This window comes from Haloferula luteola, assembly GCF_014201715.1.
GTDB lineage: Bacteria > Verrucomicrobiota > Verrucomicrobiia > Verrucomicrobiales > Akkermansiaceae > Haloferula > Haloferula luteola.
The window spans coordinates 173,014-230,043 of record NZ_JACHFD010000004.1 but is presented as its reverse complement, the minus strand read 5'-3'; the positions used below and the strand labels follow the sequence as shown (position 1 = coordinate 230,043).

Below are 57,030 nucleotides of genomic sequence, written 5' to 3'. Positions count from 1 at the left end.
GACCTTCGCCAATTCCCCTGATAAGGCCGACTTAAAAAACCAACTCCGTGACTTCCTTATAGAAAATCATCCCGAGATCCCCGCTTTCAAAGAGGAGCAAATCAAGACAACGCCCTATCACTACTCCAACTCTCTATTTCGCCACAACTCCATCGTCCGTTTGGCCGATTTCCGAGAGGAGTGGTCGGTGCGACTTCTGGGCTGGTGCCTCATGGATGACCGCGAACTTGAAGAGCCCGGATGGACCGAAGAGCAACTCAATATTTGGTTAGAAGAAGGAGGAGGCCGCACCACGAATCCAAAAGCTGCAGCCTTTACCCTTAGCCAAATGCAACTTCCTGATGCACCGACAGAAAACCTATTCTTCAATTCGAATCCCAACTCTGTCGATCTCTGGAGAAACTGGTGGAAAAAGCACGAGCATGAAATCGACGCCCTCCTCGCTCAAAACGTCACGGAGATCCGCAACCTCAGCGACATCAGAAAGACGGAACACGCTTGGCGACTGAAAGAACTCGAAACTACCAACGACACCTTTCAGGCCATCGTTCAATACAGCGAACTTACCCGGACCTTCGCTCATTCCCCCGATAAGGCCGACTTAAAAAACCAACTTCGTGATTTCCTTGTAGAAACCCATCCCGAACTCCCCGCCTTCAAAGAGAAGCAAATCAAGACAACGCCCTATCACTACTCCAACTCTCTATTTCGCCACAACTCCATCGTCCGTTTGGCCGATTTCCGAGAGGAGTGGTCGGTGCGACTTCTGGGCTGGTGCCTCATGGATGACCGTAAACTCGAAGCGCCCGAATGGACCGAAGAGCAACTCGACATCTGGCTGGAGGAAGGTGGAGGCCGGATGAAGAACCCAACATCGGCTACCCTTGCCCTCAGCAAAATGCGGCTTCCCGATGCTCCGACAGATGATCTCTTCCTATCCGTTTCGCCGAAATCAATCGAGCTCTGGACAGCCTGGTGGAAAAAGCACGAGCATGAAATCGGCACCCTCCTCGCTCAAAACGTCACGGACATCCGCAACCTGAATGACATTCGATCAACACGCCACGGATGGATGCTCGACATCATCGAAACAACTGAGGACACACAACAAACCATCGCATACTTTTCCTATCTCATCTGGGAGATCGGAAGCTCTCCCGACAAAATCGACTTAAGGAAACAACTTTATGAAATACTTCTTAAAAGACACCCAAGAATACCCGCCTTCAAAGAAGATCAGATCAAGACGGTGCCATATCGCTATACAAACTCAATCTCTCGAAGTAGTTCCATCAAAGTATTGCGCTACTTTCGAGAAGAATGGTCCATTCGTCTTCTAGGCTGGTGCCTCATGGATGACCGTGAACTCGAAGAGCCCGAGTGGACGAAAGAGCAACTCAATCTTTGGTTAGAAGAAGGTGGAGGCAGCATGACGAATCCGGATACTGCTGCATTTACCCTTAGTAAAATGCAGCTTCCCGATGCTCCGACAGGTGATCTCTTCCCAAGATCCCCCCCTAACTCAACAGAACTCTGGAAAGGCTGGTGGAAAAAGCACGAGCATGAAATCGGCGTACTCCTCGCTCAAAACGTCACGGACATCCGCAACCTCAGCGATATCAGAAAAACGGAACACGCTTGGCGACTGAAAGAACTCGATACTACCAACGACACCTTTCAGGCCATCGTGCAATACAGCGAACTTACCCAGACCTTCGCCCATTCCCCTGATAAGGCCGACTTAAAAAACCAACTTCGTGATTTCCTTGTAGAAACTCATCCCGAGCTCCCCGCCTTCAAAGAAAAGCAAATCAAGACAACGCCCTATCACTACTCCAACTCTCTATTTCGCCACAACTCCATCCTCCGTTTGGCAGATTTCCGTGAAGAGTGGTCGGTGCGACTTCTGGGCTGGTGCCTCATGGATGACCACGAACTCGAAGAGCCCGAATGGACGAAAGAGCAGCTAAGCATTTGGTTAGGAGAAGGTGGAGGAAGCATGACAAATCCGGATTCCGCTGCATTTACCCTCAGTAAAATGCACCTTCCTGATGCACCGACAGAATATCTCTTCCCAAGATCCCCCCCTAACTCAACAGATCTCTGGAGAAACTGGTGGAAAAAGCACGAACATGAAATCGGCGCCCTCCTGGCTCAGCCCATTCCAGAACCCTCACAAGGTTCACTCGACGCAGCCCCAGAGACCGATCCCATCGGCCCTCAACTTCAAGATCCGTGAGCCGCGCTCCCATCCCAAAGTTCTTCACCGCCACCACTCCCCCCGCAGCACCCAAGTCTGCGGTCCCGCGACCACGAAAGCTCATCCCATTCAGGCACAAGCTTGGTACATTGATCGGTTCGGGATCTCAAATTTCTGGATCCAGCCGAGCCCAGTTCTCACGCAGATCCCTCGCAAACTTCGGTAGGAGTCCGTCATAGGATGCATCTTCTGTCGGTTCGGAGATCCGCTGGAATTCACTCGTCTGCTTTCCATTGGGATCGCTCTACACCGTCAATTCGAGATCCATCGCTGAATCCGGCCGATGATCTCCGTCGAAGTAGAACTTTCGCGCGCTTCGAAAATGCAGTGACGGCTCAATCACTCCCATGGCCCCCATAAGCTTCTCCATCGTCGGGCACTCCGAACTTCCCTTCTCGATCCGCTCCGAAACCCGGATTCACCGCGCCCCCCGCTGGTCCCATTCTCTACCAACGCGGGGGAACCATGGAATGGGAATGAGTTTCGGCATCCTTTGTGATCCAGTTTGAGAAATCTCCCAACCTACCCCTACGCTTGTCCTACCCCCCGTGATTTGGTCGCCTGCAAACCGTGGAAGCTTCTCCTACCCTCCGCCTCCAAGATTGCTGGGCCAAATCCGATCCCGTCACGGGCCTCCCCGGGCTCTCCGTGCGCGACCATTGTCTAATCGTTGGACATATCGCTAACGCCCTCGCTTCGGAGATTCCCAAGCCGGTTCGCCATCTCCTCCCACACGGCTTCGCCTCCCTTATCGCTGCCCATGACTTGGGCAAAATCACCCCTGGCTTCCAACTCAAGTGCCCTCTTTGGGAATTCCATGAATCCTGCCGCCGGCTCACTCATTTGAACGGCCTCATCACCCTCCATGCCGCGGTCAGCCAATCCCACCTTCAGTTCTCGCCTATCCATTCCCTTCATCCTCTCGCTAGGCTATGGCTCATTTCGACAGCCGGGCATCATGGTGGCTATCCCGACGGTCTGAAACGTGCGACAGCGCCCGCCTTCGAAGGAGGAAATCCCGACTTCATTCCCCTACGCGAGGAACTTGTTCAAATCCTTATCGAAACCTTTGGCCCCTTCCCGACCGAATCAGCGAAGAACCAACCTGAGCGCATCCATCTGCTTACAGGTTTCACGATCTTCTCCGACTGGCTGGGATCCAATACGGACTGGTTCCCGTTCGATTTCCCAGTGGAGGAGGGAGCCATCGCCTCGCGAATTCGTGAGCTTACCAAAGCACTGGGGCTTCACTCCAGTCCCCGCCCTGGGATCACCTTTGAGTCCCAATTTCACACTGATGGCCTCCCCCCATTGGCACCGCGCCCCCTCCAATCCACCCTCGTCGATGCCGCCGATCAGGCCGGTCTCTACATCGTCGAAGCACCCATGGGAATGGGCAAAACCGAAGCCGCGCTCGCTGCTGCCTATCGCCGTTGGACCGAAGGAACGGAGCGAGGACTCTACTTCGCTCTCCCCACCCAACTTTCCTCCGAACGCATCCACGATAGAATCACTTCATTCCTGAAGAACGTCCTTGGAGAGGAAGCCACTCACTCCCTCGTCCATGGCCATGCCTGGCTCCATGGAGCTCGCAATCGCCGACTTTCCGCCCGGGTCGACGAGTTCGATCACAATGACACCGACGAAGCGCTACGCTGGTTCAACTCCACACGTCGCCAACTCCTTGCCCCTTTCGGCACAGGAACCATCGACCAAGCACTCCTCGCCATCCTCCCTGCCCGCTTCGCAGCCCTCCGATACTTCGCGCTCGCGGGAAAAGTTGTCGTTGTCGATGAAGTCCATTCCTATGACCCCTATATTTCGGCCCTAATCGATCGACTCATTCGCTATCTTTTGAAGGCTGGATCCACGATCATCATCCTCTCCGCCACTCTGACCTCAGAGCGCCGTTTCCAGCTCATCGCCGCAGCGAGGAAAGCTCTGGATCAGGAGCCCCGGTATGAGGGCATTTCTCAATCGGCGCTTTTGCAGGCCCCAGACGAAGTCCCTTACCCCCTGATTACCAAAATCACGGCCGATGCCACCCAAGCCATCCCTATCATTTTTCCCGAATCCAGCGAGCCTCATTCAAACCGTGTTCATCTCGTTCATCAGTCACTCACTCAAGAGAATGAAAGCGCATATTGGAAGAAAATCGCAAGTTGGGTGGAACTGGGTGCCAACGTTGTTGTGATCCGCAACACTGTCGCTCTCGCTCAAGAAACCTACCGGCATCTCAAATCCCTGTTGAGCGATCGCATTCCAGAAGCTCACTGCGGCCTCCTTCACTCACGATTTCCCATCTGGCAGCGCTCAAGAAATGAAAGCCGTTGGGTTTCGCTGCTCGGCAAAGATTCATCCCTTCGACCTCCTGGTTCCCTGCTCGTCTCCACTCAGATTGTCGAGCAATCTGTGGATATCGATGCCGATCTCCTAATCACCGATCTTGCCCCTACAGAACTCATTCTTCAGCGAATCGGCCGTCTCCATCGGCACCCACATCCCCGCCCACCGGGAATGGACAAAACAACCTGTCACATCCTCTATCCGCCGGTCGATTGGGAAAATGGAAAGGAAGCTCTCACCAAAAGCCTCGCCCCCCACCACTATATCTATCCGGCGTTCCGACTATGGCAGGCTTCTACCACCCTGCATCCCATGGATTCCATCTCTCTCCCTTCCCAGGTCCGCACCACCCTTGAAAGAAGTGCCGCTCAGCTGCCCGAGGTCGGAGCCTCAGACACCCTCCACACATTCCACCACGAGCTCCAAACGGCTTCTGACCTACAGAATGGCACTGCGGCGACCCGTGATGTCTTCTCAGCATCCGCACTGAAAGACCAGGAAGGCCATGAAACTCGCTTCAACATTCAACCGTCTGCCCAGCTTGTGCTCCTCAAAAGGCCTCCCATGGAGTCCTCCACCGTCATCACGGTTCATCCTCTCCACGGCAGCTCGATCACCTTTCCCAAGGGTTTCTTTTCTTACGACCTAGCAACCGCCATCCATCTCAATGCCATCCGGATTCCGGCACATTGGGTCCACGCATCCTTGCGAGCAGCTCCCGAATGGCTGCAACAACACATGGATGACGGAGTCATAGCGGTTTTGCACGATTCTTCGATTGAGGTCCTTCCCGTTTCCCCTTCCAATCGATCTCTTCGATATACGTCCTTCCTTGGTCTGACCCAGCAGCAAATCGAATCGTCACCCTTCACTACTGATCTCGAAGATTATTGGTTCTAAATTCTGCCCCACGTTTGTGGGGAAGTCACCCGAGCAACTCTGCGCGACGGGCCATCCCCCCAAAATAGAGGGAGGACGGATCGTGTAGAACTCATTCAGTTTTGCAATATTCTCTTTCTCGCTGAGCAACTCTTCGCGACTTAGTTTTTTGTCGACAATCCGCCGTAACGATGAAAAAAGGGGTTGTGACTGGTAGCACAGTCACAACCCCAAGGGCAGAGCGATCCGGTGATCACTCACGCTTCCTATCGTCGAGAATAGGGTTCAACTCCCTCTCTGTCCACTTTCTGCACGATAATTATGACTCCTTTCAACCTCATCGACCAACCGTGGATCCCGGTTCGTTGGCTTCCATCTTCTGAAACGAGGCGGCCGCCCCAAATCTCTCTCTGCGAGGCCTTTGCGCTTTCGGAAAAAATCGCGGACATCGATGGGGCGCCTCACGAACGCATCGCATTGATGCGACTCTTGGTCTGCATCACTCATGCCGCCCTCGGCGCTCCTTTGGATGCGGATGAATGGGGAGACTTCGGATCCGACCTGGAGATCGCCGTGCCGGCCTATCTGCACCACCCCACCATTCATCCTCGATTTCACCTCCTCGGTCCTGATCCACGGTTTCTTCAAAAGAAACCGAAGTCGCTTGACCCCAAAGATGGCTATCCACTTAGCAAATCTGCCTTCCATCTCTCGTCGGGCAATAACTCCAAACTTCTCGATCACTGGGGAGAAGCACCCCGGCCTTGGACTCCATCCGCCGCTGCTTTGCTCGTCCTCTGCCTTCAAAACTTTTTTGTCGGTGGGAGCATGGCCTCCAAGGTCAAGGGTAACGGGCCTGCCCTTAAAAGCCTCCAAATGCTGCTGAAAGGAGACTCACTTCGCGACAGCATCCTCCGCAATGCGCTCGATCTTGAAACGATCGAGCGCACCGGAGGTCACCTCGGCAAGCCCGTTTGGGAGGGCCCTCCCGATCACAACCTCCTCGCACGCTTGGCGCCAATTTCTTGTGCACTCTGGCTCAGTGATGACCTTCAAACCCTCTTTATCGATCAAGGTCACTCCTACCTCGAATTCGAAGCCTACCGCGACCCGTTTGCTTCCATCGAGATCATCAAAGACGGGAAGAATGAAAAACGTCGCCTCCTCCGCGCAAAACCCGATCAGGGCATCTGGCGCGATCTCCACCTGCTCACCAACCTCACTCACTCTGTCGGTTCCGATGCGGCGCTCAATCTTCAGTGTTTCAATGCCCGTAAGAATCTTGGAGAAACGACGGATCTGTGGGTTGGAGAATTGATCAAGGCGAAGGATGCTAAAATTGAAGACGCCACGGAATCGACTTTCACCATTCCTCAAGCACTTTTCGGCGAGGCTGGACAGCACCTCTACGCAGCGGGAATCGACCATGCCGAGGCCGTCTCCAAATTCCTGTATGGTGCGATCAAAACCTACGGGAAATCCTTGAGCCACGAAAATCCCCCCATCCTCGAGGGAAAGAAACAATTCTGGCACCAGCTCGATCAGAACCATCGGACTCTCATTGAAATGGCGGGCAAGCCGCAGCCAGGACAAGCCGAGATTGGCAGTCACGATGCCAAAGACCCGTGGACCCTTCTCGTGCGCGCAGCGGCCATTCGCGCCTTCAAGTCCGTGTGCCCTCACACCACTCCGCGCCAGATCCAAGCGCATTCCGCAGGTGCCCGTGTCCTGCGGAAAGCTCTCTACCCGAAGCCTCCCGGTGCGACAAAGAATGCCACCCCATCCCAAACCTGACCCTCCATCTGATCTCCCTAACATGAGCCCACCTCCAAACCACGATTCTTTCCTCCAGCGTCTGCAAAGATGCGTGGATGACGACCGCGGCATGCGTGCTTCCTTGCGAAAATACTGGAGCCCCGCCACTCGACACCAAGCCTATCCAATCCTGGGAATCCTCGGTGCTTTGGACGATTCCCGGAAATGTCTTCTCGCCGCCCTCTACGCCGAGCACCCCCTACACAAGGACGGTTTCACCGTAGGCAAAGCCGCGCTACGCCTCGGTGATCGCTCCGACGGAGAGCACCCGTTTGACCGCCATTTCCGGCGGCTTCTAGCTGCCGAGAAACTCGGCAGCGTCGCTGCGCCAGGAGACCTCGCCCACCGGCTTCACCGTCTTGCGATGCGTCTCTCCCGCGAAGCCGTCCCACTCGATTACCACGCAGTGCATCAAAACCTCAACCATTGGAGCTCATGGGCGGACCGTGTCAAACTCGGCTGGGCCTCCGATTTTTGGCAATCGCCTCCCCTTGCTGAAACCTCTCCCGAGCCATGATTCTCACCCAAGCTCGCATTCCATACGACATCGTCGCTCGGCCTTGGAAGGACGGCGGTTTCCGCGACAGCTACGCTTGGCACAAGCGGGTGTGGGAAGCCTTCCCAGGAAGCCCCGAAGCCTCGCGAGACTTCCTCACCCGCCTGGATGATACCGGTCACGATTTCCGGCTGCTCATCCTTTCTCAAGAACCGCCCAGCCGGCCAGATTGGTGCCCCAGTGATCAATGGCAGTCCAAAACCATCGCCGACACCTTCTTCCAGCATCGTCACTATCAGTTTTCGCTGCTCGCCAATCCGACTCGCAAGCGAGTGGTCCGCGACCCCGACGGTCATCGCAAAAAAAACGGTCGGCGCGAAGCTCTCGTCAGCCGCCAGGACCTTATCGATTGGATGTCTCGCAAGGGAGAACAGAACGGATTCGCCCCAGATCTTGTGACTCTCAAAACCCTTCCACGGCCACGCCAAGCCTTTCTCAAAAAAGGGTCCGCAGGACTCCACTGTGCGACTGAGTTCACCGGCACTCTCGAAGTCACTGATCCCGAGCTTTTTCTCCACGCAGCGCACTCCGGCATCGGATCAGCCAAAGCATTCGGCTTCGGCATGCTCTGTCTTTCTCCCCTCTAATATTTTCCCTGAATCCCTTTCCTATTTCCACCATGAATCTCATCGAACTTCACATCCTTCAGTCCTTCCCCGTCTCTTGCCTCAATCGCGATGATGTCGGCTCTCCAAAATCCGCTCTCTTTGGCGGTACCAGACGTGCTCGCATCTCTAGCCAATGTCTCAAGCGCGCCAGCCGACTTCTCGCCCATGATCTGCACCGGGGTTTCGACGGCATCCGCTCACGCTACCTCCTCGCCCCATTCACCGACGCACTGCTTCAGGCCGGTCTGGAAGAGGAGCTTGCAAAGGCCAAAGCCGACGAACTCTGCAAACTCTTCAGCAAGCCCGATAGCAAGAACCCTGATCAAGTCACCACGGCCGTCTACCTCTCGCCCTCCGAAATCGCCAACATCTCCACGGCCATTGCCGCGGGAGAGGAAACCAAGAAAGCGATCAAGAACGCCACTCGCAACGATGCCGCAGACATCGCCCTCTTCGGGCGCATGGTCGCCAACGACGCAAGTCTGAACGTCGAAGGTGCCGCCATGTTCTCCCACGCCCTGTCCACTCACCGCACCGACAACGAAGTCGATTTCTTCTCCGCAGTGGATGACCGCAAAGTGGACTCAGAGGACGCCGGTGCGAGCATGATCGGTACCCTAGAGTTTAATTCCGCCACCTACTACCGCTACCTCGCGATCAATCTCGATCTCCTCGCCAGCCCCCAACACCTCGCCGGGCTCAGTGACGACGAGAGAAAAGATATTCTCAGGACCTTCATTCGCTCCGCCCTCGTCGCGGTCCCCGGCGCTCGCAAGAATTCAATGAACGCCGGCACCCTGCCCCACGAAGTGCTCGGCATCCGCAAACCCACCGGTCAGCCCCTCCAACTCATCAACGCCTTCGAGAATCCCGTAAAAGCCCATGACAACGGCTTTGCCGAAGCATCGCTGGTGGCCATGAACCAACATCTCGCCGACATCGAACGAATTTGGGGAGACCAAGGCGAAAAACTCTATCTCACTCAGACCCCCGGCGGCATCGATGCCTTCATTCACCAACTCCTCGGCTGATCCCATGTCCTCCCTCGCCTTCTACATCGACGCTCCCCTCCAATCCTGGGGTGCGTCCTCCAAATTCCAGCTCCGGGAAACCCAAAACTTTCCCACCAAATCCGCCATCGTCGGCCTGCTCGCCGCCGCCATGGGCATCGACAAATACTCTCCGCAAGAACCCGCCCAGCTCGCTCCCATCGCCTCCCTCCACCTCACTGTGGTCAAACTCCCCAAGCCAGTCGCAACCACCCGGCTCACCGACTTTCACACCATTGGCGGTGGCTACGATAGGAAGGCCTCCACACGTGAGAAAATGAGCATCCCTCAAAAAGCATCAGGCGCCCCTTTTGGCACCGTCATCACCCGCCGCAGCTATCTCACAGACGCCGCCTTTGCCGCGATTCTTAGCGGCGACTCTGAGGTCCTCGTCGAACTCCATCAAGCTCTCCTCGACCCAATTTGGGGCGTCTGGTTTGGGCGCAAGTCTTGCATCCCCGCCACTCCCCTCACTCCCACCTTGGGAGACGATGAAGCTCAGGCCTTCAACGCCCTCCTTAATACGATTCCCGGCATTTCCCCAGGTCCACTCGATCACTTCGAATTCCAGCAAGAAGTCGAAACCTCCCAGCCTGGAGATGGCACCTTTTATCCCAATGACCAACCCATCGCCTTCGGCGCCCATCATGGCCCAGTGCCCACCGCCTACCCCGCGCGACCCGTCCGCCATCACCGCCCCACCCCTTAACTCCCGTGCCCATCTTCGAACGTCCCCCGCTCGACAGCCTCACGCCCGCACGGGACCGCTGGACGCCCATCTACCTTGAGAAAGGCCGCCTCGAAGTGGATGATGCTTCGGTCAAATGGATTGGAGCCGACGGTTTCATCACTCGCCTCCCCGTCGCCACCCTTTCCGCCCTCATTCTCGGTCCCGGCACCACCCTCACCCACGCGGCCATCAAAACCTGTGCCCAGTCGAATTGTCCCGTCTTCTGGATGGGCGAAGACGGCATGCGCTTTTACGCCTTCGGCATCACGCCCAATCACGACAACTCAATGGCCCGCCTCCATGCCGATGCCTGGGCCCACAGGCGAAAACGAGCCGAAGTCGCCCGGCGCATGTTTCTCAATCGCTTTCCTGAAGCGCGTGTCCAAGGACTTTCCATCCAGCAACTACGGGGGATGGAAGGGAGACGAGTCAAGGCTACCTACGCAGAACTCGGCAGCCAATTCGGCGTCATTTGGAAAGGCCGCGACTACAAAACTTCTAACTGGAGCCTCGCCGATGGCATCAACCGTGCCCTTTCCGCCTCCAATGCCTCACTTTACGCCCTCACCGCGGCTGTTTGCTGTTCCATGGGCTTTCTTCCCCAACTGGGATTTGTCCACCAAGCCGGCACCCTGCCCTTCATCTATGACGCAGCGGATCTCTACAAACACCAAACCTCCTGGCCTGCCGCCTTCGAAGCCCTGTCCATCGACCCAAAGGATGACGGCTCCCTCGTGCGCAAGATTCTCAAACGCCGTATCGAGGAAACCCGCATGCTCCGCCGAATGCCGGATGAATTGAAGAAACTCTTCGACAATCTACCGGGCCAAGCTCCGGACGAGTGCGAATTGAATCCTCTGCAACCTCGATCCGACGCATGAGCAACCTCGCTAGTCTGACCCTGTTGTCGCACCAGCTTTGCTCGCCACCGCCATGACGGTCCTCGTCGCCCACAACACCCCACCTGCCATCCGGGGGCACTTAAAACGCTGGTTCATCGAGCCCAGACCCAACGTTTTCATCGGCACCCTCAATGTCCGCACCATCCGTAAGGTGCTGGATTTCGTCTTGCGAAATTCACCTCCTGACTTTGGCCTTCTTGTCATCTCCTCTGCCCCCAATTGCCAAGGCTACGTCATCGAACACATCGGCCCAGAGGGACAAAGCGGACGCCGAGAAGTAGATTTCTCAGGCATTCCCTTGATTGCGGAACAATGGATCGAGCCAGAGAATTGTCCTTTTTGAGACAATCTGTCACACCTTTCTTCGTCAAAATGCCTTCCCATAAATCTTCATAAGTCACTCATAGGTGAAGAGCTCTCCCCACACCCGTGGGGATGACCCGAATGCGTCAGAATCGAATGCGAAACCTACCCGGCTCTCCCCACACCCGTGGGGATGACCCGTCACCTTCGACGGATGATGCCCAAGCCCAACCGCTCTCCCCACACCCGTGGGGATGACCCGCACCCGCCAGAGCGATTTCGCGGATCGTGGAGGCTCTCCCCACACCCGTGGGGATGACCCGGTGGGAGAGTTGGAGGATTACAAACCGGAGCTGCTCTCCCCACACCCGTGGGGATGACCCGTTCCGATACTCGATTGATGGAGGGATTTCTTGGCTCTCCCCACACCCGTGGGGATGACCCGATGAGGATCCGCAGATCCACCCCACGGACTACGCTCTCCCCACACCCGTGGGGATGACCCACACCCACCACACCCACAACACACACAACACCAGCTCTCCCCACACCCGTGGGGATGACCCGTGGTGAGACTCTGCACCGATGGCACCCGTAACGCTCTCCCCACACCCGTGGGGATGACCCGCGACCGGCGATCTGGGCATGGAGAATGCGGCGGCTCTCCCCACACCCGTGGGGATGACCCGCCGCCAAAGATGCTCCGAAACGCCCACAGAGCGCTCTCCCCACACCCGTGGGGATGACCCAGAGCTGCGCGAGGAAGAAATCAGCTTCCGGGTGCTCTCCCCACACCCGTGGGGATGACCCGTGGCAGAGGTGACGGACCGCATCGTCAGGGAGGCTCTCCCCACACCCGTGGGGATGACCCGAGGGGTCAATCATCTGGAGAGGAAACACCATGGCTCTCCCCACACCCGTGGGGATGACCCGCCGCCAGACCGATTCCCCCAACCCTCCCGGGGGCTCTCCCCACACCCGTGGGGATGACCCGCACCACCAACCACCATGAAACGCACCCTCGCAGCTCTCCCCACACCCGTGGGGATGACCCGATTGGTCAACGTGCCCGAGGGAGCACCGTCGGGCTCTCCTCACTCCCCTTTTCCGAACACCTCGCCGAGTCGGGAGCGTCGCGGAGATGGGGCCTGTTCCTGGGGGACCCGGCTGTCCGCTTCGCACCTTCCAGCTGCCTTCGGTGCCGCGGTAACTGGTGACTCCTTACCCCCCTCGATAAGCGATCCTCGAGGGATTCACACATCGCGTGATTGGCGGCAGCCGCGGCTTAAGAAGCAGCTCAAAGGAGGTATTCCATCTCCGTAAAGGTCTCATCATCAATCTCAAACCTTTCTCCCAAAGGCTGAAGATTTCGCTTCCCTAGAACTACGTAGTTCTGCTCAATTTGCAGCCGAGCTTGCAAATCCGGGCTCTCCTCCCTGATGCCCCTTCGTCGTTCCCATCCCAGCAAATTGGCGGTCTCTCGTCGACTCATGGGTGAACACGAAATAGGGAAAGCTTTACTGAACCCTCTCGGCATGTCGGCCGACCCCTGGACTCATCCCAACGAGGTCCAACCTCTCGCCCGAAGCCTCCCTGAGCCCCCTCTTTTCCGATCGGTTGGAACGCATCGAGTTCGACACCCCGGGCCGCGGCATCGTGCGTGCCTGGGGTGTCGTCTCCTCCAGGAACGCCAACTCCCTGCCCACGACCCCGAAATGCCCGGAAGGCTTTCGCCCGCGGTGGGTGGGCCCAGCCCGCACCCATCGACTCCGCCACAGGGATGGGAACCGCCATCGCCGTCACGCCAGGATCCCCGTTTCTGAGCTGCTCCGACCTTCTTTGCTCCTGAAGGCGTCCTCCCTTTTTTGCCCTTCCTCTCCCCATGATCCCCGCTGTTTTCCACCCTTCCGCGCGAAGGGCCTCGCTCGCGCTGTTCGGAGCCTTGGCTCTCCACCTCCACGGCGCGATTTCGATCGGCCAAGTGATTCTCCCCTCCAGCACCATCCCGGTGAAGTTTACGGAAAGCTTGTCAGGGCCGCTTTTGGAAAGCGACGCGAGCCCATGGTCCCTCACCTTCGCCACGTACCGATTCCCGATCCGCCTGTCTTCCCAAATCGCCGACGCACCCACGATTGCCACCGCCGAGGACGGGCAATCGAAGAACTTTCACGGATGGAATCTCTCCTCCCTCCCTTCATCCCCATTTCTTACCATGGCGATGAATGCCCAGCCCCTCTCTCTGCCAAAGGACGAAATCGATTCCATTTTCCCAGACGATGGGGCGAATCCTTTGCCGGAACCCTCCGAAACTCTCCCCCCACCCCTTCCACCGGGGCTCCCTGACATGGAGGATCGACCGATGTCTCCATGGGTGCCCTGACAGGTCCAGAAAACGCGGTCTCCCACCGAAAACTCCCTCTCGGCACTTTCGACCTGGCGCGAGCGAACTCCGAGGCGAGGGAGGCCATCCCGTGGGCCCAAGGCGGGAAGCCGGGAGGACTTAGCCTGTAGCCAGCCAGGCCCGCCAGCCTCCGAAAGCCGTGATCTCCTCCGCGCCGAGGATCGCTCTCGATTCCGCAATGAATCCGGGGAGTTCCTGGCCATCGGCGAGCTTCACTTTTCCTATGCCCAAAGGCCCAGGAATCCCCGCCACGAATTCCCCAAATGAGTGGGCATCCAGCGACCACACTTCGACGGCAATCTCCGCACCCTGAAACTCGTCCCGAACCAAGGCAGGCCGCACCGGCACATCGCCGCTCGCCGGCATCGCATAAAGGCGATAGCAGGCGGCCGTGGTCGTGCGCGCGACGAATCGGGCTCCCCGATCCACGAGCTGATGATGAAGAGCCAAGCCTTCGAGGTGAGCACCGCACACGACGACGGGGATCCCCAGCGGCAGCGGGCGGGCCTCTTTCTCCCCGGTGAAAGTAGCAGCGGCCGCCAGCAACGAGGCATCCGCTCCCGCCGGTGCCGCCAGAGTGACGCCCCATGGCACCTGCCCGTCCCGCGCCCGCCCAGCTGGAATCGCCACGGCGCACAGATCGAGGAGGTTCATGAAATTCGTGTAGCGCCCGAGCGTAGCATTGGTCCGGTAAGGCTCCTCGATCACGGCTTCCACCCGGTAGAGGCAAGGGGTGGTTGGCAAGAGCAGCAGGTCGATCTGCCGCCAAACTTTCTCAGCCTGGCGAGCCCAGGCGCGCAGTTGATCCTGGGCTTTGAAGGTTTGGGCAGCATCCCAGCCACGCGATCCCTCAAGGATCTTCCGAGTGACCGGGAAAATTTCATCGGGATGAGCTTCCACGAAGTCCCCGACGGCAGCCCAACGTTCGGCGACCCACGGTCCTTCATAGAGCAACTTGGCCGCTTCCACAAACGGCGTGAGGTCGATCTCGACGACTTCAAAGCCCAAGGCAGCGGCCCGCTCGACCGCCGCAGCAAACAAGCCGGGCGTGTCAGGATCTCCCGCAAAATCGAGCTCCCGCGGCACGCCGATGCGCCTACCTAGGGGACGATGGACGCCGATGGTCCGCGCGTAAGGATCCGTTTCATCAAATACCGCAGCGACGTTCATGATCTCGGCGGCATCCGCGACGGAATGCGCAAAGACGGAAACGCAATCCAGCGAGCGACAGGCGGGTACGACTCCCGTGGTACTAAGCAGTCCCTTGGAGGGTTTCCAGCCAATCAATTCCTGAAAGGCCGCGGGAACCCGCCCGGAGCCCGCCGTATCGGTGCCGAGGGAGAACACACAAATCCCGGCAGCCACCGCTGATGCACTGCCCGAACTGGAACCTCCCGGCAACCATTCAGGGGCCACCGCATTGCGCGCCGTCCCATGCGGTGAGCGAGTGCCGACCAGGCCCGTGGCAAACTGGTCCAGGTTCCCCTTCCCCACGGGAATCGCCCCGGCTGCCCGCAGGCTGCTCACGACTCCGGCATCCGCCGTAGGAACGTAGCCAAATGACGGGCAGGCTGCGGTCGTCGGCCACCCGGCAACGTCGATGTTGTCCTTGGCAACGAAGGGCACCCCCCACAAGGGAAGGGAACGATCCATGGCCTCCACTTCGGCCGCCAGCGCCTCCAGTTGCTCTTCCGAGGGCAGATAAAGAAAGGTTGCAGGATCCTCCCACTCGACGATGCGGGCGCGAACTTCATTCAGCACTTCCCGCACGGTCGCGCCTGCCGCGTATTGTTCGCGCACCCAGTTCAAGGTCATCTTTTCCATGGCTTTGATGGTTTGGTTCACCGCTCCCTAACGATCGCCAGTCGCTGCCCGGCGCGGACGCTCCCGCCCTCCGCCACCAGCACTTCAACGATTTCGATTTCCGCCTCCGCTTCGACGGGCATCTCCATTTTCATGGCTTCCAAAATCATCACTCCTCCGCCGGCGGCAATCGATTCCCCCACCCCGGCCAGCACTTTCCAGACACTCCCGGTGACCGGGCTCTCGATCGCCAGGCAGCCCTCGGGAATCGTCAACTCCTCCTCGTCCTCGATTTCACTCTCCACCGGTGCGTCCATGTTCAACCCAGCCGCTTCCCAGCGCTCGCGCTCGTCCTGGAAGGCGCCCCGCTGATGGAGACGGAAGGCTTCGATTTCCTCTGCGTGCTCATCGAGAAACTTCTCGTAGTCCGCAAAGCGGAACACCTCTTCTTCGATTTTGAGCTGATGCCTGCCGAGGGGGACCTCTTCGCGGAGTTTCATCAACTCCTCCGCACTCACGGGATAGAAGCGAAGTTGGTCGAAGAAACGCAGCAGCCAGGGCTCCGAGAAATCCGGAGTCTTTCGCCAGCGGTTCCAAACCGGGATCGTCCTCCCGGTGAATTGATAGCCCCCTGGTCCTTCCATCCCATAGATGCAGAGGTAGGCACCGCCGATGCCCACGGCGTTCTCCGGCGTCCAGGTCCGAGCCGGGTTGTATTTCGTCGTCACCATGCGATGCCGGGGATCCAGCGGCGTGGCCACGGGCGCCCCAAGGTAGACGTCTCCCAGACCCATCACCAGATACGACGCATCGAAGAAAATACGATACACCTCGTCGATCGATTCCAGACCATTGATTCGGCGAATGAACTCAAGATTGCTCGGACACCAGGGCGCATCCGGCCGCACACTCTGCATGTACTTTTGAATGGCTTCCCGGGTGCTCGGGTCATCCCAGCTCAGAGGGAGGTGAACGATCCGCGTGGGAACCTCAATCTCCTCAAGGGGCGGCAACGCGAGGATGCCCTCCCGGAGCAGGCTTCCCAAGGTCTCCCGACCGATCGTCTGAGGATCATAGTGCACCTGCAACGAGCGGATGCCCGGCGTAAGGTCAACGACCCCCGCTAGGTTCTTTTCCTTCAGCCATTCATAGACCACGTGCACTTTGAAGCGCAGCTTGAGATCGAGGTGATGGGGACCGAACTCGATCAGCAAATAGCGGTCGCCGGCACGGCGCATCACCACGGCCTCGTCCCCCTCCCCCCATTCGGCGAGGATCGGCGAACCCAGGCTCCCGGATCGGGCATCTTCTCCCGTGCCCGCCTGGATCGGGGAAACCAAAGCGTCGGCTCCGACCGCTCCCTGGAGGAACGCGTCGACCACCTCAGATTGTCGCGAAGCCCAAGCTTCATCGACAGGAACGAAGGTGATCCGGTCGCCGGGTCGCAGCTGTCCGAGCTTCCACAATTCGGCATCGACCACCACGCAGGGACAGACAAATCCGCCGAGACTGGGCCCATCAGGTCCGAGAATCACCGGCATATCTCCCGTGAAATCGACAGCGCCGATGGCGTAGGCATTGTCATGGAGATTGGAGGGATGAAGGCCTGCCTCACCGCCATCCTTGCGCGCCCACTTCGGCTTCGGACCGATCAATCGCACTCCCGTGCGGGCGGAATTGTAGTGCACCTCCCAGCGGGTGCTGAAAAAGGTCTCGATGTCATCCGGCGTGAAAAAATCGGGGGCACCATGAGGGCCATACAGAACGCCAATCTGCCATTCGTGAGGGATCGGCACCCCACCCCCGGCGCCACGTTCGGCATCCGGCCAAGGCGTGGAGTGGCCTCCATCACCGCCGATTCCGAGCACATCGCCCGGAAGAAGCGCACGGCCAAAGGGCCCACCAAAGCGCCCTAGGGTGAAAGTGGAAGCGCTTCCAAGATAGCTCGGAGACTCCAATCCCCCGGCCACCGCCAAATACGCACGCATGCCGGCGCCCTCAATACGCCCGACCCGTACCACATCTCCGGCCACGACTTCGAACACCTCTTCGACCCGATCACCATTGCGGGTGACCTTCGCCTCGGCACCGCTCACCGCCACCCGACAGGGAGCATTGAATCGAAGCGTGGGCCCGGTCATCGTGATCTCCAAGCCCGGGGTGCCATCGGGGTTGCCGACCAGGCGATTCGCGCGGCGGAACGACAGCGAATCAAAGGGCCCACAGGGGGGAACCCCTACCTCCCAGTAGCCCACCCTCCCGGGGAAATCCTGAACGGTGGTCATCGTACCTGGCGATTGCACATCCATGGTTCGGGGCTGGTAAACGAACGAAGCCATGTCGCGCATGGCAACACCGCCCTGCACAAAGGCCTCCCACCGGACCACCCCACGCAAATAGCGGAGGTTGGTCTCGATCCCTGAAATACGGGTGGCATCAAGGGCATCCGCGAGTTTCTGGACTGCCCTCTGACGATCCTCGGCGTGGACCATCACCTTGCTCAGCAGCGGATCATAAAAGGGGCTGATTTCGGTTCCCGGACTTACCCATCCATCGCAACGTGCATCGCTCGGAAACGTCGCTTCAGTGAGCAACCCCGCACTTGGCAGGAAATCCTTGTGAGGGTCTTCGGCATAGAGTCGGGCCTGGATCGCATTTCCCGAGGCGGGCGGCACCTCCTCGGGCATGGTCCAATCCGGATCGAGGGCCAGTCGCAGCATCCATTCGACCAGATCCAGTCCATGCACCAACTCAGTGATGCCATGCTCCACCTGCAAGCGGGTGTTGACCTCAAGAAAGAAGAAGTCACCCCGGTCGGCATCGTAAATGAATTCGACGGTCCCGGCAGATCGATAGTGAACACTCTCCCCGAGCTGGATGGCCGCCGTGCGCAAGGCCACACGAGTGGCCTCGCTCAACCCCGGCGCCGGGGTTTCCTCGAAGACTTTCTGATTGCGCCGCTGCACCGAACAATCCCGCTCGCAGAAGCCCAGCACCCGGCCTTTGCCATCGCCGAAGATCTGCACTTCGATGTGCCGTCCCCGTTCGATGAACCGCTCGAGAAACACCCCACCCGAGCCGAAGCTCCGCTCACTCAGCCGCACCACGCTTTCAAACTCACGGCGCAATTCGGCGGCATCTCGGCAAACTTTCATCCCAATACCCCCGCCACCCGCCGTGCTCTTGAGCATCACCGGATAACCGATTTCCTCCGCGGCGGCGAGCGCAGCAGCGGCATCGGCAAGGAGGTCGGTTCCCGGGACCAAGGGCACGCCCGCCTCCCCCGCAAGCCTCCGTGCTTCGTGCTTCAACCCAAAGGCAATGATCTGCTCCGGCGTCGGGCCCAACCATTTCACCCCGGCGTCCTCACACATCCGGGCAAATTCGGTGTTCTCACTGAGCAATCCGTACCCGGGAAAAACCGCCGCCGCTCCCGTCTCGCCCGCGATTTCGATCAGGCGCTCTTTGCGCAAATAGCTCTCAGATACCGGACCCGGGCCCAGGCGATGGGATTCGTCCGCAAGATCCACATGCGGTGAAGCCATGTCCGGATCCGAATACACGGCGATGGCTTTCATCCCCAACGCATGGATCGTGCGGATCGCCCTCGCGGCAATCTCCCCGCGATTGGCGATGAGGATCTTCGAGGGTCGGGAAGCTGGAAACAATGGTGATGACATGGCGCTGCGCGCGGGAAGCGGGTGATTTCAGGAAGCGGATTCGGATATCAGGAGGCCGATTCCGATGGGGTCGGACGGCAGGAAGAAGCTCTCAATCGAAAATGAGAACTTCCACCGGTGTCGGATTCCAACCGTTGCAAGGATTGTTCAACTGCGGGCAGTTTGAAAGGAGGCACACGACATCCATAGCGGCATTCATTTCGACGTACCGTCCGGGAGCGGAAATGCCGTCCGCAAAGCTCAACTGACCGTCCGGGGTGACCGGCACGTTCATGAAAAAGTTGATGTTGCAGGTGATGTCGCGCTGAGTCAGCCCATCCCGCCATTCCTGGGCCCCACGGATGAAGCTATCCCGACAGGCGTGCATGCACTCCTTGTCGTGAGCATAGCGCATGGTATTTGACTCCCGCGAACAAGCCCCTCCGAGAGTGTCGTGACGCCCGCAGGTGTCGGCGGTGATCTCCAACAGGACCCTGCCCTCGGTGCTCATCAACTGCGTTCCGGTCGTAAGGTAAAGGGCCTGCTGGGCCTGGATGGTCCGGTCGGCGCTGTAGCGATCCGTCGGATCAGCCGCATTGTAAAAGAGCGTATCCGCTGCCTGATTCCCTTCGAGATCAAGGATGCGCAACGTTTGGCCTGCTTTGATTTCATGCGTCCACCAATCTCCAGCAGGAATGACTTTTCGATAAACCGCCGTGGCAGGATCAAGAGGGCTCGTCTTCATCAGAAACGGAGAGTGTGATAGGTTTCATTGTTCTCCCAGGCCCGCAGGTTCTCCGGCCGGATCTGCAAACTGGCGTCATCGAGAGCCGGGGTCTCCCCTTCCAGCACCTCCAACTTCACCTTGCGGGGATGATACTCGGGATCCGGATCCAGCGGATGCTGGCAGGTATTCAACACGACCAACGTATCCAGTTCGAATCGCAGCTCCACCGAGTCTCCGGCCTGAGTGTGACCGGGAACAAAAGTGAGGCGGCCGGCATCATCACTGACCACCTTACTGAACCAATTGAGATTCGGCACCAGGTCCTTTTTCCCGAGACCCCATTTCGACAATTCGATGAGAAAAGCTTCCCGCGCATTGCGGTACCAATCATTTCTCGCCTCCTGATAACGACATTCGCCGTACTTCGATTCGACGAGGGCCGCATCCGAATGGCCGCACACCGTATCATGCCAACCCACGCGGTCGTCGACGATCGATGCGATCAAACGTCCCATGTCCGAGTGCAGACAGTAGGGAGCGCGCAGGTAGAAGATGTGCTGCCCCTTCAAGGTATCAGGCATGTTGTAGCGCTCCTGGCGCTCAAGGGCATTGTAGAGAAGCATCCCGACATTGGCCCCGCCTTCCAAATCGGTGAGGCGAAGCCGTTTTCCACGGGACAGGACGGCCGACCACATTCCGGCGCCTTCGAGCGTTCGTTCGAGAAGTGTTTTCATGGGCTCCAATCATCCTTCCGCCATGCGCTTCGCGTGAAGCGGCGGAATCAAGTGCGGGGTGAGAGTGAGTTGGGCGGTCTTGACGCCTTTGCAGGTGACCAGCTTGTTGGCGATATCGCGCAAGGTTTTCGCAGGCCCCTGCATCAGGATCACCTCAAGCACGTGGTCGTCCTCCAACAGGACATGTTGTGAGGAAATGACTTCTGCGATGTGTTCGCGGAAAATGCGGGATAGATCGCGCAGCAAGGTGCTTTTCGATTCGTCGTAAACCAGAGTCAACGTCCCAGCCATCACCTCCGTTCCAATGCGACTGAGGTGTTGGGCGGCATGTTGGTGGATCATTTCCGCCACTGCCTGAGAACGGCTGTCGAATCCACGGGCCGCCACCAAGCGGTCGAGAAACTGGTAAGTTTCCTCCGGCATCGAAACCGTCACCCGCTTCACTCCTTCATTGGAATCGTCGTTCGCCATCGCCGCCGATCCATAAGCAGGGCCAGGGCCAGTATGAAGAACTTTTTTTTTCTTCACACTTTTGCACCCATCCGAAACAGGGTCGCCGGGGATTTGGGACTTGATCGCCGGACCTCGCTTTCCCTAGCGGCCCACCCATCCTGCCATGGTTCGAGTCATCGCCCAGCGGGCGGGGGGCAGGTGCTGGAGGGTGCGAAAAACCCATCGCCGCGGGAGGGCCAATCCATCGAAATCCGATTGGAAAAGCGGCGTCAGCCCCCGCGTTGCCCACGAATAGTAGGTGAGCTGGAGGCGTCGAGCGGCCGAGTAACGAGCCAGTGCCTCGGACATTGGATAGCGTTCCAGACACTGGGCGAGGGTCGATGCGTCGCGCAGCGCAAGGTTCACACCTTGCCCGAGCTGCGGGCTCATGGCATGGGCGGCATCCCCCAGCAAGACCAGTCCTTCCTTGTGCCAGGACCACTGCCGGACATCGCCGTAGCGCGCGGTGAGGATCTGATCGCCCGTCTCGATCTGCTGCAGCCATCCCTCAGCTTGGGGAACCAACGATACGATGCGGGCTTTCCAGACATCCAGAGGCTCGGCACGCCATCGCGCGTCCTGATCCAGCCGGATGCTCCAGAACAAACTGGTCAGGGCCTCGGTCTGGTCCAGACCCCGGCTTTCCATCATCCTTTTGTGCTGTCATGGGCATCTTTGCGTGGGTGTCTTCCATCCAGTCCCGCAAAGTCTTGCAGATTACGCAGTCCATTCGTGTGAATTTCGTGTGGAATCTTCCAAGGTCTGTCGCAGCGGCACCACCTATCAAGATCAGATTGCCCATGCAGTTCGAGCTCACCATCCTCCCGCATCGCATGGTCCGGGTCGCACTCTCACGGAGTTCTTGCCGGAATCCCGCTTGATTGCCGCTCACCTTCTCGCCTTTGAGGAGCCTTGCCGAGACAAACAAATTCGCTACCGTAATCGTGATGGAAATCCCATTGCGCACCTCCGCCAAGAAGCAACGCAAGTTCCTCCCTGGGAGGCTGCTCTATTTGGGCGAAGGAGCGGCATGGAAGGATATTCTCGTGGAAATTCATGATAGGAATCTGGATGAAAGACCGACTCTCATTCCAGCAGTGGCCGAGCCGCAACTGATCTGGCAAATGTCCGGTCACGTTCTGTGCTCGGACAGGGATTTGGACGGAAACTGGAACACGCATGAGTCCGAGCCAGGGGTATTATTTCTGTCCACCTCTCCTGAGCCCTATGAACTGAAATGGAAAGCCCTCGGCAAAGACCCGCTGGTGGTGATGCACGTGACCCTTGGCTTGCCATTCTTCGCCCGCGCGGCACAGGAGCTTGATGGACCCTCTGCAAAAATTCCCCGACTCAAGGAAATCAATGCCTTCCGCGATCCCACCATCATTTCATTTCTGGAGATGCTGCGTCGGGAGGTTTCCGAACAAAAGACCGCAAGCATCTCCTTCGTCCAAGGGATCGCCCAAAGCCTGGCAACCTACCTTGTCAGGACCTATCGCGATGATGAAACCCGGACTCCTCATCGTTCCCCGGCTCTTCCCGCCTTTCATCTTCTCCGGGTGTTGAAATTGATGGACGCATCGATTGAAGAAGGTATTCACGTTGGCAAACTGGCCGAGGCGGTCCAAATGAGCGAAGCACACTTCTCCCGCTTGTTCAAAAGGAACACTGGGTTCTCTCCTTCACATTACTTCATTCGCCAGCGGGTGGCGAAGGCGCAGGAATTATTGCGCGAGACCCATAAACCGATCATCGAGATCGGATCGGATGTCGGATACGGTAACCCGAGCCACTTCGCTCATGTGTTCCGGAAGGAAACAGGGATTACTCCAAGCGAATACCGGGAAAGGACCATTGAAGACCTGCCCACGGAAGATTTCAGCAGAATTTCGATAGCCTGAGCAGATTCACGGGAGAAAGCCGATCTCGACGGGTCTATGGATGGCGCGTGGTGAAAATCATACTGCTGCTTCGAAGCCCAAATCCGATCCCGCTGACTCCTTGCTCAGCACGTCAACTCCTCATCGTCGAATCATGATGGAGCCCGCCAGCGCATCGATCGCCGGAGGTGACTCGCCTTTCGGTGCGGCATCTGTTCAAGCGGCTCAAGCCACGAGCACTCAAACGATGAAGAGAATATTCATCACCGGATCCTCCGACGGTCTAGGCCTCGCCGCGGCTAAAACGCTGGTCGCTGGCGGGCACAAGGTGGTGATGCATGTCCGCTCGAAGGCCCGACTCGAAACCTTGAACGACCTGATGGACAAAGGCGCCGTTGCAACCATTGGAGACCTTTCGAATCTGGATCAAACGAAGGACCTCGCAAGACAAGTGAATGAGATCGGTCGCATGGACGTGGTGATCCACAATGCGGGCGTTTCCTCAGGCCCTCCTGTCCTGCCGATCAACAGTGTCGCTCCCTACGTGCTCACAGCACTGATCGAGCGCCCCAAACGACTCATCTATCTAAGCAGCAGCATGCATGCTGGCGGGACTCCGAAGCTTGATGGGATCGACTGGAGCGGATGCATCACCTCAGGCTCATACTCGGACAGCAAGCTTTTCGTTACCACCCTTGCGATGACCGCTGCCCGGCTCTGGCCGGACTTGCTCAGCAACTCCGTCGATCCCGGATGGGTTCCCACCAAGATGGGAGGCGCGGAAGCTCCGGATGATCTCCGGCTGGGCCACCTGACCCAGGAATGGCTGGCCATCAGCAACGACCCGGAGGCACTCACCAGCGGCGGGTATTGGCATCACCAAAGGCGCTCCGAACCCAGCGCCCACGTCTACGACGAGGATTTCCAGGAACGGCTGCTCGATGCGCTGGCCACGGTAACGGGCGTGAAATGGACCTGACGCTGCCGCCCGCGATCACTCTCTTCAGAATCCACAACATCGAATCGAACTACCATGAGCACCTCCAATCAATCATTCGACAGACGCCGATTCCTGCAATTCACCTCACTTGCCGGAGCAGGGCTGGCGGCGTCGGCCCCTGCAAGCCGGCTCTTTGGCCAGGAAGTGGATTCAGGCAAACTCAACACAGGCACCATCAAATGCCGGGGCTACGCAGCCACCGACACCTCCGGCAAGCTCAGTCCATGGGAGTTCGAGCGCAGACCTGTCGGCGAGCAGGACATTCTCATCGAGATCAAATACGCCAGCATCTGCCACTCCGACATTCACACGATGAAGGGAGACTGGGGCCCACAGATCTATCCTCAGGTGCCCGGGCACGAGATCGTCGGCATCGTGACGGCCGTTGGAAAGAATGTCACTAAGTTCAAGGTGGGGGATCGCGCGGGAGTAGGCTGCATGGTGGATAGCTGCATGGAATGTGGAAGCTGCATGCACGGGGAAGAGCACCTCTGTGACAAGGGAGCTACGGTCTTTACCTATGGCACGCCGGACAAGAGCTCCCCGACCGGAATCACACAGGGAGGTTACTCCAACCACATCGTGGTTAGGGACCATTTTGCCGTTCACATTCCGGACCACATCTCTCTGGAGGAAGCCGCTCCCTTGCTTTGTGCGGGGATCACCACGTATTCCCCGCTGGTGAACGCCAATTTCAAGATCGGCGACAAGATTGGCGTGGCCGGCATCGGCGGCCTGGGCCATATGGCCATCAAACTGGCCGTTTCCAAGGGGGCCGAGGTCTATGCCTTTACGACGTCCCCAGACAAAAAGGACGACATCTTATCCTTCGGAGCCAAGGAGGTGGTCGTGGTCGATGACGTGGCCAAACTGAAGCCTTACAAAGGCCGCCTCGACTACATGATCTCCACCATTCCCGCGCAGTACGATGTCGCCGCCTATGCATCGGTGGTAAAGCCTTTCGGCTTCTACACCCAGGTCGGAATGCCGGTTGGCTTTGAACTGACCTTGAGCAACCTGGCCTTGTCCACAACACGCGTGAACTTCAATGCATCGCTCATCGGAGGCATGCCTGAGACCCAGGAAGTGGTGCACTACTGCGCTGACAACCGAGTGCTGCCGAAGATCGAAATCATCAAGGCGGATCAGATCAATGACGCCTGGACCAAAGTGCTCAACAAGCAAGCCCGCTACCGCTACGTGATCGATGCGAAGACCTTTTGACCACGAGCCATCCTGCCATTCAGGAGTCGCTTGATGGTGATTCAGTCGTATGGACGGACCAGATTGGCGATGAATAATATCGAGAATAGGTCAATCCAAGGGCTTCTCAGATTTCCATCATCTTGAAACAAGAAGACGATATTTTCAGTCGGCTTCGGAACGGTGAGACCATTCGTTTCGATGATCCCGAATACCCAAGCCTCCGTGAGGCCTCATTCGCTACGAGGGCCTTGCTCCTGCAATTGAATCGTTCCGCCGATCCGGATGAGATCCGCGAACTGTTGAGTCGGATCACCGGCAAAGAGTTCGACAGATGCAGCGCCATCTTCCCCCCATTCCACATCAACTTCGGGAAGCATACGACAATTGGAAAGAACGTCTTCATCAATTTCGACTGCGTGTTTCTGGATTTTGGGGGCATCACCCTCGACGACGGGGTCTTCATCGCACCGAAAGTCAGCCTGCTTACCGAAGGTCACCCGGTTTCTTCTTGCGACAGGCACTCGCTGACCGTGGCTCCCATTCACATCAAGAGAAACGCATGGATTGGCGCCAACGCCACGATCCTCCAGGGCGTGACCATTGGCGAGAACGCCATTGTGGCGGCTGGCGCAGTTGTCACCAAAGACGTTCTCGACAACACCATCGTGGGCGGAATCCCCGCAAAGACCATCAGAACCCTGTCATGAGACGATCATGTTCTTCGCGGGAGTATTCTCAGCCTTCCTCCAGCGACCCGGCGTGGACGGGCGAAGCACCATGGCAGTCCCTATTCCAGCGAGATGATCGCTGCCCCCGCCCGTTCCGCAACCGTCAAGATCGAGCCGGGCGAGCAACACGAAGGACTAGTGAAACTAGAAAGGAAACCTTATGAATACCAATATTGAAGGAAAAGTAGTGGTCATCACCGGCGCGAGCAGCGGATTGGGCGAAGCGACCGCGCGGCATTTGTCCGCGGGAGGTGCCACCGTCGTGCTGGGCGCGCGGCGCGTGGACCGGCTCAAAGGATTGGCAGATGAATTGACAGCCAAGGGTGGCAAGGCGATGCCCGTCGCCTGCGATGTCAGCGATCGCGAGCAGGTGAAAGCTCTGGTGGATGCCGCCGTGCAGAAGTTCGGGCGCGTTGACGTGATCCTCAACAATGCCGGAGTGATGCCGCTCGCGCCACTCGAGCGCCTCAAGGTCGACGAGTGGGATCAAATGATCGACGTGAACTTCAAGGGTGTGCTTTACGGCATCGCCGCAGCGTTGCCGCACATGAGGGAACAGAAAGGCGGGCACATCATCAACGTTTCATCGGTTTACGGACACACGGTAGGCCCGGCGGCCGCTGTTTACTGTGCGACGAAGTTTGCCGTGCGCGCGCTCTCCGAAGGATTGCGACAGGAAGTGAAGCCCTACAACATCCGCACGACGGTCATTTCACCCGGTGCTGTCGCCACGGAACTGCTGGAACACATCAGCGAGAAGGACATTGCGCAGGGCACGCAGGAAATCGTCGATGAGATCGCCATCCCGGCGGACTCATTTGCCCGAATGGTCGCTTTCGCCATCAGTCAGCCGGAGGATGTGGACGTGAATGAAATCCTGTTCCGGCCAACGCGACAACCCTTGTAAGCCGCCATCAGCAAATCACACATGAACATCTCACACCGCATATTCCTCAAAGCCGCAGGGGTGGCGACCTGGCAGCCCACGAGCGCATGCTCAAGAGCTACGTAAAGGATCGTTTCGTGATCGATATGGGGACGCTGACGGAGAACGAGAATCACTTTCGAATCATGCACTGGATAAGGGTTGGAACACGCGAAGATTTGAGGCAACGGAACGTCGTGACCGTGCAGGGGCGGGATCGCAGGATCGCCGTCTTCTGGAATCACGGAGATCCGCAGGCGGTCGACAACCGTTGTCCCCACATGGGCTTTCCGCTGGACCAGGGCAGCGTCCACGAAGGTATCCTGACCTGCCACTGGCATCATGCGCGCTTTGCGCTGAAGGGTGGCTGCGCGTTCGACCTCTACGCGGACGACATTCCCACCTTTGCCGTCCGGGAGGAAAACGGCGTGATCGAGGTGAGCGACGAGCCCGATGCCATGCCGACGGAAGCCTACTACCGGGCGCGGCTCCGCCGGGGCCTGGAGCAGAACCTCAGTCTTCTCCAGGCCAAGGGCATTGTCGGCCTACTCAAGTTGGGCGTGCCCGTCGTGGAGATTCTCCGTGAGCTGGTGAACTTCGGATGCGAAAACCATGAGGCGTGGGCCGATGGGATGACACTGATTGCCCTAATGGGACGACTCGACCCGATTCTCTCCGAGAGAACACGGATCTACGGACTGTGCTGGGCATCGCGGCAGCTCGCGGCCAATTGTGCCGGCCGTCCCCACCGTCGTGAACGCGGGGCATTGACCGGCGCGGACGAATCGCTCGGGCGACTGCAGGATTGGTTTCGTGAGTTCGTCCTCATGCGTCATCTCGACGGCGCGGAGCGGGCCTTGTTGACCGCCAACCGGCTTTGTCGCGACCAGTCCGATCGCCAGAGGACACTTTCAAGCGCGATCCTGCAGCGCGTCTACCTCGACACGGGGCATCTGTATGACTTTGCAAACAAAGCGCTCGAACTCGGCGAGATTCTCACGACGGAGGGAGCGCCGGACGTCTGGCCACAGCTACTTCCGTTGCTGGTGCCAGAAGCCGTCGCGGGTCGGGGGGAGGAGGACAGCGGTTCGTGGCGAAATCCGTTTGACCTGATCAGCGCCATCCGCGCCGCGGAATCCTCCGTGAAAAAGGTGGAGCCCGGTCGCGGTGCCGTCCCGGACGGATTGCGGGACGTTCTGCTCGGTGGCGACTATCAGGCGATTCTCGACGCAATCGTTTCGGCGCTCCAGGCGCAGGCCGACCCCGAGTCACTCGCCCGCGAGGTCGCGCTCGCAGCCGCCTGGCGGCTTGCCCATTTTTCCCCGTCGAACGAGTTGGGCGACTGGTTCGGTCCCGTGCACACGTTCACCTATGCCAACGCTGTCGTGCAGTCGCTCAAGCGGGCACCCACAGCGGAGTTGCTGCCGGCGATCCTGCACGGAGCGATGGCCGTCTTTCAGGACCGCTTCCTCAACGTACCGCCGGGGGTTTATCCCAAGACGGATGCCGACCCGCACGCGGCGGCCCCTGATATTCTCGATCACATCCTCGAAATGATGGACCGGGCTCCCCACCCGCGCAAGGTGGTTGCGTCGGTGGTTGCCTGGGTGAGAGGAGGCGGCTCGATCGAAAAGCTGACCGACTGTCTCGCGTGGGCGACGATTCGGGAGGATCTGGATTTTCACAAGCTTCAGGCGATCGAGGCCGCGTATCAGCTTTCACGCGACGTTGCCGATGTCAAAGACAGGGCACTGCTTCTCGCTGGAGCAGCTCGCCACCTCGCGGCACACTGCCCGACAGCCCGCACGCGGCAGCAGTCCCCACGAAGCGCGCTCGCACTTCATCGGGGAGAAATGGCTCGAGACGAGGAGTGATTCCCATGCATCAGCATCGAATGGATTGCCGATTGATGATCCAAGGCAGGAACCTCGCCGGTCGCCAGTACCCTCACGGCGAGATCCTGGTCGCCGAGGCGCACCTCCGCGGCTACGATGACTCCCGTATCCGGATCGATGACGTGCTCGGGCGTGTAGATCATTTCACAGGCCCCGTGTTTGGTCATGCCCACCTTGGCATCCGGATCACGCGGGTTGACTCACTCCGCGATGTTCGTCCTGCGACTCTTGCGCATCTTGTCGAAACGGCGCACAGCCTTCGTGTCGCCGGGGTCGATGCCCTCCTCGGCGGCGAGCCGTTTCATATACTCCCAATACTGCTCCTCGGTGTTGCGGTGGACCAGATCGCGCAACGACGCGTTGGCCTCGATCACGCTCAAGTCGATGCCGAGGTTGCGGTAGAAGGTGCTGGCGATAGCCGTAGGCAGGCGGCGGATCTCGATCCAGAACTCCAGCTGGCCCTCGGCGGGGGTGTCGCGGGATTCAAACATGCTCGGAATGAAGACTGCCCAATGGCTCGACGTTTTCCAACAGGATGTTAGGGTGCCTGTTGCGGAAGGAGCGAGGGTAACGGCCCTCTCACTAACCTCGTCCATTGTCGACGCGGTTGGCATCCGACAGTATCCGCGCAGTTTCTCGCAGGGTCTCGACAATCGGCTCGGCGTGCATGCCGATGGCTGCTGTTGCCTTGCTGGAGTCCATCAGAAACGGCCGGTCGAACTGATAGTGTGTTGATCGTAGCTCGCGCAGCATCGGGACGAATATGCCTGCTGTCCGCAGCACCGGATACGGAATTACGGTCACCCTCGGAGCCTCTAGTCCATTTGCGTTCACGAATTGGTTGAGCAATTCGCGCGCCGTCATGGGTTCTTGTGTCGGGGTATGCCATGCCTGGCCCCACGTCTCCGGTTTGCTTGCGACGGCCACCAGCAATTTGGCAGCGTCGTTAACCGAGGTCCAACTGCGCGGAACGTCGAGCGGTACGGGCGACACGGCTCGCTTTCCTGCGAGCAGCGGTTTGCACAGAGCCAATGCGAACATGGAATTCGGCTGGATATGATCCGTTGAACGAACTTCGACCGTGCGCAGGCGACCGGAGCTGTGACGCTCAAGCGCTTCCCTCCACATGTCGGCTCGAACGCGGAGCTTCGGATGGGTGGCGGCAAGCGGTGTTTCCTCGGTCATCAACCCGCTAACCGGGCCATAACCATAAACATTGCTGTAACTGGCGAGCACCGCGCCAGTGCGCTCCGCCGCGATCAAAAACGCGGAAGCCAACGGCGGCCAGTCCGTCGGCCAGCGATCGTAGGCCGGGCTTGCGCAATTATAGAGCGCCGTAGCGCCCGTCGAAATGTCACACAGTCGTTCGCTGTCGGTAACGTCGGCGGGGATTCGTCGAACCTGGGGAATCTCAGGCCCCTTGCCGCTGCGGGTCACCAGACGAACTTCCTCGCCTCGATGCGCCAGTTGCTTGGCCACGGCGACGCCTACAGAACTCGCTCCCACGATGACATGAAGTGCCATAAATAGAGAATCGTTTGGCTGAACTCTCGTGCGATCGTTTTTTAGCGGCCGGAAATAGGGACCTTTTTCGAGCGCCCCCACGCGACGAACGCTGCCATGGTCCCAAGGATGAGATTCAGCGGAAGCGCCTTCATTTCCCCTCGCACGCTGTGGAAGAGGAACGCGGAAATCATGACGAGAACGAGTCCCACAGCCGCCAACGGCGTAAGTGACGGACGAATGCGAGTGGCCGCGGCCGCCACCAGGCCGATGGCCGCCGCGAACTCGGCCGCTCCTATGAATCGCACGAGTGCGAGCGGAACAACTCCCGGCCACCCCAGATTTCTGGCAAGTTCGGCGATCGGCTGAGTCAGCTTCATTACGCCCGCAAGGCCAAATGCGAGTGCCAATAGGATCTGGATGATCCAAAGGCCAACGTTGAACCTGTTGGTGGAAGCGGCGCCCACGCGAGGCGAAGTGATGTTCATGGTGAGTTCTTTCGTTTTAGACATGTTCTTACCTCGCCCGGCTCAGCGCGCGCTATCGATGATCGCGCCACCGTCCGGGGTGAGTGTGTATCCCGTAAGGAATTGAGCATCCTTGGAGGCCAAGAACAGGACGACCGGAGCAATATCCTCCTCCGGTGATCCATAACGGGCGAGCGCGTTGGACGGCGGAGGCACCTTGACATCTTTGCCCCACGTTTCCGCCACCGGCAGCAGATTGTTCACCGTGATGTTGTCGGCAGCCCATTCCCGTGCGGCCGTCCGTGTCAGTGCGCGCACGGCTTCTTTTGCCATGCTGTAGGGGCCATAACCGGCAAGACCGATGACCCCCGCCATCGAGCCGAAGTTGATGATGCGTCCCGCACCGCTCGACTTCAGATGGGGATGGCAAGCTTGCATCATTCGGAGGTAGGCGATCGGTCCCATCTCGAAATTGCGCTGCAGTTGTTCGACCGAGAGATCGATAATTGAGGAAAACGGAGCGCTTGGATCGAAGGCATTGTTTACGAGGATATCGATTCCCCCGAACGCCGAGATCACATTTTCCACCGACGCCTTGAGCTGATCGGGCTGGCTGATGTCGCAAACGACACCAACAGCCGTACCGCCCGCCGCTCGAATATCCGCGACAACTTGGTCCACATTCCCGGGCGTCCGGGAAACGACCGCGACCTTCGCGCCTTCCGCGGCGAACAATTTGGCAGTCGCGCGACCGATGCCGCGCCCTGCTCCTGTGACAATGGCAACTTTTCCTTCGAGTCTGTTCATGGTATTTCTTTGGTTGAGGTTCAAAATCATGTTGTTTGATTCATTTCATCCGCGGCTCTACTTCGCACTGATACCCGGGGTTTTTCGGATGAATTCGCGGCTGGAAATCTGATCCAACATGAACTGTGCGACATCTTCCCGGGAAATCGCGATGGTATGGCGCGTCCTGCCATAGACGCCAACGTTCAGCGCCGTGGTTGCTGGCCGGTCGTTTAAAAAGGCTACCCGCACCATGGTCCACTCCAACTGGGAGGCTCGGACCGCGGCTGCCAGCCCAACAATGTCGCGATAAACCGCCGGCATCATGACCTTGATGAGCCGTGCCGGCAGGTGGATTTTCCAGTCAAAGCCATCGTGGGGATCACGCGCCGTGCCGGTCGAAATACAGATGAATCGGCGTATGCCTTCTTGTTTCATGACAGAGATCATCGCATCGGTGGCCCGAGTAATCGGCTGATCCTTCGGATGTCTGAACTTCGTCGGTCCGAGCGCCGATAGCACCGCGTCGGCCCCGCGGATCGCTTCCGTCAAACTGTCGCGATCAAGCAGATCTCCCCGAACGACCCGAACGCGTGGATTGGCGAACGGAGTGCTCGGGCGCGCGAACACGGTAACATCCATTCCTTGCTGGAGCGCGCGCTCAATCAATGGTTTGCCTGTCCGTCCTGTTCCGCCAAAGATGGTCACCTTCATGTTTTTCGCCTTTATTTGTCCTAATGTCGTAGTTGTGATTGCGGCCCTCGTTGATCGCCGAACAACCGGAGGCTCCTCCGCTTAGGAAACGGAGGAACCTCCGTTTTGCAAGAAGAATTTTATGCCAGAAAACAAACACTCTCGTAAACCAAGGGCCGACGCCGAGCGCAACCGGCTGCACCTGCTGAAGATTGCGCGGAAGGTCTTCGACAAGAAAGGCACGGCGGCGAGCCTCGAAGAAATCGCCCGTGCGGCGGGAGTCGGCATTGGAACCCTTTATCGGCATTTCCCGACACGAGGTGTGCTCATCGACGCCTTATTCAGCCGAGAGCGTGACCAGTTGGTTGAAGCCGCAGCCAAGCTGTCCCGCGAGCGAACCCCTCTCGATGCCATCCATCAATGGCTGCTGCTGTTCGTCAACTACCTCGCGAACAAGCAGATCATGGCGGAGATTCTGAGCAATCTCGCTGGACGAACAGAGCGTGACACCAGCCATTCAGAGATTCTCGTCGAGACCTTGGCCGACCTACTTGCCTGCGCCAAGAAAAGTGGAGATCTCGCGGCAAATGTCGAAGCCATGGACCTCCTGTGCGCCGTTGCCGGAGTAGCGACTTTTGGAACGCCTGAAGGTTGGGAGCCGAGCGCCAAACGACTCGTTGATTTGATTGGCATCGGCCTCCAGTCTGGCCGCCAACTCTGACGAGTCCGATCTCTTTGGAGCAAGGAAGCTCCAGTCGGAGCAACGGTCTGGGCGACGAGCCCAAGGCGATGATGTATCGCCTTGCCCAAAAAGCTACTACCGGAAGCGCCACCACGTGGTAAACTTCATCCAACGCATCAAGCGCCTGCGTCGGATCTCGACCCGCTACGACAAGCTTGCAACGGTTTGCTTCAATTCCATCTTCCTGGCGCCAGTGCTCGATTGGATTCGCTCATTGTGAGGTTTTCAAACACCGCCTAACTAAGCTTCGATGGCATTCTTCAAGATGGGCCGTGTTAGCTCACGGAGGGAAAGAACCTGCCTTCCTTCCCGATCAAAATTGTCAGGATGAAGCCATCTTGAGAATGCGGCATCGAGGCTTGGCCATTCGGAATCAATGGCAGCAAACCAAGCAGTGTCACGATTTCGCCCCTTGTAGACCGTTGCATTTCGGAAGATTCCTTCAAAGGAAAGTCCGAGTCGTTGCGCTGCAGAACGAGATGGAGCATTCAGTGCATCACATCGCCACTGATATCGTCGATACCCAAGGGAAAAGGCCGATTTCATCATCAGATACATGGCCTCGGTGGCTGCGATGCTCTGCTTCAAGGATTCGGAAAAGTGGATGTGCCCAACCTCAATGGATCCGTTGTCGGGATCAATACTCAAATAGCTGGCCAGCCCCACCGGATTCCCGGTGCTCCTCGATCGAATCGCGTAGAACTGGGGGTCGTCGAGGGAACTCATTGAGGTCAGCCAAGCACGATAATCTTCGAAAGAATCGAAAGGGCCGTAGGGAAGATACGTCCAGTTGCTTCCACGCTGGTCTTTGCTGCAAGCTGCATACAAACCCTCCGCATGTGCATCAGGGTCCAATGGTTCCAACCAACACGTTCGGCCTTCGAATGAAGTGTTTTGAGGAAACATCGGCGAAGCCCAATTCAGCAATGGATCGCCGATCGGCTGACCGAACTTGTTTGTCTGAGTCTTCATTTGCTTCATCGATTGAGGTAGGAGCGCCGGTCGGTAGTGTCCAGAATCTTTCCCGCTTTGGCTCGGTCTGGATCACCCGCAATTGATGTAAGTCAGGCTGCTTCACGATATTTAGTGCGTATGAACGTTCGACTCAATGACCCTTCGTCTCCTCGCGTCCAAGCGATGCGGCCACCTTTCGTTGCGACGCCGTGAGTGCCGGCCACAAGTAGGCGAGCATTCGCGGTTTCATCGTGCGCAGCGCCTCCTTGTCGTCGCGCCGAAGAGACACTTTGAAAAACGAAGGAGAGAGGTCGATTGCTCGCTCCTTCAATCGCCCAAGGAACATCGCGGCATACTTCGGCGTGAGCTTCTTGTTCGTTCGGAGGTGGGATAGCGCACCGGCAAGGCGCGCATCGTCCTCCTTGGCGGCGAGCCTTTCGAGTGAGCGGATCGTCGATTCCAAGTGCATTTTGGACGTCAGCCGATCGAGCTTCTTCTTTGGGGGCTTCATACGCCTCCGTCTCCGTGTCAACATGTGTGAGGATTCGTGTGAAAACCTGTCGCGGCTGTTCCGCAGTTTCTCACAACTCACCGACTACAAATCACATTCAGTTTGAATCTGAATGGATGGTCGGTCTTCCCGAGTTCGAAGCCCGTCGGCAAAAAGCCCGCCAGCTGGCGAGTTCCCCGCACAATCTGATGCAATTCGTGGGCCGGGAAGCTCCCATCGCTGCGTCCAATGAACCAGTGCGCACCCCATGGATATCCCCGATTGACGGCTGCCGGTTTGAGCTGATCCCGCAAGGTCGAGCGGGCACCATCACCGATCAGCAGCAGATCAAACCGACAGGCGTCCTCCTGCTCGACAAACCGTAACCGCCACCCCTCGGTCTCTCGTTTGGCCGACAGAACCTCATGCCCCCAATGCACCGGCACCCCTTCCTCTGCGGCAGCCTCAAGCAGATAATGGAGCAACACCGGCCGGTGGAGACCCAGCCCGAATCGACCTTCACCCATTTTCTGATAGCGCAGGTCGAGGAGATCACGCCCATCCGACTCCATGATGTGCAGCCGATCCACCCGGGCGCCATGGCGCAAGATGGGGGCAAGGATGCCCAATTCGTCGAGGACACCCATGCCCGAGGGCTGCAGGAGAAAACCGGCACCGACCGGGCGGCAATCCGGTGCCCGCTCATATACCACGACCTCATGACCCTGCCGCGCCAGCAGAATGGCCGCTGCCGGCCCCGCCGTACCACTGCCCACCAGGGCGATTCGCATCCGCCTCACTGCAAAAGGCTGAGCCATGCCGCCGCCGCCACCAAGTGAGATTTCCTGCATGCCATGCATTCCAGGCTGCCCAGAGAAGCCGGGAACCCATAGACTCCGCATCCACCATGGTTGCCTCGCTTCGCTTTCCCCTCCTGCTGTTGCTCGCCATCACGCCAACCATGGCCGCCCCCCCTGAGACTCGAGCCACGCTCGAAAGTCTGCGCGCGCAGCATGACTTGCCCGCCCTCGCTGTGGCCGTCGTGAAAGGAAACCGCATCGTCGACCTTGCTGCTGTCGGCGTCCGAAAAATTGGGGATTCCACCCCAGTCACTGACGACGACCTTTTTCACATCGGCTCATGCACCAAGTCGATGACCGCGACTTTGGCTGCGCTGATGGTCGAAAAGGGGGAATTGCGATGGGACACGACGCTTCAGGAGGTCTTCCCCAAACTGCCGATGCATCCTGACTACCGCGCAGTCACCTTGGAGCAGCTTCTCCAAAATCGGGGCGGCGTCCCCGGAGCCCCACCCGAGGCAGCATGGACACGCGCCTGGGAGGCAAAGGGCAGCATCCTCAAACAGCGCCGTGACTTCATCAAAGCCGTCCTGGCGGATCCTCCGGAAGTCCCTCCCGGCACCCTCACACGATATTCGAATCAGGGCTTCACGCTTGCTGGTGCGATGTTGGAAGAAACCGCCCACCAGCCGTGGGAGGCCCTCATCACCCAACGACTCTTTCGCCCCCTCGGAATGAATTCCGCCGGTTTTGGCACTCCCGGCCACCTCGGCAAACTCGATGCTCCGTGGGGTCACCGCCGCGAACAGGGGAAACTCGTTCCCATCCAAGAAGACAATCCTCCCGCCATTTCACCGGCTGGCCGTGTCCACCTCTCGCTCTCGGATCTCGCCCGCTATGCGATGCTCCATCTCGGTTCCGACTCCCCGCACGCGCTGCTCAAAAAAACCACCCTTGAGAAGCTCCATACTCCACCCGAAGGCACCTCCTATGCCTGTGGCTGGGTCGTGGTCGATCGCCCGTGGGCCGGCGGCCACGCGCTGACCCACAATGGATCGAACACCATGTGGTATGCCGTGATGTGGCTGGCACCTGAAAAGCACTTTGCCGTCGTCACCGCCACCAATGTGGCTGGCCCGGAGGCCGAAGCCGCTTGTGACGAAGCCACGAGCTCGATGATCCAAAAATGGCTCCAACCCTAAGCGTCCCGAAACCCCATCGCTTCTTCGCTCAAACGCCTCGGCTCAGGCATCATCTGCGCTCCGCCCACCCGCCCTCTGAATGACCTTGGCGAGGTATTTCTGAAAATGCCAAATCGGTTCTTCAAGATGGCTGAGGCGTCCCTGCGCGTATCCGCTCGAATGCAGTCCTCGCTGGGTGGCGGTGCAGACCTCCATGTCTTCGAGATGGAAATCAATTCCCGCTTGGATCTCTCGCTGCAGCACTTCCTCTGCCGGCGACTCGACACCCGGTGCCAGAATCATGGTCGTTAACAGCGAACAGGTCTCGGGCCCCGTGGGCAACAGGCGATACCAATAAACCCGGTCTGGTGCGGAAAAGAGCAGGAAATTGGGAAACCCCAGAAAGATCCACCACTCAAGACAGTCTTCCAGCTTGAGCCCGGGAAATACGGGAAATGCCGTTTCTGGAGCACCTCGTTCCAAAATCTCTTCCTTCAATCGGCCTTTCAACGGCAAGTGCATCACCGAAAACTCGGGATCGTAGGGTTCCGTCCAACATCCCCGGGCCGGGAGAAAGGGCTCCAGAGTCTTCATGTGCGCTCCCATGTGGTGATAAGCTTCCATGAAATTCTCCACCAGGATCTTCCAATTGAACGGGCACTCCCAATGGGCCGACCACGCCACCCTCCCCTCACCCATCTGCCACTTGCCCACAAACTGATCTTTCAGCCGGCTCCACCTCTCCTCGATCGGATCCGCCTCCCCAGAAAGATTCACCATCACGAAGCCCTCCCAGATCGCGGAACGAAAGGCATGCAGGCAAACCTCCGAGCGGTCAAAGCCCTCCGCCATCTGCATCTCAGGAGCACCGATCAACTTCCCTCCCAGATCATAGCTCCATAAATGATACGGGCACAGAATCACCCGCTGGTGGCCCTCGTCAGGATGCCCAAATCCGCTGGGCATGAGGTCCATGCCTCGATGGCGGCACGTGCGCGATAGCACCCGCACCTCTCCGTCTTTCCCCCGAACAACCAGCAAGGGCTCACCACACAAGTCGATCCGGACAAAATCGCCGGCATTCGGAATCTGTGAGACATGACAAAGCGAAATCCATTCCTTGCGAAAAACCTCCGCCTCCTCGAAGCGGGCAAAGTCGGCATCGAAATACGCCGCCGCCGGCAGGGTGCACGAGCGTTCCCGCGGCAACGCTGCGGCTTGAAGGATGCCCTCGGTGAGAGCTGTCGGACAGGAGGTGATCATCATGATTCAAAAATCGGAGGTTCCAGAAATTCGCTGGGAAAATCGCTCAGCCAGTGCGTGGCCGATCCATCGGTTGAGCTCCCAGAGATCGGCAACGGGCTTTCTCGAAAAGGGTTCACACTGCAGATAGCCATCGGGGCCGAACTCAGGGGTCAGCGTGATCTCGTCAAAACCCCGCGTCGCCATGCACTCGACCACCCGATCCCACCATCTCAGGTGAACCTCGTAGGCCTCGGCATACTCCGGAGCCCGTGGATCGGGCACTTGGGGACCCTGCGCATAACCAATCCGGGCTTGGATATGATAGGCATGCTGCGCCGCCAAATCGAGAATCTCCGGGTGCTCATCCAGGATCCACCGCTCCGCGACCACACACCAGTGGCTGAAGTCGCAGGTGAGCTTCAAGTCAGGCACTGCCAACAGAATCTCCCGAGTCGCCCAAGGCGAGAACGTCGAACGTCCTCGGTGGGTTTCGACCGATATGCCGATTCCATGCTTCTGCTCCAAATCGACGACGCCCCGAAAGAAGCGGATCGCTTCCTCGAGTGGCCAGGCATCGTACCCCGCCATGCTATTGATGAATCGGGGCGCTCCCTTCAGGGAAGCGGCCACTCCGCGATCCAGAGATTCCAGATGCTCCTTCACCGTGCGTCCTGGTTCCGGCACATACACTCCCGGTTTCGTGCAGGTAGTCACTTCCGCAATCCAGGGGCATCCCTCGGCTTTCAGCGCCGAAAAGAACTCATCGCAAATGCCCTCTTCCTCTTCAGGAGGGACCGGACCTTCCAGCCCTGCGAATCCTGCCTGCTTTGCTTCCGAGATCGCATTCGCAAACGACCCTTCGTGTCCCCACAAGGTTTTGAACAAGATGCTTTTCATGATCCGTCTCGGGCGACTCGAAATCCTAGATTGTCCCAACGCGCATCTTCCTCCGCCCAATCCCGCCATGAGGCGCGAAGCACTCGTGGCAAATGATCCCATGCGCCGCCACGGATCACTCGACGCCCAGGCAAGGCGCCCTCGGTCCATGCCCGCCCGTCCCTCGGTGCCCCCTCGTAGTGAGCATGCCATCCATCCGCCGTCCACTCGCACACATTTCCTAACATGTCGGCCAACCCGAACGCGTTAGAAGGGTAACTGCCCACCGGGCACAGCGCCCCCCTCCCCACCTTCCGACCCGCCTCATCATAACCATAGTTCGCCTGTGCCGGATCCAGCCAGGCCCCCTGAGGAAACACCCCATCACTGCCCGCACGGCAGGCATATTCCCATTCAGCTTCGCTCGGGAGCCTCCCGCCCGAGGCCCGGCAAAACGCCTGCGCTTCCGGCCAAGTCACCCCCACCACAGGAAGATCGTCGGCAACCCTCGCAGCATTCGCGGCGGGAAGTTCACCTGCCCATGCCCGCCATTGCCCGCAGGTCACCGGAAACCGGGAAAGCGCAAAGCCCGCCGAGAGGCGCACGCAATGACGCGGCAACTCCACGGCCGAAGAGAACTTATCCTCGTCCCGTCCGCCCATCTGAAACTCGCCAGGAGGCAGCTCCACCCAGTCAAGGTCTCCTTGCCAGTCGGGCCAGATCGCCATCATGCAAAGCGAGTTGGACGGAAGAAGTTCATTCCCATCAAATCAGCATCCCATATGCCATGGCGGACTTTTATTTGCGCTCGCAACTATTTCTTCCCGCTTGTCACGAACCCAGCAACCAGCGGAGCATCCATCCATGGATCCGTCCGACCACTTGCCGCAGCATGTCGCCTGGCGGCTGTTTCTCACCGTCCATGCACTGGCGGTCCGCGGAATCGACCAAGGGCTTCGCGATCATGCCCCCTTATCACTGGATGACTACGATGTCCTGCTCACCCTTCAGGAAGCGCCCGACGGCTCACTGCGCATGAGCGAACTGGCCGAGGCCGTATTGCTCAGCAATGGCGGCATGACCCGTCGCGTCGCCCGACTCCTCGAAAAGGGCTACCTCAAGAAGACCCAGTCGCTCGATGACGCCCGGGTTTTTCGGGTCGGGCTCACCCGCAGGGGGCGCCGCGCACTCGAAGCCAGTTGGGTGGCCTATCGCCCGCTGATCGAAAGCCATTTTGCCACTCATCTGAGCGACGCAGAAGCCCGCCAATTCGGCGAATGGATGCAACGATTGCTGGACCACTTGGGAGGTCCCGCCCATCGGGGTTTGCTGGAACGCCAGGTGACCGACGCCCCTCAGTCCCCTGCCTGACACGGACTCCTCCCATCCATTCCAGCTCTCACTCGAAGTTCACGGACGGCAAACCCTCCCACGCTTCGACGGGAAGCGGAGGCTCTTCCATCGTGGCCTGAGTGATGCGCTTCGAAAGGGCACCCACCATGGCCTCGAAGAGTTCTCGCCCTTCCCTCTCCGTCGCTTCGGAGGGCCGACCGGTCACCCCATTCAGGCTGGTTTGGGCCACCGGATAGGAAAACACCGTGTCGCCTGTCCGGTCGGGATCGTCCGCTCCATCCAGTCGATCCAGATGCACCTTGTCAGGATGAAGGTGGAGCATCAAGGAAGTCTCGGCACGATTCGCATGGAGATCAGCGGCATCCTCCGTATAGGCCCGCCAAATCGCGTCCTCCAGTTGGAAGACATGCACCAAGCCCACCTGCAATCGCCCCAAGTACGCGAGTCTTAGTTGATCCACTGCCACCCGCGCAGGAGCATCGTTGCCGAAATGCGCGTTCACCAACAAAAGGCGCTTCCAACCGGTCGCCACGGCCCATCCGGCAAGTTCCCGCAGGGTGGCCATGAACGTTTCATGCCGCAGGGAAAAGGTGCCGGGCCACTTCGTCGTGTGGCCCTGCGACACCGTGTAGCGGAGCGCCGGCATGACAGGCACGCCCGTTTGTGCGGATGCCTCCCAACACACCGCTTCTGCGAGTAGAGTATCCATCGCCACCGGGAGATGCGGACCGTGCTGCTCGGTAGCTCCGAGCGGCAGAAGCAGCAGGCCGCCGTGCTGCTCACGGAGCCATTCCAGATCCGGCCAGGCCAGATGTTCTAGGATAACGGGAGTCATGACCGGCAGTTCCGATAAACAGCAACCTTGGTTTCAGGCATTAGAACAAGCGGGCGTATTGGTCGATCTCCCACTGACTGACCCGCTGGTGGTATTGCCTCCATTCTTCCGATTTGTAGGTGATGAATTCATCCCGCAATCCTTGGCCGAGAGTCTCGGTGACAAACGGATCGGCCGCGAAAGCTTCGACGGCTTCATCCAGCGTGCGCGGAAGCTCACAGATGCCCTTCTCCGCCAACTGTGTCGGCGTCCATTCGTAGAGATTCGCCTCTTGGGCCAGGCCGGGATCCAGGTTTTCGCGGATCCCCTCCAGACCTGCCGCCAACACCAAGGTCGCTGCAAGATAGGGATTGCAGGCCGCGTCCGCATTGCGGCTTTCGCAGCGTCCTCCGGCCATGGGAACGCGGACCGAGTTGGTACGGTTGTTCTTCCCGTAGCTATTGAAAACCGGTGCCCATGAATAGTAGGACATGAGACCACGACGCACCAGGCGCTTGTAGCTGTTCACCGTTGGAGCAAACGCCGCACAAAGCGCCGGACCGTGCTTCAAGATGCCCGCAACAAATTGGTAACCCAACTCGCTCAACCCAAGACCCCGTGGATCGTCCTCAGGGGCCCGTTTGAAGAGATTCTGGCCACTTTGGAGATCGAAGAGCGACATGTTGAAGTGCGCACCACTGCCAGTTCGATCGGCAAACGGCTTCGGCATGAACGTCGCCAGCAGCCCTTCTTCGGCCGCATACTGCTTGGCCATCAGGCGGAAGAAGATGTAGCGGTCGCACATCGTCAATGCATCCGCATACTGGAAATCGAACTCGAACTGAGAATTCGCATCTTCGTGGTCGAGCGAGTAGAGATCCCAACCGAGGTCATTGATCGTCGTCGAAACCTTGTCGAGCCAAGTGTAACGATCGAGAAAGCGCTTCACGTCGTAGCACGCCTTCACCAGATTGTCGTCGGAATTGGGAATCTCCAACTGGCCGTCGTCGGTGTATTTGACCACGTAGAGTTCGCACTCGATGCCGAGATTCATCCCGAAGCCCATGTCCGCGGCTTTCGCGAGTTGCTTCTTCAAAGCCACCCGGGTGTTGATTTCATAGGGTTGGCCTTTGAAAGTATTGTCGGCGGGGAACCAGGCCACTTCCTGATTCCAGGGCAGGATGATGAGCCCATCGAGGTCCGGGACCGAGGCGATTTCGTCGTCATTCGGCCGCTGGCCCAAGCCATCGAGAGCGTATCCCGTGTAGAGTTCACTGCCAGCGGCGAAGTCGAGGAAGTGGTCGATCGGCACGAACTTGCCCTTCGGCACGCCATGGATGTCGACGTAAGCACCCACACAGTACTTCACACCCTTCTGCTTCAGTTCAGCCTGCAGGGCGCGCGCTTTGTCGGGATCAAAATCAGGATTGTTCATATTTTTTGGTGAATTCGTGTGAAGCCATGAAGCCACAATTCCCCCTGAAGGAGGGGAAATCCGGCTCAGAGAATATCGGGATCGGGAGCCGCCATGCGCAGCACCGGAGCTTCCTTCTTCTCCGTGCCCGGCGGATGAATCAGCTCGTCGACGTGCTTGCGGGTGGCCATGAATGCCGGATCAAAGAGCTGGCTCGACGCCCGGGGACGGGGCACCGGTACGGGGATCATTTCGCGGACGCGGCCGGGATTCGCATCGAGCACGAGAATGCGGTCCGATAGAAAAACCGCTTCATCGAGGTCGTGGGTGATGAAGACAATGGTGATGTCGACGTTCTTCCAGATCTCGAGCAAGTACTCCTGCATCTGGCAACGGGTCTGGGCATCAAGTGCCCCGAACGGCTCATCCATGAACAGAACTCGAGGCTGGTTGGCGAGGGCGCGAGCGATCGCCACCCGTTGTTTCATGCCGCCGGAAAGCTGGTGGGGATAGGCATTCTCGAACTTCGAAAGCCCCACCATTTCGATCCACTGCCGCGCTTCGCGCTCAGCCGCGAAGTCAGGGGTGCCACTCATCTTCGGGCCGAACATCACATTCTCCTTCACCGTCAGCCACGGAAAGAGCGTGTAACTCTGGAAGACCATTCCCCGATCAGGTCCCGGACCGACAACCGGATGATCATAGACCCGCACTTCTCCCGAGGTGGGAGTTTCCAACCCTGCCAGGATTCGCACGAGCGTGGACTTGCCACATCCCGAGGGACCAATGACGCAGGTGAACTCCCGCTTGTGCACACTGAAGGAAACCCGATCGAGCGCGGTAACGGCTCCTTTCGGAGTCTCGAATCGCTTCGTCAACTCCCGCACCTCCAAGGCAACCGGGCGTTGGACGAGACGCTCGAAGCGTGCGGACACCTCGGGAGTCATCTCGCGATAGTCAGGGAGCGTGGAACTGGCAGTCATGGCAATTTCAGGAGTTGGCTGGACGATTGCGACGGAGTTCGCGGTCAGCTTCGTCGGCAGCAATTCTTTCGCGCGCCCCAGCGGCCACGGTGCGCACCGGCCACATCACAGCATCCGCGACGGCACGGGAGAGCTTTCCGGATTTGCCCGCCCACGGGAAGAACACCCCATGAAGCCATGACAGCACTTGGTCCGTCACAAAGCCCGTCACCCCGATGAGGATGATGATAGGAAACACACGGTCAAAATTCCGGAAGCGCCCTTGAGTTTCGATGAACTCAGTGAGGCCACTCTTCACCCCGATCAATTCAGCGATGACCAACCAGGTCCACGCCCAGCCCAAAAGGATGCGCAAATCGTTGTAGAGGTTCGGAAGAATGCCGGGGATGACCACTCGGGTGATCATTTGGCGCGGCTTGGCACCCAGCGTCTGGGCCGCTTCGAGGAGGGAAGGATCCAGCAATTTGGTCGTCTTCGAAACCACCAGGATCATTTGGAAAACGGTCCCGATGAACACCAGTGCGACCTTCGGCGCATCGCCCGCAAGCAACACCGCCACCAACAAAGTGCTGAAAGTCGGAGCCGGCATGTACCGGAAAAAATCCACGAAAGGCTCAAACAGCTTCGAGAAAAAATCAAAGACTCCGCACAGGATGCCGAGCGGAATGCCAATCAGGCAGGACCAGAGAAATCCCGCAAGGATCACACGTAGGGAATGGGCATAGCGCTGGCCCATGGTCGGCTCCCCCTCGGGAACCTCGGCAGTGAAGTCCCGGTACCCCGCCTTGAGCACCTCATGCGGTGCGGGGAGATACACCGGGTTGGCAGGGTCCCCTTGAGGAACCAACTTGAGAAGCGGCTCATCGGGCAACTCCCGATAAGCGAACTCAGGAGATCGAGCCCCCAGAGTTGCCCAATTTTGGCGAACGATTTCGAGGTTCTCCGGGCTCAGTGCGGGGTCGGTGGCGACTTTCGTGCCACTCGCCAAATCCCGCCAAATCTTGTAAAGCTCCGGATCATTCTGAGCTTCGGTATAGGGCAGCCAGCCGTGATCGATGGCCACCGGAGCGATTTGTCGGAGCAACTTCTGGTTCTTGCGTTTGCCCCCACTCTCCACAGTGCCCGACGCGCGAGCGGCGAGGACGGCTTGATTCTCCTGCCTCACGGCATCGGCAAACTCAGGGAAGAACTCCCGGCTCACGTGGTCACCCGACGTGAACACCGTGGTCACCCCTTCCCGCTCGGCGGAGATGCGGATCTTCATATCCGGATGCCAGATCCACGGCACATAGGAAACCAGCGTCCATACAGCCAACGGCAAAAGGAAGGAGATGATCGAGAGAAGAAGTCGGCGGCCGTGCGGGAGATCGCGACGGATCAAAAACCAATTCCTCAGGATGCCGGGGCGAGTCATGGGCGCTGGGGGTAGAGTCCGCCCCCTCCTCCGAGGGGGCGCGGTCGCAATCTCAGTCTTTCTTCTCGGCAAGCGTCTTGGTGAACGACGGGTCGAGATACTTCTCCACATCCAAGGGCTTCTCATAGACGCCGAACTTCACATTGAAGTCGTCGACAATTTTCGAGGAGCCGTAGACGCTGCCGAGCCCGTCGACATTCTTCCAACGCTCCAGCGCCTCATCCAGCGTCAGAATGTAGGTGCCCTTGAGGAAAGGCTCATACTCCTCCGGGGTGATCTTCACTCGGGCCGAGAGGATCTTCAGCGCATCATCCAGATTCTCTTCATCGCGGATGTAGTCCGCGATGCGGTACCACACCTTCACGACTTTCGCCCACTCCTCCTTGTGCTTTTCCAGGCTCTCAGCAGAGACATAGAGAAGGTCATAAATGATGCCGGGTGCATCCGCCGAAGTGAAAACCGGCTTCGATCCCGGAACCGCCTTGAGAGCCTGCCCGGAATTGGGCTGCCAGGCACCCACGGCGTCCACCGCTTTGGAAGCCAGAACCTGCGGTGTTTCATTCGTCGGGGTGTTGACGATCGTCACATCCTCGGCCCCAAGACCGTTCTTCTCCAAACCGGTCAACAACAGCAGGTGGGAAACGAAGCCTTCTTCCAAGCCGACCTTCTTGCCCTTGAGGTCTTTCACCGAATCGATGCCCGGAGCGGCCACGATCATGTCGTTACCATTCGAGAAATCATTGATGATGATACCCACTGAGGGCTTGCCCGTGGCACCTGTCACCAGAGCATCACCATTCGTCATGGTCACGGCATCCACCTTGCCGGCAACGTAAGCGTCCATCGAGGGGACGTAGTCGAACCACTGGAATTCGACATCGACGCCTTCCTCCTTGAACCAACCTTTTTGAATGCCGATTTCCCACGCCACCCAACCGGGCCAGTCGGAATAGGCGATCTTCAGGGGCTCGGCAGAAAGGGTACCGGCCGCGGCGACGAGACCCAGCAGGGCCGTGAGGATTCTTGGGGATCTTTTCATGAGCTGGAGTTTCAATTGGGTCGGCAGTATGAACTTTTTCCACCAACTTCATACTGGGCAAAGCACCAACCATACCAATCCTCGTCTTCGCGGAGAGTTTCGGCCACGACCTGCCGCCAGTAGGAACTCCACCTCAATCAAACCGCCAAACCCGTCGCGATCCGAGATCCGCCTCCAAGCAGGTTTCTCCGTCCCGGGAGGCAAGCCGGTGGACCGAGGCATCGATCGCCTCCTGCATCTCCCTGGAAAACGAATCGGAGTGAGTGATGATCAGCAGCTGGGAACCTTTCGCGGCCTCCCCACACAAACCCACCAATGCGGGAATCAGCCCGGGGTGAAGGCTATTCTCGGGTTCGTTCAAAACCAGCAAAGACGGCGGCCGCGGACTGAGCAACGCGGCACACAGCGCCAAGAAGCGCAACGTGCCGTCCGACATTTCAGCAGCGTCGAGCGGACGGCCCAGCCCCGGCTGGCACCACGCGATCTCCATCAGCGATCCACTCGAATCGATCCGGCATTGGTGCCCCGGAAAGGCCGCTGCCAGCGCCGAGGGAAGTCGTTCGGGAAATGACGACTCCGCAAGGGTCTGCAAGCAGGCCGCCAAATTGCCCCCGCCCTCTTCCAGCACCGGAGACCACACCGCAGGGGACGCTCGCCGGAGAGGGGAGGACGCATCCGTACGAAAACCATCGTAGAACCGCCAACTTGTGATCTGCTCCCGAGCCAGGGCCAGCGCCGGGAAGGTCACGGGGTCTCTCAGGAATGACAACATCGACTCATTGCGGGGGATCTTGAGCGCCCAATCATTCCGACCATGGCTGCCGAGCGACGAAACCAAGGTCTCCTTTTTGATCTCCGGATCGTTCCGAAATTGGGTCGGATCCTCAGGCCCCGTGGGAATCCGTCCGAACTCGACCTTCCACTGAAAGTCCACTGCGTCGAGGTGAAGAACGACCCGCTTGGGACGTGTGGGCCCGATTTCTTGCCCTGCCCAGAAACACTTCGGAGTCCCTCCCTCGTCGGCCATGGTCTGAGAAAATCGGCCCTCCGCCAGCGAGGAGAACAGGCGCAGTGCCTTGTAGAGATTCGATTTTCCAACGCCGTTCGGCCCGACCAACACGGTCACCGGGGCAAGTTTCAATCGAAATTCCCGCAGCGAGCGATACCCAAGAATCTCCAGAGCATGAATCATTGCGGAGCCCAACTACGGTTTCTCCTCAAGACCTTCCTTTTCGGCAAAGGCACGTGCAGCCGCTTCATCCTGATTCGACCATTCCCGAAAGACCCGCTGCGCCAATGCACTCCGATCCTCCCCTTGCGGGAGTGTCTCCAACCACTGGGCGGCAGCCACCGGATCATAGGGAGCCACCGCTGCCACATAGCCCAGCACGGAGGCCTTTTGAGTGGCCCCAGGCTCGGCAGCCGCCAGCCATTCACCGGCGGCCCGATAATCGGAATCCGTCCAATGCTTCATCAATTCCGCGGCCTTCTGTTCCGCCGCCTCTCCCCGAACCGACTGCTCTTCCATCCACTCCAGCCAATTCCCGGTATCTTTGCCCGTTTGGCGGTAATTGAGCCCATTCGACCACGACTTCAACTCGGACTCGGAGAGTTCGGCAGTGTCGAGCCAGCGACGAGCTCGATCGTAACCTGCCTCGGCCAATTTTCCTGCCATGCCGGCCAACGCGCCGTTCCGAACTTCGCTGTCCGATTGCTTTCGCAACGCTGCCAAAACCTCACTCCGTGATGCGTCGGTCAAATCACTTCGACTGAGCCAATAGTCGTTCTCCAGCTTCAATTCTGCAGCCCACTCAAAGGCCAACGACGGATTCTTTTGGGCGACGCTGGCAAGCACCGCTTGTTGGGTCTCCTCGGTCACCCATTCCGGGTGATCCTTCGACTCCTTGCGCATCCATTCCATCGCAGCAAATGGGTCCTGAGCTGCCCAACGCACGATCGCAATGGGACCGAGATTCACCATGTCGGAGGATTCCGTGAGAAGCGACAGCGCCGTTTCGGGATGATCCTGAGCCAGCATCATCACCACAAAAGTGGACATTTCCCTGCGCGTCGAATCGTCGAGCTCAGACGTCGTCCGCAACTCATCCACCAGGAAGCGCAATTGGTCGACATCGAGCTCAAGCAAGCCACCCACCATCTCAAAGACGCGCTTTTCCACCTCCGGAGTATTCTGGCTCCCGGATTTCTCATGCTCCTTCATCTCCTTGCTGAAAGCGATCAACCGAACCGCAAAGGCCCTGGCTTCTTCTTCCTTATCCCTCCGATCCCGATCCGAAGCCTTGTAGCTCACCACGACGCCGTCGGCGCCCTCTTCCAGTGCGAACCCGAGCTCAGAAGCACGGGCTTCCACCTCCATCAGCTCGTTTTGGACGTCCCGCACCACGACCGTTTGCCGCCAACCCACCAGAGACCCTGCGATCAGGATCACTGCCGTAAGAACCAAGGGTGTCTTCATGATAGGATCGAGAAAGAGATCAGGGGTTATCGTTCGAATCGCTGTCCTGGCCTTCGCCTTTCTCGAAGTCCGGGAACCTTCGCAGGACTTCGTTGCGCCGCGATTCGTCGGTGATGCCCCTTGCAAGCTCCCGAGCGGACTCTGGATACTGCCGAGCTTCGCCCGAGACGAGAAAGGCCACCAACAGATCATCGCTGGCGCCATCGTCCCGCAGGGACTCCACCAAATCGACTCGCTCCTCAAAATCCGTTCCCCAGAGTTTTGCCAAGGTCTCCCCGGTGATTTCATCCACCTTTTCGGGCACTTCTTGAGTCAGCCAGCTCCTCATGGAATCGACCTCGTTTCGATCCGGGACACTTCTTCCTTGGTGAATCCGCAACTGCCCCTGAGCTGCCCGCTTGGCAACTTCCACCGTCTCTTCCGAACTGGCATCAATGGTATCAAGAAATTGGCTGACCCGCTCGAATCCTTGTTGCCTCGCAAGTTCCTCGCCTGCCCAGGCCAGCACACCCGCTTGTTGATCCTCAGGAAGACTATCACGGACCATTCCGGCGTAGGAGGCATCCAATTCCGGCTTGAGGGCCGCAAATTTGCCATTCTGGAAAATCTCCCGGCGCTGATTCTCGGGGAGTTCCATCATGCGAGCCGTGGCAGCCGCCGGATCGGATTCCAGCAATCGGGAAATGGCCACCGATTCGAAGAAGATGCGATTGAAATTCCGACCGTCGAGCGACTTGCTGTCAAATTCCCCCTCCGCCACTTTGGTATCCAGCCACGCGAGTGCCTGCTGAGGATCTTTTTCAGACCACTCCTGAAACGCCCTGGAAAGCTGCCATCCCAAACTGGATCCTTCCTGATCGGAAAGATGCAATAAGTGATTCAATGCCAACTGGGGATCCTTTTGAATGAGGATACTCCCAAGGCTTTCTTTCACCATGCTGCGAATATCGTCATCGAGTTCGATGTCATCCAAACGCTCGAACTCGGCGAGCAATTGATCCACATCCATGGAGGTGAGCAATTGCTGGATCTTGAGCATCGCCCGTATATCAGGAGGACCATTGCCACGCATCGAGCGCATCGTGGCACCCAACTCTTTCCAATCGAGGGGTGCATCTTTGTCGACGCTATCGGCGGAAGGGCTCGTGCCTCGCTGCTCGGCTTCCGGCAAAGATTCCACATGGGAAAGATGCTGACGGATCAACTGGGTTTGATCGCGGAGATGCTGGATCTTCACCTGGCGGCTGCCGGTCCAAGCGACGACAACGCCAAGTGCCATCACCGGAAAAATCCATGGGCTGGGTTTCATGACCCTTGAGGGTATATGAGACCGCCCCCGGACTTGTCCGGTATATTTTCGCAGAGAAATCGGAACGATCGGGAGTCCGACCAGGGGATCAGCCCCCCGTGCGCGGGCCGCGAGGCTTGCTGGACTTGGTGTCCTCCACGACGTGACCCTTGGCCTGTTTCAGCTTTTGCTGCTTCTGAGCCTCCTCGGCAGCCTTGGCCATCCGCTCCATGAACGAGCTGCCGGGCTTGACGGCCCGTTCCTTCAACTCCGGATCAGGCATCTTCTTGGTCACCCAAGTTTGCAGAATCGAGAACAAGTTGGATGTCGTCCAGTAAAGCGCCAGTGCCGAGGCGTAATTGTAACAGAAGAACAGGAACATCAGCGGCATGAATTTCATCACCGCCTGCTGGGTCTTATCGCCGCCTGTATTCGGCATCATCTGCATCTGCACAAAGCTGGTCGCACCCATGACCAAGGGCAGGATGTTGATCGGAATGCCACCGAGAGTCGCGATGGTATCGGGCATGGACAGGTCATGCACCCAAAGGAAGCCATGGCCTCGCATCTCCACCGCGTGTTGCAGCATCCGGAAGAATCCAAAGAAGATCGGGATCTGCGCAAACATCGGAAGGCAGCCACCCACCGGGTTGATGCCAAACTTCCGATAAAGTTGCATCATCTCCTGCTGCTGCTTCGCCGGATCGTCAGGATACTTCTCCTTCAATCGATCCATCTCGGGCTTGAGCTTCGACATCCGCTTCATCGAACGGTTCGAACGCGCATACAGCGGCCACATGGCGGAGCGGACGAGCAAGGTGACCAGAATCACCGCAAAACCCCACGACCACTTGTCGGAAACCTTCGAGACGAGGTCGTGGACATGGACGAGAAGGAAATTCATGAAGCGGGCGGGCCAGCGGAAGATCGGCCAACCGTAGTCCATCACTTCTCCCCAATCTCCGCCCATGCGGCGTAGCATGCGGTTGTCCTTGGGCCCCGTGAACACCGAGTAGGAGAGGGTTTTCCCCTCACCGGGGGAAAGCGGTGCCGCCGGAAGGGTGAACCCTCCGCGGATGGCCAGTTGTTGCTCCTCCTCATCCGGAACGTCGACCTTCGAGGTCTTCGCCCACAGCGTGCTGGGCGCCACTTCTTCCGGCATCACCACCGTCGCGAAAAACTGGCTGGAAACGCTGGCAAAATCGAGCTCCGAAGCCGTCTTCGAAATCAAGCTCTGCTCTTTGGAGAACATGCTGCCGCGGAACGAGGGAGACTTGATCTTGTCGACGGTGCCATCGTCGAGCCACGCCAAGGTCGCGGGATTGATCCGATTTTCGCCCTTCTGAAGGGGGTGGGAACGACCAAGAAACAGGCTGAACGACTCAAGAGGCACCTGAGATTTCGCGTCGTCTGGATTCTTCACCTCCAGGGTGAGACGCAGCAAATAGTCCGCCCCGGCGGCTTGCTTTTCCTCCTTCTCACCCTTCGGCTCAAACAACTCCCAAGTTTTGCGAACCAGCAGCCCGGAAGGATGACGGGCACCAAACACCAGCTTCTTGTCGGCGATCGACTGGTCTTCGAGCAATTTGTAGTCCACATGCTCGAAGGCATCCGCCCCCTGGCAGAGAGTTCCGATGCCATAGCTGGAGCCATCGTTCAGGGTGACCAGATGCTCCGCATCTTTCACCGCCGGATAGTTCAGCAACTCGGCGCGGGTCAAACTGCCCCCGAGAGTGCTGAATGTGTATCTCACGCCAGCGGTCGACAACTGATACGTCTGCCGGTCGGCGCTCGGTTCCGGCTCCACTTCCACCAACACGCCCGGTTCGGCGGCAGAGCCGTCCTCGCCCGGAGTTTGCGCTGGGGCCTCAAGAGCTTCCTTGGCCTTGGCGGCCTGTTCGGCGGCAGCGTTCTGCTTACCGAAATAGAGGTTCACCGCAATCAGCAGACTGCAGGCGACGACGACGATCCAAGTTTTGCGGTCGTACATGGGAGAAAGGGATTACAGATGACGGCAGGGCGGAGAGGTTGGGCGATCCTCCGCATCCTGGCGCGGCGGGACGGGGTCATAACCATGGCCCCCCCAAGGATGACAGCGGAAAATCCGGCAGACCCCCAGCCATGAGCCCTTCCAGGGCCCGTGCGCTTCAACCGCTTGGAGAAAATAGTGCGAGCAGGTCGGCTGAAATCGGCAACCAGAGAGCGGCCCCCCAAGCGCGTGCAGCACCGGATTCAAGAATTTCTGATACCCGCGGATCAGAAGCCGGATGAGGAAAGTCAGCGCGCGATTCATGATGGCGTGCGCAACAAACCGAGGCGTCGGGCCTGTTTCACCCAGTCTTTTTCCAATTCGGCAAAATCCATGCCGGCAGCACCCTGACGGGGAATCGTCACCAAATACCGCCGCGAATCCACCAATTGGTCGCCATAGCGGGAAACAATTGCCCGGAATTGGCGACGCAAGCGATTGCGGTCGTGCGCCTTGCCCACCTTACGAGTCGTGATGTATCCCGTCATCAGGTGCGGCAGCTCGGGATCCTCCAGAGTGCTGACAATAAGAAAACGGCCGGCTTTTGACCGACCGTCCTTTCGCACCCGCTGGAACTCTGTCCAACGGGTCATGCTGTGCTTCCGTGGGAGGCGCATGGCCCGGAAGCGGCAGGGGATCACACGCCGTGTTGCGTCGTGTGGCGATCGTATTTGATCTCGGCGCCCTTAGGCAGGAGCCGCTTGCGACCCTTCTGACGGCGGCGGCGCAGGATGTCGCGACCGGCCTTGGTGGCCATGCGGGCACGGAAGCCATGCTGGCGCTTGCGGGTACGCTTGGAAGGTTGGAAGGTGCGTTTCATGGCGTGCGAAGAAGGAGAAAGTTGAGAAGGAGGGGCGCCGCGGCGCGGGCGGGCACTCTAGGGGTCGGCATCCCCTTGTCAATCCGTCAATCACATGGATTTTCCAAAAAATTTTCCCCATCGCCCAGAAATCCATGTTCCCGTGGCCCGAAGCGTGCAAGGCTGGGGCCGCATGAGCCTTCCCGAAGCCTCCAAATCCTCCCTGACGGTCGACGATACTCCACGGGTGGAGACGGCGACCATCGAGGATCTGCCATCCTTGGTGGAACTGACGATGGAGCTCTTCCGGTTGCAGGGAGACTTTGAGCCGGACTCGGTTGCTCAGGAACGCGGATTAGCCCTGATTCTGGAGCAACCGGCTCGTGGTCGGATTTTTGTCGTCCGCAACGGCCACCAAACCGTGGGCATGGTCAACCTCCTGTTCACGATCTCCACCGCCATGGGGGGCTTCGTGATCATGATGGAAGACGTCATCATTCACCCCGACCATCGCGGTCAAGGCTACGGCAGCATGCTCGTCCAGCACGTGATCGAATTTGCCCAAAGCAAAGACTTCAAGCGGATCACCCTGCTCACCGACAAGATTTCCGCCGACTCGCAAACCTTCTTCCGCAAGTATGGCTTCGAATACTCCAACATGATTCCGATGCGCCGGATTCTCGAACCTCGATGACCCTGCCCATCGCCATCACGGAAGCCGATGGGTTCGCCCTCTCCATGATCGGCATCCTCACCCTGAGCCTGATGACCTTGCTCGGGATTTTCGTGGCGATTCTCCGCAGCGCCGCCAAACGCGACCCAGAAGTCGAGGCCCTCATTGAGGAAGTCACTCGCACGGCCCCACCGACACCCGTCGGAAGCCCCGAACCCTCGACCCACGAGCCTTGGGAACGCGAGGGCGACTGGTGGAAGAAAGGGTAGAAGCGACACCCGCTCCTACCCTTTCCGGCCTAGAGACCCGAACGGAGGCACCAATCCCCGCCCAGGTCTCGAAATTCACCAACTGACCCTAGCCCCTAAAATCACGTTCGTCCCCGGCTCATTCTGGCCCGAGCCATGATTCCGATAGTCTTCGTCGAGCAGGTTCTCGACGCCTGCGGTCAGTTCCAAATGATCGTCGACGCGCATTCCTGCGTGCACCATCGCCACCCAATACCCGGGCGTCCCCCCCGTTGGGATCCGCTGGTTGTCGGACGCCTGATTGGCAGCGTGGATCCGATCTTCACCCACCGCACCGAGCAGGCGGCCCTCAATCCAGAACCGCTCGTCCGGACAGGTCCAACGCAATCGCAAGGTTCCCGAAAACGGCAGCAGACGGGTGATCCATCGATCCCCATTGGCCCGCGTCTCGGTCTTGCCCTCGTTCCAAGCTGCTCCCAATCCCAACATCCAGGACTCATCCCACTGCCAGACACCTTCGCCCTCAAAGCCGTAGATGTAGCCCTCCTCCCCATTGGTCGCGATGCTGTTGCCGAAGCGATCCACCACGCCGGTGATCGCATCCCTCGTCCACGTGTAGAATCCCGCCAGCGAGGCACTGAAGTCCCCGCTGGTGTAGCGAGTTCCCAGTTCTGCAGTCAGATATTTCTCCGGATCGAGGTCCGGAGATCCGTAGGAGTCCAGCCCACGAAGCGCCAAGGTCGTCCCCGTCAGATCATTCAGGTTGGGAGCCCGGAAAGCCTGCGCCAATCCCCCATACACAGACCAACAATCGTCGACCTGATAGATTCCGCGCAAGCTGGCTGAGAGATCATCCCAGTCGCCCCGCCCGCCTTGGTCCTGAGCCGCTCCTGCCGCCCGATAGGCATCCCACTCTGCCTGAGCATACGTGTAACGCAGCCCTCCCGTCAGCGTGAAACGCTCCGTGGCCGCCCAGGCATACTGCCCAAATGCCCCAAACAAATGGTAGCTGGCATCGTCTGCCACCGGTCGGTCGGTGGGCCGAAAAACGTAATTCCGGTAGGCCTCCGAGTCGACCTCATCCACATAGTAGTCGAGCCCATAGACAAGTGTCCCTGGGCCGATCCGCGACTCGAACGCCAGATCAAGACCGTAGGTCTCCAAATCCAGTCCCGCCGTTCTCAGGTCACCCACCCGCCGAAACTGAAGTTCGGAGTCTTGGGTCTTTTGCCAGCTCAAGGTCGCAGACCACCGCTGCCACAACGCACTCTCCTCGTCATCGACTCCCTCCACCTTGAGGTAGGTCAACGATCGCTCTTGGTCATAGACGTTCGAAAGAAAGCTGCCGGGAGCCGCCACATGACTCCCATGCACCCAGCCGGGGTTCTCCGTCGTACGGTGCCATCGCCACACATCATCCTGATCCACGTACTGATGGGCCAGAGTCAGCGTCGTGTCAGGGCTGAGGGCGAGATCCAGGCGGAAATCGAGATCTTGCTCCGGGTAGCCCGTGTTTTTCATCCGACCGACGGAGTCGTCTTCGATGTCGCCAAAATCCTTTCCGGTGAGCCCCAAAAACAATCCATACTTTCCCCCCACCCCCATCGAAGTCTCCAATCGGCCTACCTGCGATCCTTCGCCATTCGTCCGGTACTCGTACGCAGCCGATCCATGGAAAAACCGCTGAGCTTCCGCTTGCTGGCGAAAGTCCGACGACTTGGTGAAAGCATTGAGAGTCCCGCCGATCGCATCCGAACCATACAGCACGGACCCTTGGCTCATCACCAACTCAAGACGATCGATGGACTGGCTGTCGACCGTGTTCCAATACTGCACTGGCCCTCCACGCCAGGTGGAGTTGTTCAGGCGGACTCCGTCAACCAACAGGAGATTTTGCCGCCCGGTAAAGCCGCGAATGAACGGCGAACCATGGCCATAGGCGGTCTTTTGCACCAACACCCCCGGGGTGTACTGCAAAGCTTCCGGCAAGGTTCGGCGCGTGTCGTCTCGCAAAGTCTCTGCATCCAAAGTGCGGACCGTATAAGGCAGATCCGCCGCCGCCATTTCCGACCGGGTCGCCGTTAGAATCAGGGGATCGAGGGCATCCTGACCCACGACGGGCGTGATCAGGGCAATGGCATAGAGTGGGAAGCGGCGTGACATTCCCCAAGAGAACGCTCTGCGCGCAAAGCTCTTAGAAAAAACTGTGTCAGGGAGTCACCAACTGCCCATGGGCGATGCCTGAGCGCGTCGACTGCACGGAATTCTTCTTCAGCGCGGCCAGAATCTCGGACTCCTTTTTGGTGATTTCATAGGGTCCTGCAAACTCGATGGCCTCCCCTTGGTCACGCCAACTCCGACACGCCCAAGCCTGCCGCTGGTGGAGGTAATAAAGAATCAAATACTGCCGATCATCGCTGGAGGTCTCCGCAATGAAATCCGGATCCCCTCGCTCGCGGATAAAGGCCGCTAAATCATGGTGGGTCGAGGCTTGCTGGCGCAACCTCCGAACCCCAAGCGTCGGAGGATCCTCCCGCACTAACATGATGCGATCCTGGGCTCGCCTCTCCACCCCTCCCATCGGGGAAAAACAGGACGCCAGACAAAACGGCAAGGCAGCTAACAACAAACGGATCATGGTTCGGTGGACATTCCCCGGGATCGCCGGTCTTTCTCAATACGGGCCATCACCACCCGCACATTCGGCCGATTCGCTTCCGACTCAATGAAGAAGGCCGTCTCCAAAGGAATCAGGTACTCCACCGCCGAATTGATCCCCACCAGTCGGCCCGATCCATCGACCACCGGGCCACCACTGTCTCCGGGTTGCAAGGGGATGTCGTGCTTGAAGCGGCGATTTTTCGAAACCAAACGGTCCGGAGGAATGGCCGTCACCAGCTTCCCTCCCCCACCCGAAAATCCGGTTGCCACTCCCGCATGCATCACCGGAGTTCCTCGTGGCAACCACGCATCCGGCGGCGACCAGCGGTAAAAATAGGGCGTCTCCACCGCAGCGTGAAGCAAAGCCACATCGCCCTCCGGAGATCGCCAAACAATCCGTGCGCGGTGCCCCTGCAAGCGGCCGGAGTTCCGCAGCACTACATACACAAAGCGCCCTTCCGCATGCGCCAGCACATGGTCAGCCGTGAGGAAATACCCGTCGGGAGCCACCGGAACCGCGGATCCTCCGTCCGCATCCGCCGGACTTCCCTTATCCAGCCGGTTCCCCAGCCAGGGATTGATGTCCTCCCGCGCTGAAACCACCACTGCCGCAAACCGCTGCGCCGCCATCTGATAGACGGATCGAGACGGCGGTGGACCACTCACCGGTGGTGGCGGTTCCGGGGCGCACGATGCCACCCAGGCACCCGCGAAAGCGGCAGCGATCCATCCCTTCCTTAGCTTCATCTGCGCGGAAGATACTCATTGCTGCGCCTTGCGCTCACAACATTTTTGCCCAGTCGGTGAATTCTTCGTCCCTCCCTCTAACCTCCCTCCAACAATTTCAGAATCGCCTTGCGATCCACCGGCGGCAGCACCCGGTCTTCCAGCTCCTCGCACGGCATCCAAATCGCCCCGGGAACCCCCACCCAATCGTCTGGCGGCCGATGCACCACCATCGTCACCCGATAGCGAGTAATCCCGTATTTCCAGCGCCCCAGTTCCGGCCACGCCTCCGCCTCGGGAAACTCAGGCAACCGCCACATGTCCACCCGGCGGCCGTCCGATGGTTGCTTCATCAGCAGCCGACCCTGCCTCTGGAAAAACACCAAATGCTCGGTCACCGCCGTGGTCACCACCTTCTTCGCTTTGACGGGAAGCCGCTCCGGCTCCCGGGTCACGCACCACTTCGCCACCGGGCACT

The 57,030-nt window shown here is 58.8% G+C and carries 56 protein-coding genes, 1 pseudogene and 1 CRISPR repeat array (2 of these 58 cut by a window edge); of the genes and pseudogenes, 22 read left to right on the top strand and 35 right to left on the bottom strand.

What is annotated here, in order from left to right; translation table 11 throughout:
* From HNR46_RS05770 to cas2e, 9 genes are all read left to right on the top strand, one after another.
* Positions 1–2,239, top strand: the 3' portion of a protein-coding gene (locus tag HNR46_RS05770) for a hypothetical protein (protein WP_184016698.1). The gene continues 242 nt to the left of window position 1, outside the view; only the last 2,239 of its 2,481 coding nucleotides appear in the window; its start codon lies off the left edge, out of view; the stop codon is at positions 2,237–2,239.
* Positions 2,240–2,830: 591 nt separating this feature from the next.
* Positions 2,831–5,506 (top strand): CRISPR-associated helicase Cas3', encoded by a 2,676-nt coding sequence (gene cas3 / locus HNR46_RS05765; protein WP_184016696.1) that lies wholly within the window; start codon positions 2,831–2,833, stop codon positions 5,504–5,506.
* A 300-nt stretch (positions 5,507–5,806) separates the two neighbouring features.
* Positions 5,807–7,279 carry a type I-E CRISPR-associated protein Cse1/CasA gene (gene casA, locus HNR46_RS05760; protein ID WP_184016693.1) on the top strand — a complete coding sequence of 491 codons (1,473 nt, stop codon included), beginning with the start codon at positions 5,807–5,809 and terminating at the stop codon, positions 7,277–7,279.
* 22 nt (positions 7,280–7,301) lie between these two features.
* Positions 7,302–7,817: a type I-E CRISPR-associated protein Cse2/CasB gene (gene casB / locus HNR46_RS05755; RefSeq protein WP_184016691.1), complete on the top strand. Its 516-nt coding sequence runs from the start codon at positions 7,302–7,304 to the stop codon at positions 7,815–7,817.
* Positions 7,814–8,443 carry a type I-E CRISPR-associated protein Cas6/Cse3/CasE gene (gene cas6e, locus HNR46_RS05750; RefSeq protein ID WP_184016690.1) on the top strand — a complete coding sequence of 210 codons (630 nt, stop codon included), beginning with the start codon at positions 7,814–7,816 and terminating at the stop codon, positions 8,441–8,443. Before casB ends, cas6e begins: the two co-directional genes overlap by 4 nt.
* Positions 8,444–8,475: 32 nt before the next feature.
* Positions 8,476–9,495 (top strand): type I-E CRISPR-associated protein Cas7/Cse4/CasC, encoded by a 1,020-nt coding sequence (gene cas7e, locus HNR46_RS05745; RefSeq protein WP_184016687.1) that lies wholly within the window; start codon positions 8,476–8,478, stop codon positions 9,493–9,495.
* A 4-nt stretch (positions 9,496–9,499) separates the two neighbouring features.
* Positions 9,500–10,222, top strand: coding sequence for a type I-E CRISPR-associated protein Cas5/CasD (gene cas5e, locus HNR46_RS05740; RefSeq protein WP_184016685.1), 723 nt, complete (start codon positions 9,500–9,502; stop codon positions 10,220–10,222).
* Between the two features lie 5 nt (positions 10,223–10,227).
* Positions 10,228–11,124 carry a type I-E CRISPR-associated endonuclease Cas1e gene (gene cas1e / locus HNR46_RS05735; RefSeq protein ID WP_184016683.1) on the top strand — a complete coding sequence of 299 codons (897 nt, stop codon included), beginning with the start codon at positions 10,228–10,230 and terminating at the stop codon, positions 11,122–11,124.
* Between the two features lie 52 nt (positions 11,125–11,176).
* Complete coding sequence (gene cas2e, locus HNR46_RS05730; RefSeq protein WP_184016681.1) at positions 11,177–11,488, top strand: type I-E CRISPR-associated endoribonuclease Cas2e; 312 nt, start codon at positions 11,177–11,179, stop codon at positions 11,486–11,488.
* A 71-nt stretch (positions 11,489–11,559) separates the two neighbouring features.
* Positions 11,560–12,503: direct repeats of the CRISPR family, unit length 29 nt; unit sequence GCTCTCCCCACACCCGTGGGGATGACCCG.
* A gap of 242 nt (positions 12,504–12,745) precedes the next feature.
* On the opposite strand, the gene HNR46_RS05725 is transcribed toward cas2e, so the two are convergent.
* Positions 12,746–12,940, bottom strand: coding sequence for a hypothetical protein (locus HNR46_RS05725; protein WP_184016679.1), 195 nt, complete (start codon positions 12,938–12,940; stop codon positions 12,746–12,748).
* Positions 12,941–13,330: 390 nt separating this feature from the next.
* Between HNR46_RS05725 and HNR46_RS05720 the strand changes: the two genes are divergently transcribed.
* Entirely contained in the window at positions 13,331–13,828 is a 498-nt protein-coding gene (locus HNR46_RS05720; RefSeq protein WP_184016677.1) for a hypothetical protein, read from the top strand.
* A gap of 120 nt (positions 13,829–13,948) precedes the next feature.
* Here HNR46_RS05720 and atzF read toward each other — a convergent pair whose 3' ends face one another.
* From atzF to HNR46_RS05690, 6 genes are all read right to left on the bottom strand, one after another.
* Positions 13,949–15,673, bottom strand: coding sequence for an allophanate hydrolase (atzF, locus tag HNR46_RS05715; protein ID WP_184016675.1), 1,725 nt, complete (start codon positions 15,671–15,673; stop codon positions 13,949–13,951).
* A 17-nt stretch (positions 15,674–15,690) separates the two neighbouring features.
* A complete protein-coding gene (gene uca, locus HNR46_RS05710) occupies positions 15,691–19,332 on the bottom strand; it encodes an urea carboxylase (protein WP_184016673.1) in 3,642 nt (1,213 codons plus the stop codon).
* A 91-nt stretch (positions 19,333–19,423) separates the two neighbouring features.
* Positions 19,424–20,056: an urea amidolyase associated protein UAAP2 gene (locus HNR46_RS05705; protein ID WP_184016671.1), complete on the bottom strand. Its 633-nt coding sequence runs from the start codon at positions 20,054–20,056 to the stop codon at positions 19,424–19,426.
* Entirely contained in the window at positions 20,056–20,772 is a 717-nt protein-coding gene (locus tag HNR46_RS05700) for an urea amidolyase associated protein UAAP1 (protein WP_184016669.1), read from the bottom strand. The genes HNR46_RS05705 and HNR46_RS05700 overlap by 1 nt, the downstream gene beginning before the upstream one ends.
* 9 nt (positions 20,773–20,781) lie before the next feature.
* Entirely contained in the window at positions 20,782–21,300 is a 519-nt protein-coding gene (locus HNR46_RS05695; RefSeq protein ID WP_221285034.1) for a CopG family ribbon-helix-helix protein, read from the bottom strand.
* A 66-nt stretch (positions 21,301–21,366) separates the two neighbouring features.
* On the bottom strand, positions 21,367–21,915 hold the full coding sequence (locus HNR46_RS05690) for an FAD-dependent oxidoreductase (RefSeq protein ID WP_184016667.1): 549 nt from the start codon (positions 21,913–21,915) through the stop codon (positions 21,367–21,369).
* Positions 21,916–22,145: 230 nt separating this feature from the next.
* Between HNR46_RS05690 and HNR46_RS05685 the strand changes: the two genes are divergently transcribed.
* From HNR46_RS05685 to HNR46_RS05660, 6 genes are all read left to right on the top strand, one after another.
* Positions 22,146–23,165 carry a helix-turn-helix domain-containing protein gene (locus HNR46_RS05685; RefSeq protein WP_184016665.1) on the top strand — a complete coding sequence of 340 codons (1,020 nt, stop codon included), beginning with the start codon at positions 22,146–22,148 and terminating at the stop codon, positions 23,163–23,165.
* 226 nt (positions 23,166–23,391) lie between these two features.
* Complete coding sequence (locus HNR46_RS05680) at positions 23,392–24,123, top strand: SDR family NAD(P)-dependent oxidoreductase (protein WP_184016663.1); 732 nt, start codon at positions 23,392–23,394, stop codon at positions 24,121–24,123.
* Positions 24,124–24,177: 54 nt separating this feature from the next.
* Positions 24,178–25,368, top strand: coding sequence for an NAD(P)-dependent alcohol dehydrogenase (locus HNR46_RS05675; RefSeq protein ID WP_184016661.1), 1,191 nt, complete (start codon positions 24,178–24,180; stop codon positions 25,366–25,368).
* A 119-nt stretch (positions 25,369–25,487) separates the two neighbouring features.
* Complete coding sequence (locus HNR46_RS05670; RefSeq protein ID WP_184016796.1) at positions 25,488–26,057, top strand: DapH/DapD/GlmU-related protein; 570 nt, start codon at positions 25,488–25,490, stop codon at positions 26,055–26,057.
* Positions 26,058–26,238: 181 nt separating this feature from the next.
* A complete protein-coding gene (locus HNR46_RS05665) occupies positions 26,239–26,985 on the top strand; it encodes an SDR family oxidoreductase (protein WP_184016659.1) in 747 nt (248 codons plus the stop codon).
* A gap of 86 nt (positions 26,986–27,071) precedes the next feature.
* Complete coding sequence (locus HNR46_RS05660; RefSeq protein ID WP_184016657.1) at positions 27,072–28,877, top strand: Rieske 2Fe-2S domain-containing protein; 1,806 nt, start codon at positions 27,072–27,074, stop codon at positions 28,875–28,877.
* Here HNR46_RS05660 and HNR46_RS05655 read toward each other — a convergent pair.
* From HNR46_RS05655 to HNR46_RS05630, 6 genes are all read right to left on the bottom strand, one after another.
* On the bottom strand, positions 28,844–29,065 hold the full coding sequence (locus HNR46_RS05655) for a hypothetical protein (protein WP_184016655.1): 222 nt from the start codon (positions 29,063–29,065) through the stop codon (positions 28,844–28,846). The two genes, HNR46_RS05660 and HNR46_RS05655, sit on opposite strands and share 34 nt — an antisense overlap.
* A gap of 33 nt (positions 29,066–29,098) precedes the next feature.
* Complete coding sequence (locus HNR46_RS05650; protein ID WP_184016653.1) at positions 29,099–29,389, bottom strand: hypothetical protein; 291 nt, start codon at positions 29,387–29,389, stop codon at positions 29,099–29,101.
* A gap of 91 nt (positions 29,390–29,480) precedes the next feature.
* The gene (locus HNR46_RS05645) at positions 29,481–30,422 is read right to left on the bottom strand and encodes an NAD-dependent epimerase/dehydratase family protein (protein ID WP_184016651.1); all 942 of its coding nucleotides are present in this window, start codon (positions 30,420–30,422) and stop codon (positions 29,481–29,483) included.
* Positions 30,423–30,463: 41 nt separating this feature from the next.
* Complete coding sequence (locus HNR46_RS05640; RefSeq protein WP_221285031.1) at positions 30,464–30,913, bottom strand: DoxX family protein; 450 nt, start codon at positions 30,911–30,913, stop codon at positions 30,464–30,466.
* Between the two features lie 18 nt (positions 30,914–30,931).
* On the bottom strand, positions 30,932–31,675 hold the full coding sequence (locus tag HNR46_RS05635) for an SDR family NAD(P)-dependent oxidoreductase (protein WP_184016792.1): 744 nt from the start codon (positions 31,673–31,675) through the stop codon (positions 30,932–30,934).
* A gap of 57 nt (positions 31,676–31,732) precedes the next feature.
* On the bottom strand, positions 31,733–32,368 hold the full coding sequence (locus tag HNR46_RS05630) for an NAD(P)-dependent oxidoreductase (protein WP_184016649.1): 636 nt from the start codon (positions 32,366–32,368) through the stop codon (positions 31,733–31,735).
* 121 nt (positions 32,369–32,489) lie between these two features.
* Here HNR46_RS05630 and HNR46_RS05625 point away from each other — a divergent pair, with 121 nt between their 5' ends.
* Positions 32,490–33,068, top strand: a complete 579-nt coding sequence (locus HNR46_RS05625; protein WP_184016647.1) for a TetR/AcrR family transcriptional regulator — start codon at positions 32,490–32,492, stop codon at positions 33,066–33,068.
* A 115-nt stretch (positions 33,069–33,183) separates the two neighbouring features.
* Complete coding sequence (locus tag HNR46_RS21165; protein ID WP_281375551.1) at positions 33,184–33,309, top strand: hypothetical protein; 126 nt, start codon at positions 33,184–33,186, stop codon at positions 33,307–33,309.
* A gap of 20 nt (positions 33,310–33,329) precedes the next feature.
* On the opposite strand, the gene HNR46_RS05620 is transcribed toward HNR46_RS21165, so the two are convergent.
* The 3 genes from HNR46_RS05620 to HNR46_RS05610 all read right to left on the bottom strand — a co-directional run bounded on the left by HNR46_RS05620 (position 33,330) and on the right by HNR46_RS05610 (position 35,384).
* A complete protein-coding gene (locus tag HNR46_RS05620; RefSeq protein ID WP_184016645.1) occupies positions 33,330–34,061 on the bottom strand; it encodes a GNAT family N-acetyltransferase in 732 nt (243 codons plus the stop codon).
* Between the two features lie 133 nt (positions 34,062–34,194).
* Positions 34,195–34,554, bottom strand: coding sequence for a hypothetical protein (locus HNR46_RS05615; RefSeq protein WP_184016643.1), 360 nt, complete (start codon positions 34,552–34,554; stop codon positions 34,195–34,197).
* 77 nt (positions 34,555–34,631) lie between these two features.
* Positions 34,632–35,384: an FAD-dependent oxidoreductase gene (locus HNR46_RS05610; protein ID WP_184016641.1), complete on the bottom strand. Its 753-nt coding sequence runs from the start codon at positions 35,382–35,384 to the stop codon at positions 34,632–34,634.
* 56 nt (positions 35,385–35,440) lie between these two features.
* On the opposite strand from HNR46_RS05610, the gene HNR46_RS05605 reads away from it, so the two are divergent.
* On the top strand, positions 35,441–36,535 hold the full coding sequence (locus HNR46_RS05605; protein ID WP_184016639.1) for a serine hydrolase domain-containing protein: 1,095 nt from the start codon (positions 35,441–35,443) through the stop codon (positions 36,533–36,535).
* A 42-nt stretch (positions 36,536–36,577) separates the two neighbouring features.
* Here HNR46_RS05605 and HNR46_RS05600 read toward each other — a convergent pair whose 3' ends face one another.
* From HNR46_RS05600 to HNR46_RS05590, 3 genes are read right to left on the bottom strand one after another with little or no spacing between them, the layout of a single operon-like run.
* Positions 36,578–37,780, bottom strand: coding sequence for an aromatic ring-hydroxylating oxygenase subunit alpha (locus HNR46_RS05600; RefSeq protein ID WP_184016637.1), 1,203 nt, complete (start codon positions 37,778–37,780; stop codon positions 36,578–36,580).
* A gap of 3 nt (positions 37,781–37,783) precedes the next feature.
* Positions 37,784–38,656, bottom strand: a complete 873-nt coding sequence (locus HNR46_RS05595; protein WP_184016636.1) for a sugar phosphate isomerase/epimerase family protein — start codon at positions 38,654–38,656, stop codon at positions 37,784–37,786.
* A complete protein-coding gene (locus HNR46_RS05590) occupies positions 38,653–39,366 on the bottom strand; it encodes a formylglycine-generating enzyme family protein (RefSeq protein ID WP_221285028.1) in 714 nt (237 codons plus the stop codon). The genes HNR46_RS05595 and HNR46_RS05590 overlap by 4 nt, the downstream gene beginning before the upstream one ends.
* Before the next feature lie 133 nt (positions 39,367–39,499).
* On the opposite strand from HNR46_RS05590, the gene HNR46_RS05585 reads away from it, so the two are divergent.
* Entirely contained in the window at positions 39,500–40,006 is a 507-nt protein-coding gene (locus HNR46_RS05585; protein WP_184016632.1) for a MarR family winged helix-turn-helix transcriptional regulator, read from the top strand.
* A 28-nt stretch (positions 40,007–40,034) separates the two neighbouring features.
* Here the strand turns inward: HNR46_RS05585 and HNR46_RS05580 are convergent, their stop codons facing one another.
* From HNR46_RS05580 to rpmH, 12 genes and pseudogenes are all read right to left on the bottom strand, one after another.
* Positions 40,035–40,823: a creatininase family protein gene (locus HNR46_RS05580; protein ID WP_184016630.1), complete on the bottom strand. Its 789-nt coding sequence runs from the start codon at positions 40,821–40,823 to the stop codon at positions 40,035–40,037.
* A gap of 40 nt (positions 40,824–40,863) precedes the next feature.
* Positions 40,864–42,237 carry a type III glutamate--ammonia ligase gene (glnT, locus tag HNR46_RS05575; RefSeq protein ID WP_184016628.1) on the bottom strand — a complete coding sequence of 458 codons (1,374 nt, stop codon included), beginning with the start codon at positions 42,235–42,237 and terminating at the stop codon, positions 40,864–40,866.
* A 65-nt stretch (positions 42,238–42,302) separates the two neighbouring features.
* On the bottom strand, positions 42,303–43,199 hold the full coding sequence (locus HNR46_RS05570; RefSeq protein WP_184016626.1) for an ABC transporter ATP-binding protein: 897 nt from the start codon (positions 43,197–43,199) through the stop codon (positions 42,303–42,305).
* 7 nt (positions 43,200–43,206) lie between these two features.
* Positions 43,207–44,613 (bottom strand): ABC transporter permease, encoded by a 1,407-nt coding sequence (locus HNR46_RS05565; RefSeq protein WP_184016624.1) that lies wholly within the window; start codon positions 44,611–44,613, stop codon positions 43,207–43,209.
* 52 nt (positions 44,614–44,665) lie between these two features.
* Positions 44,666–45,652 (bottom strand): ABC transporter substrate-binding protein, encoded by a 987-nt coding sequence (locus HNR46_RS05560; protein ID WP_184016622.1) that lies wholly within the window; start codon positions 45,650–45,652, stop codon positions 44,666–44,668.
* Between the two features lie 133 nt (positions 45,653–45,785).
* The gene (locus tag HNR46_RS05555) at positions 45,786–46,844 is read right to left on the bottom strand and encodes an AAA family ATPase (RefSeq protein WP_184016620.1); all 1,059 of its coding nucleotides are present in this window, start codon (positions 46,842–46,844) and stop codon (positions 45,786–45,788) included.
* A 12-nt stretch (positions 46,845–46,856) separates the two neighbouring features.
* Positions 46,857–48,128, bottom strand: coding sequence for a hypothetical protein (locus HNR46_RS05550; RefSeq protein ID WP_184016618.1), 1,272 nt, complete (start codon positions 48,126–48,128; stop codon positions 46,857–46,859).
* Positions 48,129–48,147: 19 nt separating this feature from the next.
* The gene (locus HNR46_RS05545; protein WP_184016616.1) at positions 48,148–49,437 is read right to left on the bottom strand and encodes a hypothetical protein; all 1,290 of its coding nucleotides are present in this window, start codon (positions 49,435–49,437) and stop codon (positions 48,148–48,150) included.
* Positions 49,438–49,525: 88 nt separating this feature from the next.
* Complete coding sequence (yidC, locus tag HNR46_RS05540) at positions 49,526–51,406, bottom strand: membrane protein insertase YidC (RefSeq protein ID WP_184016614.1); 1,881 nt, start codon at positions 51,404–51,406, stop codon at positions 49,526–49,528.
* A gap of 12 nt (positions 51,407–51,418) precedes the next feature.
* Positions 51,419–51,709: a membrane protein insertion efficiency factor YidD gene (gene yidD, locus HNR46_RS05535; RefSeq protein ID WP_184016612.1), complete on the bottom strand. Its 291-nt coding sequence runs from the start codon at positions 51,707–51,709 to the stop codon at positions 51,419–51,421.
* Positions 51,706–52,062: a ribonuclease P protein component gene (gene rnpA / locus HNR46_RS05530; RefSeq protein WP_184016610.1), complete on the bottom strand. Its 357-nt coding sequence runs from the start codon at positions 52,060–52,062 to the stop codon at positions 51,706–51,708. The genes yidD and rnpA overlap by 4 nt, the downstream gene beginning before the upstream one ends.
* 77 nt (positions 52,063–52,139) lie before the next feature.
* Positions 52,140–52,265 (bottom strand): annotated as a pseudogene (gene rpmH, locus HNR46_RS20840) (50S ribosomal protein L34); the annotation flags it as partial.
* 142 nt (positions 52,266–52,407) lie between these two features.
* On the opposite strand from rpmH, the gene HNR46_RS05520 reads away from it, so the two are divergent.
* On the top strand, positions 52,408–52,938 hold the full coding sequence (locus HNR46_RS05520) for a GNAT family N-acetyltransferase (protein WP_343076019.1): 531 nt from the start codon (positions 52,408–52,410) through the stop codon (positions 52,936–52,938).
* Positions 52,935–53,186 carry a hypothetical protein gene (locus tag HNR46_RS05515; protein ID WP_184016604.1) on the top strand — a complete coding sequence of 84 codons (252 nt, stop codon included), beginning with the start codon at positions 52,935–52,937 and terminating at the stop codon, positions 53,184–53,186. The genes HNR46_RS05520 and HNR46_RS05515 overlap by 4 nt, the downstream gene beginning before the upstream one ends.
* Positions 53,187–53,261: 75 nt before the next feature.
* Here HNR46_RS05515 and HNR46_RS05510 read toward each other — a convergent pair whose 3' ends face one another.
* The 4 genes from HNR46_RS05510 to HNR46_RS05495 all read right to left on the bottom strand — a co-directional run.
* The gene (locus HNR46_RS05510) at positions 53,262–55,328 is read right to left on the bottom strand and encodes a TonB-dependent receptor plug domain-containing protein (protein ID WP_184016602.1); all 2,067 of its coding nucleotides are present in this window, start codon (positions 55,326–55,328) and stop codon (positions 53,262–53,264) included.
* 46 nt (positions 55,329–55,374) lie between these two features.
* Entirely contained in the window at positions 55,375–55,803 is a 429-nt protein-coding gene (locus tag HNR46_RS05505) for a hypothetical protein (RefSeq protein WP_184016600.1), read from the bottom strand.
* Complete coding sequence (locus tag HNR46_RS05500; RefSeq protein ID WP_184016598.1) at positions 55,800–56,573, bottom strand: S1 family peptidase; 774 nt, start codon at positions 56,571–56,573, stop codon at positions 55,800–55,802. The genes HNR46_RS05505 and HNR46_RS05500 overlap by 4 nt, the downstream gene beginning before the upstream one ends.
* Before the next feature lie 77 nt (positions 56,574–56,650).
* Positions 56,651–57,030 carry the end of an A/G-specific adenine glycosylase gene (locus HNR46_RS05495; protein ID WP_184016596.1) on the bottom strand. The gene runs 613 nt beyond the window's last position, so the window shows 380 of its 993 coding nt (coding positions 614–993); the start codon falls outside the window, past its right edge — the gene reads right to left on this strand; the stop codon is at positions 56,651–56,653.

Bases quoted from the DNA above. Each gene is read 5' to 3' on its own strand.
- casA (WP_184016693.1), top strand. From the start codon at position 5,807: ATGACTCCTTTCAACCTCATCGACCAACCGTGGATCCCGGTTCGTTGG.
- casB (WP_184016691.1), top strand. From the start codon at position 7,302: ATGAGCCCACCTCCAAACCACGATTCTTTCCTCCAGCGTCTGCAAAGA.
- cas6e (WP_184016690.1), top strand. From the start codon at position 7,814: ATGATTCTCACCCAAGCTCGCATTCCATACGACATCGTCGCTCGGCCT.
- cas7e (WP_184016687.1), top strand. From the start codon at position 8,476: ATGAATCTCATCGAACTTCACATCCTTCAGTCCTTCCCCGTCTCTTGC.
- cas5e (WP_184016685.1), top strand. From the start codon at position 9,500: ATGTCCTCCCTCGCCTTCTACATCGACGCTCCCCTCCAATCCTGGGGT.
- cas2e (WP_184016681.1), top strand. From the start codon at position 11,177: ATGACGGTCCTCGTCGCCCACAACACCCCACCTGCCATCCGGGGGCAC.
- HNR46_RS05725 (WP_184016679.1), bottom strand. From the start codon at position 12,940: ATGAGTCGACGAGAGACCGCCAATTTGCTGGGATGGGAACGACGAAGG.
- HNR46_RS05720 (WP_184016677.1), top strand. From the start codon at position 13,331: ATGATCCCCGCTGTTTTCCACCCTTCCGCGCGAAGGGCCTCGCTCGCG.
- atzF (WP_184016675.1), bottom strand. From the start codon at position 15,673: ATGGAAAAGATGACCTTGAACTGGGTGCGCGAACAATACGCGGCAGGC.
- uca (WP_184016673.1), bottom strand. From the start codon at position 19,332: ATGTCATCACCATTGTTTCCAGCTTCCCGACCCTCGAAGATCCTCATC.
- HNR46_RS05705 (WP_184016671.1), bottom strand. From the start codon at position 20,056: ATGAAGACGAGCCCTCTTGATCCTGCCACGGCGGTTTATCGAAAAGTC.
- HNR46_RS05700 (WP_184016669.1), bottom strand. From the start codon at position 20,772: ATGAAAACACTTCTCGAACGAACGCTCGAAGGCGCCGGAATGTGGTCG.
- HNR46_RS05690 (WP_184016667.1), bottom strand. From the start codon at position 21,915: ATGATGGAAAGCCGGGGTCTGGACCAGACCGAGGCCCTGACCAGTTTG.
- HNR46_RS05680 (WP_184016663.1), top strand. From the start codon at position 23,392: ATGAAGAGAATATTCATCACCGGATCCTCCGACGGTCTAGGCCTCGCC.
- HNR46_RS05675 (WP_184016661.1), top strand. From the start codon at position 24,178: ATGAGCACCTCCAATCAATCATTCGACAGACGCCGATTCCTGCAATTC.
- HNR46_RS05665 (WP_184016659.1), top strand. From the start codon at position 26,239: ATGAATACCAATATTGAAGGAAAAGTAGTGGTCATCACCGGCGCGAGC.
- HNR46_RS05660 (WP_184016657.1), top strand. From the start codon at position 27,072: ATGCTCAAGAGCTACGTAAAGGATCGTTTCGTGATCGATATGGGGACG.
- HNR46_RS05655 (WP_184016655.1), bottom strand. From the start codon at position 29,065: ATGACCAAACACGGGGCCTGTGAAATGATCTACACGCCCGAGCACGTC.
- HNR46_RS05650 (WP_184016653.1), bottom strand. From the start codon at position 29,389: ATGTTTGAATCCCGCGACACCCCCGCCGAGGGCCAGCTGGAGTTCTGG.
- HNR46_RS05645 (WP_184016651.1), bottom strand. From the start codon at position 30,422: ATGGCACTTCATGTCATCGTGGGAGCGAGTTCTGTAGGCGTCGCCGTG.
- HNR46_RS05640 (WP_221285031.1), bottom strand. From the start codon at position 30,913: ATGTCTAAAACGAAAGAACTCACCATGAACATCACTTCGCCTCGCGTG.
- HNR46_RS05635 (WP_184016792.1), bottom strand. From the start codon at position 31,675: ATGAACAGACTCGAAGGAAAAGTTGCCATTGTCACAGGAGCAGGGCGC.
- HNR46_RS05630 (WP_184016649.1), bottom strand. From the start codon at position 32,368: ATGAAGGTGACCATCTTTGGCGGAACAGGACGGACAGGCAAACCATTG.
- HNR46_RS05625 (WP_184016647.1), top strand. From the start codon at position 32,490: ATGCCAGAAAACAAACACTCTCGTAAACCAAGGGCCGACGCCGAGCGC.
- HNR46_RS05620 (WP_184016645.1), bottom strand. From the start codon at position 34,061: ATGAAGACTCAGACAAACAAGTTCGGTCAGCCGATCGGCGATCCATTG.
- HNR46_RS05615 (WP_184016643.1), bottom strand. From the start codon at position 34,554: ATGAAGCCCCCAAAGAAGAAGCTCGATCGGCTGACGTCCAAAATGCAC.
- HNR46_RS05610 (WP_184016641.1), bottom strand. From the start codon at position 35,384: ATGCAGGAAATCTCACTTGGTGGCGGCGGCGGCATGGCTCAGCCTTTT.
- HNR46_RS05605 (WP_184016639.1), top strand. From the start codon at position 35,441: ATGGTTGCCTCGCTTCGCTTTCCCCTCCTGCTGTTGCTCGCCATCACG.
- HNR46_RS05600 (WP_184016637.1), bottom strand. From the start codon at position 37,780: ATGATGATCACCTCCTGTCCGACAGCTCTCACCGAGGGCATCCTTCAA.
- HNR46_RS05595 (WP_184016636.1), bottom strand. From the start codon at position 38,656: ATGAAAAGCATCTTGTTCAAAACCTTGTGGGGACACGAAGGGTCGTTT.
- HNR46_RS05590 (WP_221285028.1), bottom strand. From the start codon at position 39,366: ATGATGGCGATCTGGCCCGACTGGCAAGGAGACCTTGACTGGGTGGAG.
- HNR46_RS05585 (WP_184016632.1), top strand. From the start codon at position 39,500: ATGGATCCGTCCGACCACTTGCCGCAGCATGTCGCCTGGCGGCTGTTT.
- HNR46_RS05580 (WP_184016630.1), bottom strand. From the start codon at position 40,823: ATGACTCCCGTTATCCTAGAACATCTGGCCTGGCCGGATCTGGAATGG.
- glnT (WP_184016628.1), bottom strand. From the start codon at position 42,237: ATGAACAATCCTGATTTTGATCCCGACAAAGCGCGCGCCCTGCAGGCT.
- HNR46_RS05570 (WP_184016626.1), bottom strand. From the start codon at position 43,199: ATGACTGCCAGTTCCACGCTCCCTGACTATCGCGAGATGACTCCCGAG.
- HNR46_RS05565 (WP_184016624.1), bottom strand. From the start codon at position 44,613: ATGACTCGCCCCGGCATCCTGAGGAATTGGTTTTTGATCCGTCGCGAT.
- HNR46_RS05560 (WP_184016622.1), bottom strand. From the start codon at position 45,652: ATGAAAAGATCCCCAAGAATCCTCACGGCCCTGCTGGGTCTCGTCGCC.
- HNR46_RS05555 (WP_184016620.1), bottom strand. From the start codon at position 46,844: ATGATTCATGCTCTGGAGATTCTTGGGTATCGCTCGCTGCGGGAATTT.
- HNR46_RS05550 (WP_184016618.1), bottom strand. From the start codon at position 48,128: ATGAAGACACCCTTGGTTCTTACGGCAGTGATCCTGATCGCAGGGTCT.
- HNR46_RS05545 (WP_184016616.1), bottom strand. From the start codon at position 49,437: ATGAAACCCAGCCCATGGATTTTTCCGGTGATGGCACTTGGCGTTGTC.
- yidC (WP_184016614.1), bottom strand. From the start codon at position 51,406: ATGTACGACCGCAAAACTTGGATCGTCGTCGTCGCCTGCAGTCTGCTG.
- yidD (WP_184016612.1), bottom strand. From the start codon at position 51,709: ATGAATCGCGCGCTGACTTTCCTCATCCGGCTTCTGATCCGCGGGTAT.
- rnpA (WP_184016610.1), bottom strand. From the start codon at position 52,062: ATGCGCCTCCCACGGAAGCACAGCATGACCCGTTGGACAGAGTTCCAG.
- HNR46_RS05515 (WP_184016604.1), top strand. From the start codon at position 52,935: ATGACCCTGCCCATCGCCATCACGGAAGCCGATGGGTTCGCCCTCTCC.
- HNR46_RS05510 (WP_184016602.1), bottom strand. From the start codon at position 55,328: ATGTCACGCCGCTTCCCACTCTATGCCATTGCCCTGATCACGCCCGTC.
- HNR46_RS05505 (WP_184016600.1), bottom strand. From the start codon at position 55,803: ATGATCCGTTTGTTGTTAGCTGCCTTGCCGTTTTGTCTGGCGTCCTGT.
- HNR46_RS05500 (WP_184016598.1), bottom strand. From the start codon at position 56,573: ATGAAGCTAAGGAAGGGATGGATCGCTGCCGCTTTCGCGGGTGCCTGG.